Genomic DNA, 54984 nt, shown 5'->3' with positions numbered 1-54984 from the left:
CCGTCGAAGCGGATCAGGTCATCGGCGCGGGTCTCCCGGCCCGGGGAGTTGTGGGTGGGCATCAGGGTGGTGGCCTGGGCCCGGCCGTAGAGCTTGGGGCCGCGGAACTCGTCCAGGCCGTAGCCGCTGTTGCCCCAGATCCCGCCCGCGGTGAGCTGGAAGGACGGCGAGCTGCGGTAGACCTCGATGCCCGGCATGGCGCTGTCGGCGGAGAAGCTCAGCTTCGGCCGCGCGCCGTGCTGGAAGGAGTGCTGGTAGGCCGCGCCGGACTTGTCCATCGCCCGGTGGATCGCGGCACGGGGCGGCACATAGCCCGACACCCCGACGATGAGCGCCTCACCGCTGAAGTGGTGCGGGATGCGCCCGCCGGTGTTGCCGGCCAGGCCGGTCCAGAGCAGGAAGAAGCCGGTCTGCGGGTCGGAGTTGCCGGTGTAGTAGCTCTGGTTGTCGGCGTCGGCGCGGTCGGTGATCCGGCGGAACGGCCCGGCCCGGCGCAGCTGGTTGCTGCTCACCGCGAACTTGGTGGTGGCGTAGTCGAGCACGATCTGGGCCGCGGTGCGGATGGCCGGGTCCTGGGCGTGGTCGAACAGGTTGAGCAGCGCGTTGAGCGAGTACCGCTGGTAGGGGCGGGCGTTGTACTCCATGAAGTCGTGCTTGGCGAAGAGTTGCAGCAGCCGCAGCAGGTGCTCGCGCATGCCGTTGGCCACGTTGTCGTAGCGGGCCTCGCCGGTGGCCTCGCGCAGCCGCTGGTTGCTCAGGTAGCGGGAGCTTTCGATGAGCAGCCGGTGGTTCTCCGTCTCCGGCACGTTGACCAGGCCGCAGACGGTGATCTTCTCATCGTCCACCGAGTGCGGGCCGTTCTCGCTGAGCAGGTGGTGCAGCAGGTGCTTGCGGGTCAGCGGGTAGACCAGGTCCCAGTACTTGCTGGTGATCACCACCAGGCTCTTGAGCACCGCGTCGTAGTCGGCGTCGCGGTGGCAGGTCGGGATGTCGTCGGTGGAGGAGCCGGTCAGGTACGGGCGCATCTGCCGCAGCACCCGGTTGACCAGCTCCTGGCTGGGCGCCTGGTTCTCGCACTGGCTGCCCGTGCCCTTGCGGCGCAGCCGTTCCAGGTGCGCCATCAGCGCGATGCCGGTGTCCTCGCCGGCCTTCTCCCCGGTCGGGCTGAGCACGCTCTGGCAGGCCTGGTAGTCCGCGACCAGCTCACGTCGCTTGTCCAGGTGCCGCGGCGCTTCCGCTGGGGTGGTGGCGGTGACGCCCGCGAGGTCGACGCCGCCGGGGAAGCGCACCGTGGTGGCCACCCGCTGGGTCCAGCCCTGGCGGCACTGCGCGCCGCCCAGGCTGTTGTCGCAGCCCTCGACCTCCACGCCGATCTCGCCGCCGACCTCGGCGTTGAAGCTGTAGAAGCCTTCCCGCCGCCGATCCTGCCGGTACTTCACATCGGCCTGCTTGGCCTCCCGGCCCGGCTGGTACCAGCGCACGATGAAGAAGTCGTAGAAGTAGCCGTCGGTGGGTCCCCACTCGACGTAGACCCGGCCCTTGACCGAGTAGGTGGCCACCACCAGGTTGCCGCCCTGGCCCGGTGACTCGGCGAGCTGGCCGTGCTGGAAGCTCTGCACCCGGCCCTTGGGCGCGGTCACCGCCGCACCGGTCGGGCAGCCGAGCTTGCCGGTCGCCCCGCCCATCTCCCGCCAGCGCCGCCCGAGCGTGCCCTCCACCGCGGCGCCGGGGCAGCCGGTCGGGGTGGCGCCGGTGTCCGGCAGGGTGACGCTCACCGGGATGGCGGCGCCCTGGTCGCACTTGTGCCCGGACTGGCCGGGCAGCTTGTCGCAGCCGGTGACGGTGAAGTCGTAGCGGCCTGCGCCGCGGGTCAGCGGCATGGTGAAGGTGCCCCAGGTGCGCGGGCCGCCGTAGACGTCCTCCACGCGGGACAGGCCGTTGTGGAACCAGCCGATCAGGAAGCCGTCGTAGTTCCACGGGTCGTTGGTGGGACCCCAGTCCACGGTGACGTCGTTGTGCACCCGGTAGGCCGAGACGACCAGGTTCGGGCCCTGGTCAGGGGACCAGACGACCTCGCCGCGGTCGAAGGACTGCTTGCGGCCGCGGCGGCCGGGCACGTCCTGTTCCTGGCCGGTCGGGCAGCCCAGCGGGCCCGCGCCGGCGTTGAGGTCCTGCCAGCGCTGGCCGATCAGGCCACCCGCGGTGATCGTGCAGGTGACCGCGGGCGTCGCCGGCGGTGCGGCGGGTGGCTCGGGTGGTCTGGGCTGGGCCGTGGCGCTGGCCGTGAGCGTCCCGGCGGCCAGGGCTGATGCGAGCAGCAGCCCCCACCAGCGCCGTGCGCGCGTTCCTGACACCGTGTTCTCCCCTGGATCTCGTCCTGGCCAATCTGGCCGGTGCTGCCGAGTCTCGGGGCGGCCGGGGTTGTCCGGGCAGGGGTTCGCCGTATCCCAATTGCCGGGGAAACCGGGGATACCGGGGGCGAACTGGGCGGGGAGGGGTTCTACGGGGCCGGTCCCGTGGGTGCCGGGACCGGCCCCGTAGAGGCTTACTTGATCACATGGGCAGCTGGTCGCGGAAGAACTTCCGCACATCCGCCACGAACAGCTCCGGCTCCTCCATGGCCGCGAAGTGCCCGCCGCGGGGCATCTCGCTCCAGTGCGTCAGCGTCGGGTGCTGCTTCTCGGCCAGCCGCCGCACCGGCTGGGTGAGGTCGTGCGGGAAGACCGCCACGCCCAGCGGGCAGGTCAGCGCGGGCTGGCTGCCCCAGGCGCGGGCGGACTCGTAGTACAGCCGCGCGGAGGAGCCGGCGGTGCCGGTGAGCCAGTACAGCATCACGTTGGTCAGCAGGTGGTCGCGGTCCACCGCGTCCTCGGGCGCGGAGTCGGAGTCAGTCCACTCCTTGAACTTCTCCGCGATCCAGGCCAGCTGGCCCACCGGGGAGTCGGTGAGCCCGTAGGAGAGGGTCTGCGGCCGGGTGGACTGGATCTTCATGTAACCGGACAGTTCGTCCTGGTAGCGGCCGAGGGTGGCCAGCTTGGCCTGCTCGTCCTCGGTGAGCTCGATCCCAGGGTCGGGCAGGGTGATGAGCATGTTCAGGTGCACCGCGTGCACGTGGTCTGGGTCGGCCGCGCCCAGTGCCAGGCTGATCGCCGAGCCCCAGTCCCCGCCCTGGGCGAAGTAGCGGTCATAGCCCAGCCGCCGCATCAGCTCGGCGAAGGCGCTGGCCACCCTGGCCACGTTCCAGCCGGCCTCGGTGGTCGGGCCGGAGAAGCCGTAGCCGGGAATGGAGGGCAGCACCAGGTGGAAGGCGGGGCTGCCCTCGGGCGCGCCGTGGCCGCGCGGGTCGGTCAGTGGGCCGATCACGTCCAGGAACTCCGCGATCGAGCCGGGCCAGCCGTGGGTCATGATCAGCGGCACCGCATCCGGCTCCAGGGAGCGGATGTGCAGGAAGTGCAGCCGGTGGCCGTCGATCTCGGTGGTGAACTGCGGATAGCTGTTGAGGCGCTGCTCGTGGGCGCGCCAGTCGTAGCCGTGCCGCCAGTGGGCAGCCAGCTCGCGCAGGTAGCCGAGCGGGACCCCGTAGTCCCAGCCCGCACCGGGCAGCTCCTCCGGCCAGCGGGTCAGGTCCAGCCGCGCGTGCAGGTCGTCCAGCTGGGACTGGGGAATGTCGATGCGGAAGGGGGCGATCTCGGTCATGACACCACCGTAGGCAGCGAAGAGGACAACCTCGGTCCTCTGTGGTCAGCGGTTACGCCTTGGCCGCCGCTTTGGCCGCCTTCTTGAACTCGCGGACCTCGGTCAGGGTGGCGGTGTCCACCACGTCGGCCACACTGCGCCGGGCGCCGTCCTCGCCATAGGCGCCCGCGGCCGCGCGCCAGCCCTTCGGGGTGATGCCGCGCTGCTTGCCCAGCAGGGCCAGGAAGATCCGGGCCTTCTGGTCGCCGAAGCCGGGCAGCGCCTTAAGCCGCTTGAGGACCTCCTTGCCGTCCGGCGCGCCTTCGGTCCACAGCCGCTCGACCTGGCCGTCGTAGTGCTCCACCAGGAACCGCGCGAGCTCTTGCAGCCGCTTGCCCATCGAGCCGGGGAAGCGGTGCACCGCGGGCGGGGTGGCCATCACCGAGGTGAACTCCTCGGGGTCCAGCTCGGCGATGCGCCGCACGTCCAGATCGCCCAGCCGGTCGGCGAGCACCCTGGGGCCCTTGAACGCCTTCTCCATCGGGATCTGCTGGTCCAGCAGCATGCCGAACAGCAGCGCCAGGTGGCTCTCGGTCAGCAGGGCGTCCGCGGCCGGGTCCTGGGCCAGGCACAGCGTGCGAGTCATGGCGACAAGGATGGCAGTAGCCTCTCGCGGGTGCGTCCCTTGGGTGTGTTCCAGTGCGTCGTCCTGGACTGTCCGGCCCCGCGCCGACTGGCCGCCTTCTACCAGGAACTGCTCGGCGGCGAGGTCAACCGGCCGGACCGGCGGTGGGCGGTCAACGCCGACTGGTCCACCCTGCACCTGCCCGACGGCCAGGTGCTCTGCTTCCAGCGCCAGCCGCGGCACCAGCCCCCGGTGTGGGGCGATCCGGCGCGGCCGCAGCAGGCGCACCTGGACATCGACGTGGCCGACCTGGCCACCGCGCACGAGCGGGTCCTGGAGCTGGGGGCCACCCTGCTGGACGGCATGCTCGGGCGCGGCTGGCAGGTCTACGCCGATCCGGCCGGGCACCCGTTCTGCCTGCTGGGCCACTGACTGCTGGGCCTTTGACCTGGGCTGATGCCTACCGCCACGGGTGTGGCACCACAACTGGGGTGGTCAGTGGGCCAGGCCGCGCACGATGACGTCCAGGCCGGCCTCGTAGCGGCGGTCGAAGTCGCTGAACAGCTCCTTGCCCGCGGCCACCGCCAGCGGGGTCGCCTCGGCGTCCATCCGGGCGGCGCGGGTGGCGAAGTCGTAGCTCGGGTCGCGCTCACCGGGGCGCGGCTGCACCGCCTGCTCCTCGATGACGAAGCCGACGGTGAAGTGGTAGACCGTGGTCAGTGCGGTGATCGCGGCGGAGAGGCTGAAGCCGGCGGCGGTGAAGATCGCCAGCGTGCGCTCCATCGAGGCGTAGGCGCTGGTGTCGGTCAGGTGGGTGCCTGCGACCATGCGCGCGCCGTCGCGGTGGCTCAGCAGCGCGCGGCGCAGGCCGTGGCCGTTGCGCCGGGCCACCCCGCGCCAGTCCAGCCCGGCCTGCTCGGCCTCCGGGACCTCGGTGGCCGAGCGCAGCACCCGGGTGGCCATCTCGTCGACGAGCTCCTGCTTGTTCTTGAAGTGCCAGTACAGCGCCGGAGCCTGCACGTCGAGGCTGGCGGCGATCCGGCGCAGGGTCAGCGCGTCCAGGCCGACCTCGTCGAGCACCGCCAGTGCGGTGCGGACCACAGTGTCGCGATCCAGAGCCATGGTTGACAGCTTAACGCCGTTCAAGCAACCTTAACGACGTTAAATTGAACGACGTTAAGGAGCGCTCGTGCTGCCCGTCCTCATCGCAGGCGCCGGACCCACCGGCCTCACCCTGGCCATCGACCTGGCCCGCCGGAACATCCCGTTCCGCCTGGTCGAGGCCGCCACCGAACCCTTCGCCGGATCCCGCGGCAAGGGCATCCAGCCCCGCACCCAGGAGGTCTTCGAGGACCTCGGCGTGCTGGAGCGCCTCCTCGCCCACGGCGGCCCCTATCCGCGGATGCGCGCCTACCGCGGCTACCAGGTGCTCGGCGAGCACCGGCTCTTCGAACCCCGCGAAGCCACCGACGCGGTGCCGTACCCGAACGGCCTGATGAGCCCGCAGTGGCGCACCGAAGCGCTGCTGCGCGAGCGCCTGGCCGAACTGGGCGGCGCGGTGGAGTTCGGCACGCCGCTGACCGGGTTCACCCAGGACACCGACGGGGTGAGCGCGACCGTGGGCGGGCAGACCGTGCGCGCCTCCTACCTGGTGGGCGCGGACGGCGGCCGCAGCTTCGTGCGCAAGACCCTGGGCGTGGACTTCCTCGGCGAGACCATCGAAACCCAGCAGATGCTCGTCGGCGACCTCCGGCTCACCGGCCTGGACCGCGAGTTCTGGCACCTCTGGCCGGGTGAGTCCGGCAAGCTCGCGCTGTGCCCGCTGGCCGGGACCGACACCTTCCAGCTCATCGCCCCACCCCCGGACGGCGTCGAGCTGCCCACCCTGTCCGGGCTGCAAGAGCTGGTCACCGCCGCGACCGGGCGGGCGGACCTGCGGCTGACCGAGCTGATCTGGCTCTCCCGGTACCGGGCCAACGTGCGGATGGTGGACCGCTACCGGGTCGGCCGGGTGTTCCTGGCCGGGGACGCCGCGCACGTGCACTCCCCCGCCGGCGGCCAGGGACTCAACACCGGCGTGCAGGACGCCTACAACCTCGGCTGGAAACTGGCCGCGGTGCTCTCCGGAGAGCCGGACGAGCTGCTGGAGACCTACCAGGCCGAGCGGCTGCCGGTGGCCGCGGACGTGCTGGGGCTGAGCTCACGGCTGGTCGAACGGGACGCCGCCGAGGGCATCCGGCGCGGCAAGGAGACCGACCAGCTCGACATCAGCTACCGCGGCGGGCCACTGGCGGCGGCAGGCTGGCACAGCGCGACCGGGCTGGCCGCCGGGGACCGCGCGCCCGATGCCCGGCTGGCCGACGGAAGGCGGTTGTTCGAGCTGTTCCGCGGGCCGCACTGGACCCGGCTGGAGTTCGGGACGAGCGCGGCCACACCTGAGCTGACCAGCCAGGACGTGCGCACCGTCATGGTCACCGAGGAGTCGGTGCGGGCCAGCTACGGCGTGCCGGAGGGCGCGGTGGTGCTGGTGCGGCCGGACGGCTACCTCGGTGCGATCGAGGTGCCCGCGCGCGCCGCTCAGGCCGTGGGCTGATAGGTGCCGAAGCACCACACGTTGCCCTCGGGGTCGGTGGCCGCGTACTCCCTGGACCCGTACGGCTGGTCGGTCAGCGGCATGATCACCTGCGCCCCGGCGGCCACCGCCTGGTCGTGGTGGGCGTCCGGGTCGGCCACCACCAGGTAGAGCACGCTGCGGCCGGTGTCGAACGGGCTGGGCTCGGCGCTGCGCTGGCTGAGCATGATCAGCCCATTGCCCCAGGACAGCTCGGCGTGCTCGATCACGCCGGCCGGGGACCGGGAGACCGACTTCTCGGTGAAGCCGAACACCGTGGTCAGATGGGTGAGCGCGGCGTCGGCGTCGGTGTAGCGCAGGGCCGGGTAGATGCTGGGCGGACTCGTCTCGGTCATCCTCCGACGGTAGCTAGAACAGGCTGATCTGGCGCGGTTTGCGCTTGCGCGGCACCGCCTCGCCGTGCCGCGCCAGCAGGTCCGCGCCCAGCACCGCCAGGAACGGCGACACCGGCAGCGAGCGTTCCGCCCCGTGCCGGTGCCGCTGGACGGCGTGGCTGAGGTAGAGCCGGTCCTGGGCGCGGGTCATGCCGACGAAGAACAGCCGCCGTTCCTCCCGCACGTGCTCCTCGTCGACCCCGGCCGCGCCCTGCCAGCGCAGCGGGAGCAGGCCGTCCGCGCAGCCGATGAGGAAGACCACCGGGAACTCCAGGCCCTTGGCCGCGTGCAGGGTCAGCAGCGAGACCCGGTCGGCGCGCGAGTCCAGCGCGTCGACCTCCGCGCCGAGGGACAGCTCGGTGCGGAAGGCGTCCAGGTCCTGCTCGTGACGGCGGGTCAGCGGGGCGAGCAGCTCCAGCGCGGTGTGGATGTCGGCCTCGCGTTCGGCCAGCTCGGCGGCCGGGATCCGGCTCAGCGCGGTGTTCGCGGCCGCGCGCACCCTGGCCGGGACGTCCTGGGCCGCGCCGGGGTCGGTGAAGGTCAGCTCGCGCAGGATCTCGGCCACCCCCGGCCGGTGCAGCAGCCGGTCGTGCGAGCGTTTCTGGAACGGCACCCCGGCCCTGGTCAGCGCCTCCACCACGGCGCGGGCCTGGCTGTCGGTGCGGTACAGCACGGCGAAGTCGCTGAAGGACAGCCCACCGTCGCCGTCCCCGTCCACCCGGCCGCTGTCCAGGGAGTGGAAGGAGGAGCCGCCCAGCAGCTGGTCGATGGTGCGCGCGACGAAAGCGGCCTCCGCGGTCTCATCGGCGGCGGTGTGCAGGCCGATCGGCGCGTGCTCGGCATGGCTGCCGCAGGCCAGCAGCTCCCGGCCGGGCACCAGGGTGGTGGGCTCGATGGCCTGGCGGGCCCCGGCGATGATGTGCTTGCCGGAGCGGTAGTTGCGCCTCAGCTGGACGGTGGCCGCGCCGGGGAAGTCCTGCTGGAAGCGCAGGAAGAACCCGACGTCAGCGCCGCGGAAGCGGTAGATCGCCTGGTCGGGGTCGCCGATGGCGGTCAGGTTGGCCCGCTCCCCGGCCAGCAGCCGCAGCAGCCGGTACTGGAGCTCGTCCACGTCCTGGTACTCATCCACCGAGATCCACCGGTAGCGCTCGCGGTAGGCCGCGGCCAGCTCCGGGTCCTCTTCCAACAGCCGCACGGGCTGGGTGATCAGGTCGTCGAAGTCGACCAGGTCCCTGGCGCGCAGGGTCTTGGTGTAGCTCTCCCGCAGGTGCGGGTCCCAGTCGGTCTTGCCGTCCAGGAGCTCGCGGGCGGTCTTCTCCGCGCCGGTGACCTCGGTGAGGATGGCCAGCTGCGCCTCGGTGCCGGCGATGGTGAAGTTCGGCGAGAGGCCGAGGCGTTCGTGCAGCTCACGCAGGAAACGCACACCGAGGGCGTGGAAGGTGGAGATGGTCAGCCGCCCGGCGTGTGCGGGGGCCAGCAGGGCCAGGCGCTCCCGCATCTCCTCGGCGGCGCGGCGGGTGAAGGTGATCGCCAGGCACTGCTCCGGCGGCACGTCGTGCGCGGTGACCAGGTGCGCCAGGCGGTGGGTGAGGGTGCGGGTCTTGCCGGTGCCCGGTCCGGCGATGATCAGCAGCGGGCCGCCGAGGCGTTCGGCGGCGGCGCGCTGGTCGGGGTCAAGGCCGTCGAGCAGGGACGCCGGTGCCCCGGTCGCGGCGGGCTCCGGGACGGCGGCGAGCCCTGGCGCGGGCGGCGGCTCGGCGGGCAGGTCGGGCTCCGCGGCGGGACGCGGCTTGGGCTTCGGTTCGGGTTGCGGGGCGAACAGGCTGTCCTCGAACAGCGCGAAGGAGTTGGCCTCGGTGCGGCGGCGCAGCTCACCCGGCTCGAACAGCCGGATCACCCCGTACTCCCCGTCGTAGCCGGAGTCCCTGATCACCGTGCCCTGCCGCAGCCGCCCGATCGCCTCGCCCAGCAGCTCGTGCTGCTCGGCGATCAGGTGCAGCGGCACCTCGTCCAGGATGGTCAGCTCCGGGCCCAGCGCGGTGGTCAGCGCGTTGAGCGCGGTCTGCACCTTCTTCGACTTCGGGCCGACGCCGAGGATCTCGCTCATGATCTCCGGCAGCGGCACCAGGCTGCGGAACCCGGCCGCGCCCTCGGGCCGGTAACCGAGCGGGCGGTCGGCCAGGTCGTTGACCCGGCTGAGCACGCCGACGGTCAGCGGCTTCTTGCACTCCGGGCAGCGTCCGTCGTGCGCGCGGGTCTGCGCCGGGTCGAAGCGGACCTCGCACTTGCGGTGCCCGTCCAGGTGGTACTTGCCCTCCTCGGGGAAGAACTCCGCGGTCCCGGCGAAGCCCTCGCCGGTCTCCAGCGCGCGGCGCAGCGCGAAGTAGTCCAGCGCGGTGTCGAAGACGGTGGCCTCCCGGCCCAGCATCGGCGGGGAGTGCGCGTCGCTGTTGCTGACCAGGCGGTACTTGTCCAGGCCGGAGACCTGCCAGTTCATCTCCGGGTCGCTGGACAGGCCGGTCTCCACCGCGAAGATGTGCTCGGCCAGGTCCAGGTAGCAGTCCTCGATGGCGTCGAAGCCGGACTTCGAGCCCAGCACCGCGAACCACGGGGTCCACACGTGCGCGGGCACCAGGTAGCCGTCCGGGCTGGCCTCCAGGGTGATCTCCAGCAGGTCCCGGGAGTCCAGGCCGAGGATGGGTCGTCCGTCCGAACCCAGGTTGCCGATCTTGCCAAGGCGCTGGTTGAACCGGGCGACGGCCTCCAGGTCCGGCAGGTAGATCAGGTGGTGGACCTTGCGGGTCTTGTCACCGCGCTTGTAGATGGTGGAGATCTCCACCGAGAGCATGAACCGGACGTCGGTGCCCGCGCAGCTGCCGGGCAGGGTCCGGTCGATGTCACGGTCCAGGTCCGGCTTGAGCCGGTAGAGCCCGGGTTCGGCCGGCTCCAGGGTCTCGGACAGGTGCGCGAACCAGGCCGGGTGGGTGAAGTCCCCGGTGCCGACTAGTGCGATGCCCTTGCGCCTGGCCCACCAGGTCAGGTGTTCCAGGTCGCAGTCACGGCTGCAGGCGCGGGAGTACTTGGAATGGATGTGCAGGTCAGCGTAGAAGCGCACGCGGCGATCTTGCCAGCCCGCACCGACACCCTCCTCTTCAGACTTCCCTGCGGCGCAAGGTGATCACCGGGATCGTCCGCGCCCCGGCCCTGACCTGGTACTCCGCCAGCGCCGGGGTGCGGCGCACCGCGGTGGACCAGATCCGGTACCGCTCCCGGCCGGTGGTGACCGCGGCGACGGCGGGGAAGGTCTCGCCGTCGAGCTCCACGGTGACCTCGGGGTGGGTGAGCACCTCGTGGAACCAGCTCGGGTGCTGCGGGGCCCCGCCCACCGCCGCGAAGACGACCAGGCGGTCACCATCGGTGTGGTAGGTCAGCTTGGGCCGTTCCCGGCCCGCGGCCAGCGTCAGCGTGTGCTCAACGGTGTCCGCGCTGCTCAGGTAGGTCATGGCCGGGAGCGTAGGCGGCCGCTCTGACGTTGCGCTTAGCGCGAACACAACGCTGGGGGCGGCCCCGCTAAACGCCTACAAACCGCCGGCCACCCGCACCACCGCACCTGTGGTGAACGAGGACTCCGGGGCGAGCAGCCAGGCCACCGCGGCCGCGATCTCCTCCGGCTCCCCCGGCCGCCCCGCCGGGATCCGGTCGGCCAGCCGCCACGGCCGGTCCGCATCGCCCATGGCGGCGTGGATCTCGGTCTGGATGATGCCGGGGGCCACCGCGTTGACCCGGATGCCGTCGGCGGCCAGCTCCTTGGCCAGCCCCACCGTCATCGAGTCCACCGCGCCCTTGGTCGCCGCGTAGTGCACGTACTCGTTCGGGCTGCCCAGGGTCGCCGCGGCCGAGGAGATGTTCACGATCGCCCCGCCCACGCCACCGGCGGAGGTGGCCATCTGGCGGGCGGCGCGCTGGGCGCACAGCAGGTAGCCGACCACGTTGACCTCCACCACCCGGCGCAGCGTCTCCTCCGACAACTCGGCGAGGCGGCCCAGCGGGCCGGTGATCCCGGCGTTGTTGACCAGTCCGGTGACCACGCCCAGCTCCTGCCCGGCCAGGTCGAAGAGCCGGTCCACGTCCGCGCGCACCGTGGTGTCGGCGCGCACGCACAGGCAGTGCCCGCCGGCCGTGACGATCTCCCTGGCCAGCTCCTCGGCCGGGCCGCTGGCCTGCACGTAGCTGATCGCCACCCGGTGGCCGTCGGCGGCCAGCTTGCGCGCGGTGGCCGCGCCGATGCCACGACCGCCGCCGGTGATCACCGTGACCGGTGCCATGGGTTCCTCCAACTCCGCTGTGTTCGGTTCTAGCGCCCGGTGGCGCGTTTGGCACTTGCGTGTCTCAGGCACACTCATGTGATGACGCCTGGGGGCCAGCAACCACGACGGCCGGGACGCCCGGCCAGACTGACACGGGACGCGGTGGTCGCCGCCGCGGTGGCCATCGCCACGGAAGAGGGCTTGGCGGGGGTGAGCATGCGCCGGGTCGCCGAACGCATGCGCTGCTCCCCCATGGCCCTCTACCGCCACATCAAGGACAAGGACGAGCTGGTGGAACTGGTCCGCGACCAGTTACCCGATGATCATTCCAACCGGTAGAGCAGCGACTCCCGCTGGCTCTGCTCGACCATGGCGATGGTCATCTCGGGCATCCGCAGGTGCGCGTGGGTGACCTCGGCCGGACTGGGCTGGAGACCGGGGTCCAGCCAGTGCTCCGGCTGCCAGGCCTTGGACCGCACGAACGCCTTCGGGCAATGCGCGTAGACCTCCTCCACCCGCACCACCAGCGCCGACCGGGGCGGCTTGCCCACCGCGGTCAGCGACTCCAGCAGCTCAGGGCGCGCACTGACACAGGCGGCGCCGTTGACCCGCAGAGTCTGGCCGCGGCCGGGAATGACGAACAACAACCCGGCCCGGCCGGTCTCGATCACGTTCTGCCAGGTGTCCAGCCGCTTGTTGCCGGTGGCGTCCGGGACCACCAGGTGCTGCTCGTCCAGCACCGAGACGAACCCGGCAGGCCCGCCGCGCGGGGTGACGTCGCAGCTGCCGCTCGCACCGGCGCTGGAGATGAAGACCAGCGGCGAGCAGGCGATGAACCGGCGCGCCATCTCGTCGATCTCGGTGATCTGCTTGCGCGCGGCCAGCGGGGAGGGCGCTTCGTAGAGCTCGCGCAGGTGCTCGGGTGAGCGGATGGCGTCGGTGAACAGGTCCCCAGTCATGGGGTCAGGCTAGCCGCGGGTGATCGGGTGACGGGCGGAGTTGGGGCGGTGATCACGGCAGGCGGGGCGGGGCAGGGCGCGGGCGTCCGGTTGCCGGTGATCGCGGTCCGGTCGTTGGCGGTCGTTGGCGTTCTCGGTTCGCGTTGGCCGGTCGGGAGTCGTTGGGGGCGGTCAGTCGTGGGTCGGTCGGGTATCCGCTGGTCGCAGGGATATGCTGCTGGTGCGGGGCCGGTTGGCGCGGTGCAGGAACAGGCGTCCAGGTCACCCGATCGAGTGGCAAGGTCAAGACGCGAGGCAACCAAAATCGCGGTTTGAGCGTTCCGCAGAGGAACGGTGGCGGCGGCGGACCCCGTCAGGGGCTCGGACCGGCGAGTCACACCGGTCGGTTCGTCGCAGAGGCCAGCCGGTTCGTCGCAGAAGCCGGTTGTCGCAGAAGCCGGTTTGTCCGAGACGGCTCGGGTGTCACAGACGGCCCGGTTTGCCGGCACCGTGAAGCCTGACGCCTGCGAGCCAGGGTCCCGGTCGAGTGCCGTCGCCTCCAGCGGTGAGAAGCGCGTCAGCAGAGTTGCGCAGGTTCGCGAGCAGGCTTCGCGGTCAGGTCGGTCGAGCCGGTGGCGTTGCGTCGCTGCTGCCGCTCGCACGGGGCGTTGGACGGCGCAGGTCGCTGGATGGCGGGAGTCGTTGGGCGGGTTGTCGATCGCCTCGGGCCGGCGGGCGGCGAGGGGCGGCGGGCGGCGAGGGGCGGCGGGCGGCGAGGGGCGGCGGGCGGTGGGCGGCGAGGGGCGCTGGGCGCTTGGCTGGTGCGTTCGTCGCTGGGAGGTTCGCGGTGCCGCCGGCGGGTTGCCGGGGTCCTGCGTTGTTCGGCTGGCAGCGGGCCTGCGCGCCAATGAGTCGGGCGGCGCTGGTGCGGCGGGCTGGGGCGAGGCTAGTTGCGTTTGGCGCAAACCGTCTTTGCCGAACTTGCGTTGGCAGGCAATCCAGTCGGCTTCTAGCGTCAGGGCCATGACGATCACTGATCAGCGGGTCACCGCGGTGCTGGACCGGCTGCACGCCGAAGCCGACCGGGTGGACGACCTGCACGTCGAGGCCGCCAGGCCCGCGCTGGAAACCATGCCCGATCCGCGGGCGCTGGCCGAGTTGCTCGGCGAGGCCTACCTGCCGGTGCCGAGGGAGGTGGGCGAGCTGCTCCACACCCTCGTCCGTGGCACCCGGGCGCGCACGGTGGTGGAGTTCGGCAGCTCGTTCGGGATCTCCACGCTCTACCTGGCCGCGGCGGTCCGGGACGGCGGCAGCGGGGGGCGGGTCATCTCCACCGAGCTGCATCCGGGCAAGGCGGCGGCCGCGCGCGGGCACCTGGCCGAGGCGGGGCTGGGGGCTTGCGCCGAGGTCCGGACCGGGGACGCGCTGGAGACGCTTGGCGATGTGGCGGGGCCGATTGATCTTCTGTTGCTTGACGGCTGGGAGCAGTTGTACCTGCCGGTGCTGGTCTCGCTACGCGCCCGGTTACGAGTGGGGGCGTTGATCGTCGCCGATGACACCGAGGTCAACGGCGGGCGGCTCAGTGACTACCTCGCGCACGTGCGCGCGCCGGGCAACGGCTACCACTCGCTCCCACTCGCCATTGGCGACGGGCTGGAGCTGACCACGGTGGCCGACGGTGCACACTGATGGTGTGACCAGCATGAACACCGTCACGGAACGCGTATGAGCGGGTGCGCGGCGTGGCTGGGGGAACCCGTGGCGGCCACCGGGCCGACCGCCGTCAACTGGCTGTGCCTGGAGCAGGGCGGGCCGTGGGGGCGCAAGGCGCTGCTGGAGAGCCGGCTGGATCCGGGGCTGGGCGCGGAGCTGGTCCGGCGCAGTGACGGGACCGGGACCCGGGTGCTGCTGGTTCGTCGGCCGGGGCGCAGTGAGGCGGGGCGGGCGCGGCGGGTGTTCCTGGCGCGGACCACGCCAGGGGCCACCAGCCTGCACACCGCGACGCTCGAGGATCCGCGGGAGCTGCTGGACCTGGACTTCGATGCGCCGGAGCTGGGCGAACCGACTGCCGAGCCGTTGATGCTGATCTGCACCAACGGGCGGCGGGACCGTTGTTGTGCGGTGCTGGGGCGGCCGATCGCCGAGGAGCTCGACCACGGGTTCCGGCCTTCGGTGTGGGAGTGCAGCCACCTCGGCGGGCACCGGTTCGCGCCCACCGCGCTGCTGCTGCCCACCGGCTACACCTACGGCCGCCTGGACCTGGCCACGGCGCAGGCCGCGTTGCTGGCCGCGCGCAAGGGGCAGGTCGAACTCGCCGGGGTGCGCGGGCGCAGCACCTGGAGCCGGCGGGGACAGGCCGCGGAGCTGGCGGTGCGGGAACGGCTGGGCGAGCTCGATCCGGACGCGCTGACCGTGTCCGAGGAACAGGACGAGCCGATCCGGGTCACGCACCTGGACGGGCGGAGCTGGCTGGTGGAGGTTGTGGAAAAGCCGGTGCCGCCGGCGCCTGCCGGGTGCGGGGAGGAGCCCGAGCCCCGCTCGGCCTTCGTGGTGGCCGGGCTGCACCTGCTCTGAGCTGGGCGGAGATGAGTTTCCGGGGCAGGGCCGGTCATAGGTGGTGACGCGCCGGCAGGCGGTGCGCCGGGAGTCCAGGGAGACGTCATGAACGCCGCGACCACCATCACCGAGCAGGAGTTCGCCGAGCTGACCGAGCGGCACCGGCACGAGCTGCGGGTGCACTGCTACCGGATGCTGGGTTCCTTCGAGGAGTCCGAGGACCTGGTGCAGGAGACCTTCCTGCGGGCCTGGCGGCGGCGGGAGAGCTACCAGGGCAGGGCCAGCGTCCGGGCCTGGCTGTACAAGATCGCCACCAACGCGACCCTGGACGCCATCGGCAAACGCCCCGCCGACAAGCAGGTCGCGGTGGCCACCCCGGAGACCGCCACCACCGCCGAGGTCAGCTGGCTCCAGCCCTACCCCGACCACCTGCTCGACCTGGCCGCGCCCGCCGAGGAAGAACCCGACGCGGTGGCGGTGGCCCGCGAGACCATCGAGCTGGCCTACCTGGTCGCGCTGCAGCACCTCTCGCCCCGCCAGCGCGCGGCGCTGATCCTGCGCGACGTGCTCGGCTGGTCGGCCGCCGAGACCGCCAAGGCACTGGACACCACGGTCGCCTCGGCCAACAGCGCGCTGCAGCGGGCCCGCGTCACCCTCAAGGAGCACCTGCCCGCCCGCCGCGCCGACTGGAGCATGCCGGCCGAGCCCACCGCGGAGGAGAAGGACGTGCTGGCCCGCTTCGTCGCGGCCACCGAGGCATCCGACACCGACGCGCTGGCCGCGCTGCTGCGCGCGGACATCGTGCACACCATGCCGCCGGAGCCGTTCGCCACCAGCGGCCGGGACACCGTCATCGAGGGCTGGGCCGCGGTGCTGGAAGGCGGCCGCGACTCCTGGGGCCAGTGGGCCGCACTGCCCGCCTGGGTCAACCGGCAGCCCGCCCTGGGCAACTACGTCCGCAAGCCCGGCGAGGAGCTGTTCACCGCGACCAACCTGGACGTGCTGCGGGTGGAGGGCGGCCTGGTCGCCGAGGTGACCACCTTCGGCCCGGAGTTCGTCACCGCCTGCGGCCTGCCCGCGACCCTGCCGGCCCGATAGGCCAGACGATCGTCAGCGCCCGGCTCGACTTTGGGCAACTGACGCGGTGACCTGCGCCTTTCTACGGTTGTGTCATGTTTGAGGCAGAGAACGTGAGCAAGCGGTTCGGGCGCCGCACGGTGTTGGACGGGGTGTCCTTCGCCGCGGCGCCCGGACAGGTCACCGCGCTGGTGGGCCACAACGGCGCGGGCAAGACCACCCTGATGCGCTGCGCGCTGCGGCTGGCCCGCCCCGCCGCCGGACGGCTGCTGGTGCTCGGCAAGGACGTCCGCGACTACGCCGCCGTCGGTCGGGTGGTGGGCAGCTCGCTGGACGCCTCCGCGCTGCCGCCCAACTGGACCGGGCGGCTGGCCGCGACCATCGTGGCCGACCTGCTCGGCCTGCCCGCGGGCGCGGCCGAGCACATGCTGGAACGGGTCGAGCTGACCAAGGCCGCCGGGGACCGGATCCGCACCTACTCCCTCGGCATGCGCCAGCGGCTGGCCCTTGGCCTGGCGCTGCTGGGCGAGCGGCCGGTGCTGCTGCTGGACGAGCCCACCAACGGCCTGGACCCGGTCGCCCAGCGCTTCGTCCGCGACACCCTGGCCGAACGCGCGCTGGCCGGGTCGACCGTGCTCGTCTCCAGCCACGACCTGCACGCCCTGGAGACCTACGTCGACCGGGTGGTGCTCATCCGGGAAGGCCGGATCGTGCTGGACGAGTCGCTGTCCGTCCTGCGCGCGGGCGGCGCGAGCCTGGAAGAGCTGTACCTGCGGGCCCACGACACCGAACTGAGGAAAGCCGGATGAGCACCCTCGCCACCACCCCCATCGGCCTGTCCCGCCTCATCCGCGGCCACCTCGGCGCGCTGCGGGCACACCGGGCCGGGCAGCTCGCGCTGCTGCTGCCCGCCCTGCTCGGCACCGCGGTGCTGATCGCCGCGCTGGCCAACATCAGCGTCATCGACGCCGAGGTCCAGCGCGCCGCCGTCTCGATCTACCTCGGCCTGCTGGCCCTGCTCGCCCCCATCGCCGGGGCCGTGCTCGCGGTCGACCCGTGGGCCCGCCGCGGGGTGGCCGTGGTGCTCGGCGTCAGCTCCGACCGCGGCCGCTGGCTCGGCGCCCAGGCCCTGTCCGGACTGCTCGCCGGGGTGCTCGGCCTCGGCCTGGCCACCGCGCTGGGCGGCATCACCACCGCCGCCTTCGCCGCCGCCGACGGGCAGGGCGTGGCCCGGCTAGACGTGCCGCTGCTTGCGGGCTTCGCCGGGATGCTGCTGAGCTTCGCCTTCGGCTTCGTGCTCGGCGCGGCCACCCGCAGCGTGCTGTTCACCCTGCTCATCGCGCTCGCGCTGCCGCTGCTGCTGGGCACCGTGCAAGGGGTGTTCACCGCCTCGCCGCTGCTGGCCGACATCGTGTCCTGGCTCAACGTCAACGCCGCCTTCGACCGGCTGTTCACCGCGGGCCCGCTGCCGCTGTGGCAGGCGATCGTGATCTCGGTGGCGGCCATCGGCGGGCCACTGGCCATCGCGGTGGGCCGCACCGCCACCGCTGACCTGCGCTGACCCCGCGATCACTAGGCTGAGCCGATGGACACCACCGCCCGGCGGCCGTGGCTGGGCATCTCCGGCTGGCGCCAGTGGAGCCTGGAGATCGGGCTCTACCTGCTGGTCGGGCTGTCCCTGCTGGTGCTGCAACTCCCGCCGCACCCCGCGCTGCGGGTCTTCGCGCTGGCGGTGACCCCGCTGTGCCTGTTCGCCCGCCGCCGCTACCCGGCCACCGCGCTGGTGCTCAGCGCGCTGGGCGCGGGCGTGGTGGCGGTCCCGCTGGCCTACGGGGCGGGACGGCGGATCGGGTCGCTGTACCAGCTGCTCGGCGCGGCGCTGGGGCACTTCCTGCTGGCCGGGGCGGTGTCCCCGCTGTACTCCGAGAGCGTGCTGACCAGCATGCTGGTGCTGGGCATCAACGTGATCATGACGCTGCTGTTCGTCGGGGTGCCCGCGGTGCTGGGCCGCTCCAGCGCCCGGCGCACCCTGCTGGTGGAGGCGCTGCGCGAACGCGCGGTCTACCTGGAACGGGAGCGCCGGTCGCTGGTCGCCGAGGCCCGGATCCGGGAACGCACCCGGATCGCGGTGGACATGCACGACAGCCTCGGCCACCACCTCACCCTGATCTCCCTGCAGGCAGGCGGGCTCAAGCTGGCCGCGCACGGCGACGCCGCCCAGGCCGAGGCCGCCGGGGTGCTGCACGACACCGCGCGGCGGGCCATGGAGGAGCTGCGGGAGATCATCGGCGTGCTCAGCCAGGACAGCGAGGACGCGCCGCTGCACGCCCGCCGCCTGGACCAGCTGCCCGAACTGGTGGCCACCGCGCGCAGCAGCGGCACCCCGGTCACCCAGACCGAGACCGGCGAGCCGGTGCCACTGCCCCGCCCGGTGGAGAACGCCATCTACCGGGTCGCCCAGGAAGGCCTGACCAACGCGCTGCGGCACGCACCCGGCGGCGCGGTCGCCGTCCGGCTCAACTACGAGTCCGACGCGGTGATCATCGAGGTGGTCAACTCCCCCGCCACCGCCCCGCCCCGCGGCGGCGGCAGCGGGCAGGGCCTGACCGGGCTGCGTGAGCGGGTGCGGCTGGCCGGGGGCGTGCTGCACGCCGCGCACACCGCCGACGGCGGGTTCCGGCTGGCCGCGGTGCTGCCCTTCGACGGCGAGCCGGCCGAGGCGGTGGCCGAGCTCGACGGCCCGCCCGCGCCCGGCCCGGCCACCCACCCGCTGGCCCGCACCGAGGTCAGCAAGCTGCTGGAGACCATCCGGCACCGGCCGGTGCTCACCGGGCTGGCCATCACCGGGCTGGTGCTCATCAGCGCGCTCTCCTTCGCCGGGATAGTCGCCTGGGTGATCATCCGCAACGGCGTGCTGCTGGAGGCGGAGAAGTTCGACCAGGTCCAGCTGGGCGAGACCGAACAGGTCATGGTGGAGCGCTTCGGCGAGGCCAGCCCGGGCGCTGAGCTGCGCATCGCCGACCAGAGCGGCCCGCCGCCGGAGGGCACGCACTGCCGCTACTACTACGTCGACGGCTCCGAGCTGCCGCAGAACCGCACCGAGGCGTTCCGGTTCTGCTTCCAGGACGGCAAGTTGGCCCGGAAAGATCGGTTGGTGGTCAAGCGGCCGTTCTAGTGTGCGAGCATCACCGGGCACGAAGGTCAGGGCCGGACGCGGCCGGGATGGTGGAGGCAGACGTGGTCCGGGTGATCATCGCCGATGACGAGCCGCTGGTGCGGGCGGGCATCAAGCTCGTGCTCTCCGCGGCCGAGGACATCGAGGTGATCGCCGAGGCCGGGGACGGCCGCGCGGCCATCGCCGAGGTCACCGCCCGCTCCGCCGACGTGCTGCTGCTGGACATCCGCATGCCCGGCATGGACGGGTTGTCCGCGCTGGCCGAGCTGACCGGCCTGGCCCCCGGCACCAGGGTCGTCATCCTGACCACCTTCGGCGAGTCGGAGTACATCGGCCGCGCCCTGGACGCCGGGGCGGCCGGGTTCCTGCTCAAGGACTCCGCGCCGGAGGAGCTGATCCGCGCGGTGCGGGTGGTCGCCGCCGGAGAGGCCTACCTCTCGCCCTCGGTGACCAAGTGGGTGATCAACCGGGTCTCGGCCACCGGCGGCAACGCCAAGGCGGTGGACGCCCAGCGCCGCATGGACGTGCTCACCGACCGCGAGCGCGAGGTGCTGGAACTGCTCGCCCAGGGCCTGTCCAACGCCGACATCGGCGGCAGGCTCTACATGAGCGAGGCCACCGTGAAGATGTACGTCAGCCGGGTGCTGGGCAAGCTCGACTGCTCGAACCGGGTGCAGGCCGCGATCCTGGCGCACGAGGCCGGGCTCGGTGGCACCTGAGATGGACTCCGGGATAGACCTTGGAGAGCAGCGCCCCAGACTTCAGAGTGATGTGGCCGTAGCCGCGGCCACGGGAGGCTGGCGGGGACAGCGACGGCACTGGGGGAAGGAACGCTCGGGGTGATGAACCGGAAGGTCCGCAACGCACTCGGCATCGGTGTGGGTGTGGTGCTGACGGTGACCCTGGTCGCCTTCGTCGCGGGCTGCTGGATCCTCAAGGCCTGGGAGGGCATGACCCTCACCCGCGGCGACTACGACTCGGTCGCGGTCGGCCAGACCAAGACCGAGGCCGACCGGATCCTCCCGCACGGCGGCTCCAAGATGTTCGCCAGCTACCGCCAGCAGGGCCCACCGCTGCCGCGCGGGGCCAAGTGCCGCCACTTCCTGTCCAAGGACGAGCAGGCCACGCTGCGCGGCGGGGTCGTGGTCTACCGGTTCTGCTTCGCCGCCGGCGCGGTGGTGGAGAAGAACCGGTTCGAGGCCGCCCGGGACAAGCGGACCAGCCAGACCCGGTCCTGACCGCCGACGCCTGCTGACTGTCGGTGCCTGCTGCCATAGTCCGCGGCGTGGGGATGACCATCGTGGTGACCGACTCGACGCCGACCGGGCAGCAGACCGCCCGGCTGCTGCTGGCCGAGGTGCCCAGCCCGATCACGCTGCGGGAGCTGATCCGCTTCCGGGTGCGCGAGGAGGTGGCCCGGCGCAACGCCCGGACCGCCGCCCGCCTGGACTGGGAGAACGCCGCCGACACGGCGGTGCGGGCCTTTTCGCGCAACGGGTTCTTCGTCTTCGTCGGCGACCGGCAGGTCGAGGACTTGGACGAGCCGTTGAGCCTGGCCGAGGCGGACGAGGTGAGCTTTGTCCGGCTGGTTCCGCTGGTGGGGGGCTGACGTGGTCTGGAAGGAACACGACGCGCGCGCCAAGGACCTGCTGGCACTGCTGCGCGCGGGCAGGCACGAGCAGTGGCGGGACAGCCTGGCCGGTGAGCCGCCGGAGCGGATCGGGTCGGCGCTGATGTCGCTGGTGCGCATGACGGCCACCGGGCGCTTCAACAGTCACTTCTGGCACGACCTGCGGGAGTCGGCGGCGGCCGCGCTGCGCAGGCCGTTCACGGTCACCGCGGCCGAGGCCGAGCTCGCCGCCGGGGTCGCGGCCAAAGCCGCCTGTGCCGACCCGGTGGTGCCGTTCAAGATCGCCACCGCGCTGGCCGAGCACGCCGGATCGGCGGCAGGCCTGCGAATCCTGTTGGCGGCGCTGGACGAACGGGCGGACCTGTTCCCCAGGGATCGCAGCGCGCTGCGGGCACGGATGGTCGCGGCCCTGCCAGGGGACTCCGGCGAGCTGGACCTGTCCGTGCTGCTCCCGGTGGACGGCTGGTCCGCGGCGGTGCGCGCCGAACTGCCCGGTCACGACCACGCCGCCGCCACCGCGGTGCTGCGGCAGCTGGCCGCGGCCACCGGCAGCAAACCCGGCAAGGCCTGGTCCGCCGCGACCACCGCCCTGCTCGCCGACCCCGCGGCCGCTGATGTGCTGCGGATGCTGGTGGAGCGGGTGGCCGACGCCCCGGCGGTGAACGCCAAGGCCCCCTGGGGCGAGCTCGTGCCCCTCGTGGTGGACGACCGCAACGCCGACGTGGTGCGCGCGGCGGCCTGGGCCGCGGCCCTGGTGCCGAGGGAGTGGGTGGTGCCCGCGCTCCTCGGCCTGGTGCGGCGGGCGATGAGCACCGAGGACGGCTGGATCCCCAGCAAGAAGGTGGTCAACTCCGGCATCCTGGCCCTCGGCCTGCGCGGCGACGCCGAGGCCCTGCGCGCGCTGGCCAAGCTGGACACCACCACCAAGGACAACGGCGACCGCAAGCGGATCGGTGCCGCACTGGAGATCGCGGGCGGCAAGCTCGGGCTCACCCCCGGCCAGATCGCCGAGCAGCTGGTCGACCCGGCCGGGTTCGACGCCGACGGGACCGCCGAGTACGCCGAGGAGCCGGTGCGCGCCCGGCTCACGCTGGCCGGGGACCTGAAGCTGACCGTGCGCTGGCAGTCCGGCGCGGACTGGCTGGCCAAGCCGCCCACCGGCGCACCGGAGGCGGCGGTGCGCGCGGTCAAGCGGCGGATCGCCGAGGCCAAGGCCACCATCGCGGCGGAGAAGCGGCGGATGGAGGGCCTGTTCGCCGAGGACCGCGAGTGGGCACTGGCCGACTGGCGGCGCCACTACCTGGAGCACCCGATCACCGGCCGGATCGCCACCCGCCTGCTGTGGCGGATCGGCGGGACGACCGGGCTCCCGGCAGGCTCCCGGCTGCTCACCCTGGACGGCGAGGCCGAGCTGCCCGCCGAGGCCACGGTGCGGCTGTGGCACCCGGTGCGCGCGACCACCGAGGAGGTCGCCGCCTGGCGAACCTGGTTGCTGGACAAGGAGTTCCGCCAGCCGGCCAAACAGGCCTTCCGCGAGGTGTACCCGCTCACCGAGGCCGAACGCGCCACCGGCACCTACTCCAACCGCTTCGCCGCACACATCCTGCGCTACGGCCAGACCTACGCCCTGTTCAAGGAACGCGGCTGGCCCGCCAACTACCTCGGCCCCTACGACGGCGGCTACGAAGGCCGGGCCAGGCGGGAGTTCCGGGACGCGGGCGTGGTCGCGGTGTTCGAACACTTCCCGGTGGACCCCGGCTACCCCGGCCCGCCCCAGCTGTGCTCCACCGACCGCGTCTGGTTCCACCGCGCGGGCGACCGCGGCCAGACCCCGCTGGCGCTGACCGAGGTGCCGGAGCTGGTGTTCACCGAGGCCATGCGCGACGTCGACCTCTTCACCGGGGTCTGCTCCATCGCACTGGACCCGGACTGGGCCGACCGCGGCCAGGACCCGCACCATGACTACTGGCAGCGGGTCTCCTTCGGCGCGCTCAGCGCGCTGGCCGAGGTGCGCAGGGACGTGCTCTCCCGCCTGCTGCCCAAGTTCGCCGTGGCCGACCGGGTGGAGCTGACCGACCGGTTCGTGCGGGTGCGCGGCCAGCTCGCCACCTACCGGGTGCACCTCGGCTCGGCCAACATCCTCATCGAACCCGACGACCGCTACCTGTGCGTGGTGCCCGGCGGCCGGGCCAAGAGCGGCAAGGTGCACCTGCCCTTCGAGGGCGACGAGCTGCTCAGCGTGATCCTGTCCAAGGTGCTGCTGCTGGCCGCCGACGACAAGATCACCGACCCGGCCATCACCAGCCAGCTGGCCCGGCGGAAGCGGATTGAAGCCTGACGAATCGGGTATCTAAAGCGGTCGGCCGCACGTGCTCGTGGTCGACAACGGACTCACCTGCGGATGTGCTGTGACCTGGCGGTCTACGAGGGGATGGGCCGGTCGCCGGCACGTCCGCCGATTTCGCTGACGAATTCCACGGCGATGAAAGACCGGCCGGACGTGACCTTCCAAGCTGGTTGGGGGACCGGAATGGACTACGTGCAGGAATCGAGGGAGCGCCTCGGCTCACGTCCGCTGGAGGCGGCGTCATGAGCGAGCGACGCGACCGGGTCGCCATCGCGGTCATGTTCACCCTGGCCGGTATGGCCAACGGCAACTGGTCCGGCCGCATCCCGTGGGTGCAGGAGGCGCTCGCGCTCGGCCCTGGCGCCATGGGGCTCGCGCTCACCGCGCCCGGGATCGGCTCGATCCTGGGCGCCCCGGTGGCGGCCCGGCTGGTGTCGCGGTGGGGCAGCCGGGCGGTGACCACCGGGGCGATGTGCGCCCTGGCGGTGGCGACCGCGCTGGTCACGCTCTCCCCCGGTCTGCCGGCCCTGGTCGGGCTGCTGGTGCTGCTGGGGCTGTCCTCCGGGGTCGGGGACATCGCCGCCAACGCCAACGGCGCGGAGATCGAACGTGGCCACGGTCGCCCGGTGCTCTCCGGGCTGCACGCCATGTGGAGCGTGGGCGCGTTGCTGGGCACGGCCACGGCGGGCGCGGTGGCCGCGGCCGACGTTCCCGCACCGCCGCACCTGGCCGCGGTGGGCGTGCTGACCATCGTCGTGGCCGCGCTGGCCGGGCGGTTCCTCCGGGCGGAGCCACCGGCGCCGAGGGGCGCCCCAGTGTTCGCCTGGCCGGGCAGGCCGGTGCTGTTGATCGGGCTCATCGGTCTCAGCTCGGTCTTCGTGGAGGCGGCCGTGGCCAACTGGGGGGCGATCCTGCTGATCCAGGAGATGGCGGCCACCCCGGGCGTGGCGGCGCTGGGGTTCGGCGTGTTCTCCGTGGCGCTGGCGCTGGCCCGGCTCAGCGGCGACTGGCTGGTGGCGCGGTTCGACCGGGTGGTGCTGGTGCGGGTGAGCACCGGCGTGGGGGCGCTCGGGCTGGCGGTGCTGCTGCTGGGCGGTTCGGTGGTCACCGGGTTCGCCGGGCTGGTGCTGCTCGCGGCCGGGGTGGCGCTGGCCTCGCCGCTGGCCTTCAGCGCCGCGGGCAGCCGGGAGCAGGCGCACGACCGGGGGCGCAACGTGGCTGCGGTGGCGGTGCTGCGGTTCGCCGGTCTGCTCGCCGGGCCGGCTCTGGTGGGGGCGGTCGCCCAGGGCGCGGGTCTGCAGGCCGGGTTCGGCCTCACCGGCCTCGCCCTCGCGGCGATCGCACTCCTGGCGCACGGGTTGCGAGTGGAGACCGGCGAGCACGCCGGAACGAGGAGGGGACGATGAACACCGAGTTCGCGCGCTACCTGACCGAGGTGGCCGAGCCGAGGCCGCACCTGGGCTGCGGCGCCAACATCCTGCCTGGCTAGGCGTCCCCGCTGACGATGCTGGGGACCGGTTCGCACGGCAGGTTCATCACCACCACGGTGGGCCCGCCGCGCGGGCTGGTCACCATCACCCGGCCGTCGAAGGCCGAGAGCCGGCGCTCGATGCCGCGCAGCCCGGTGCCGCCGCTGGCGTCGGCGCCGCCCTGGCCGTCGTCGCCGACCAGCACGTGCAGCTCGCCCTCGGAGTGGGTCAGCCGCACCCAGGCCTTGGCCGCGCCGCTGTGCTTGACCACGTTGGTCAGCGCCTCGGCCACCGCGAAGTAGGCCGCGGACTCCACCGGGGCGGGCAGTCTGCCGGGCAGTTCGATCTCCACGTCGGTGGGCAGCGGGTTGGCCATCACCAGTGCCTGCACCGCCCCGGCCAGGCCGCGGTCGGCCAGCACCGGTGGGTGGATGCCGCGCACCAGGTCCCGTAGCTCGGCCAGGGCCTGGGTGTTGGCCTGGCGGGCCTCGGCCAGGAGTTCCTGGGCCGCTTGGGGGTCCTTGGCCATGAGTTGTTCGGCCATACCCAGGCTCATGCCCATGGCCACCATCCTGGCCTGGGCGCCGTCGTGCAGGTCGCGCTCGATCCGGCGCAGCTCGGCGGCCTGGGTGTCCACCGCGTCCGCCCGCGACTCCGACAGCTCGCGCACCCTGGTGACCAGCATGGTCTTCTCGGTGGGGGCCAGCAGCATCCTGGCCAGGCTGGCGTAGCCGCGGAAGATCCACTGGCTGCCGATGTACCACAGCGCCAGGTAGACGATGCCGTGTCCGGTGCCGACGAAGAACGCGCTGGACCAGGAGTCGATGGTCCAGAAGGTCAGGCTGAAGCTGGCGCCCTCGGGCAGGAACGGCCAGATGAACCAGGGCAGCGCGATGATCCCGCCCAGCCCGGCGAAGAACAGGGCCAGGGTGACCGAGCAGGCCGCGATCGAGGCGACCAGGTTCAGCGGCAGCCAGGCGAAGTCCCGCCAGCTGGCCGGATCGGTCATCACATGCCGCAGCAGCCGGAAGAAGCCCTTGTTCGTGCGCAGCCGGTACGGGCGGCCGATCCGGACCCCCAGCACCGCGCCCGCCCAGCGGCGGTGCAGGTCGTTGTAGCCGCGCAGGACCGCGAAGCACAGCACCGACATGGGCAGGCCCAGCCACACCGTGTACAGCGCGAAGGAGGCGATCACCAACCCGAACAGCACCATGCCCAGCGCGGCGTACACCAGCAGCGGGATCGTCCAGGACAACAGGGCGAACCTGCCAACGCGGTGTGCCACGGCCATGCCTCAGATCCTCCCAGCGCGAGTGTTGCCCGCTCATTCTCGCTGGTCGCTCCGGCAGGCACAGTGGTGGTGGACCTACTCCTGCGGGTAGTGCCGCCCTGTCGGTGTCAGCCGCTAGTTTCGCCGGGTGGCTCTCCTGGGGATGTTCATCGACGACGAGTACCTGCCCGAGTACGGCACCCTGGTGCTGATCGACGCCTACCGCGGTGGTGACCCGGAACCCCCGGAGGGCGGCGAGCAGCTCAACCCCGGCGCGCTGGACGTGCTCGGTGGCGGCACCGTGGCCATCGGCGGGTTCGGCTGGCTGCACGGGGACGCCTGCGACGGCTACCACCGGGTCGTGCTGGAGCTGCACGACGGGCCGCCGCCGCCGGAGCGGGCGCCGTGGACCGACGTGGCCGAGACCTCCTACCTGAGCCACTCCGGGTTCGTCGGGCTGACCTTCCTCACCGGTGGCGTGATCACCGAGGGCCTGGAGCTGGGCGGGCCGGGCGCCTACCGGGTGCGGGTGTGCAGCCGGGCCGCGCAGGACGAGGGCAAGCTGTGGCGGTTGCAGTTCTGGGCCGCCGAACCGGACGTGCCGCGCTGGTTCGCCCGCCAGGGACGGACCTACGACCTGATGACCTGGTTCACCTCCGACCTGGTGATGATCGCGGCCTGGAGCGAGCTGACCGGGCGGCGCTGGCGGCTGCCCGAGCTCGCCGAGTGGCTGCTGGCAGAGCCCTCGGTGGTCAGGGAAGCGTTCGAGCTGACCGCGGCCAAGGGTTCGGTGACCGTGGCCGGTGACCTGTCGGGCGAGTTCGCGCTGACCACCAACCCGCCGCGGCAGCCCGCCTACACCAGCGGGGTCACTCAACTGCCCGCGCCGGGCGCGCCGTGGGACTCCCCCGGTTACCGGCCACCCGCCGGGCCGCCGCCGCTGGCCGGGATCGTCGGCGAGGACGGCACGCTGACCCGGTGGCGCGAGGGCGAACCGGTCTCCTGGCCCACGGTGCCCACGCCGCGGCGGGCGATGGAGACCCCGCACGGCGTGCTGGTCTTCGCCGCGGAGACCACGGTGCTGGTCAGGCCGGATGGCGAGCTGCTCGGCCTGGGCAAGGAGCTGCTGCCCGGCACGGCGCGGCTGGACCGGGAGGGGCGGTGGCTGACCGTGGAGGAGCACCACATCGGCCGCCAGTCCTACCGGCGGCGGCACCACGTCGACCTCACCGACGGGTCCCGCCGGATGGAATGGCTGCCCGAGTACGAGTGGCCGACCGGGCCGATCAGCCTGCCCGACAGCCGCTCCGGGCTGATCCTCACCATCGAGGCCCAGGACCGCGTGGTGCTCACCGGGCCCGGCGGGCTGCGCCGCGAACTGTGGCTGCCGGGCACCGCGCGGCTGGCCCCCGGCGCGGCCGGGCTGTACACGACCAGCTCCGCGCCGCCCGCGCTGACCTGGTTCGACCTGGCCGAGGCCGATCCCTCCGGGGTGGTCCGCTGGCTGCCGGAGCGGACCTGGCCGGACCAGCCCCTGGTGTGGGAGGCCCCGGACCAGGTGGTGCTGCCCCTGGATCCGCGCACCGCGATGCGGATCGAGGCGCGCTTCCTCCGGGTCGGCCTGCGCACCGGGCGCTACGAGGCGGTGCCCGGCGACATCGGCCTGGTGGTGGAGCCATGGTTCACCGTGGACTAAAAGAATTGGCCGGTGGCGCGGCCGGGGCGATGCTGCACGCATGATCGCCCCGACCGCGCCGTTCGAGCGCCTCACCCCCGCTGACCTGCCCGCCTGCTCCGCGCTCTCGGTGGACCGCGAGTGGCCGCGCGAGGAAGCCAAGTGGCGGTTCCTGATGGAGGTCGGCGAGGTGCACGCGCTGCGCGACCCCGACGGCGGACTGGCCGCGACCACGGTGCTCACCCGCTACGGCGCCGAGCTGGTCGCGGTCAGCATGGTCCTGGTCGCCGCCCGGCACGCCCGCCAGGGCCTGGGCACCCGCCTGATGCGGCACGCCATCGCCCAGGCCGACGGGGCGACCCTGGCGCTGACCGCCACCGCCCAGGGCCTCGGGCTCTACCAGCGGCTCGGCTTCGACAGCCACGGCCGGATCGCCTACCACCGGGGCCGCTTCCAGGCCGAACCCGGCGCGGGCGGACACAGCAGGGCGGCCACCGCCGCGGACCTGCCCGCGATCCTGGCGCTGGACCGCGCGGTGTTCGGGGTGGACCGGGCGCACGTGCTGCGCCGCCTGCCCGAGTTCGCCGAACAGCTGCGGGTGGTCGAGCACGGCGGCAGGCTGACCGGGTTCGCCGGGGCCTGGCGCAACGACGACCACCTGGTCCTCGGCCCGCTGGTGGCCCAGACGCCCGAACTGGCCAAGGCGCTGGTCACCGACCTGGCCGTGGGGGCGGGCGAGGCGGAGGTGCGCCTCGACCTCGACGATGTGCACACCGGCCTGATGGAGTGGGTGCGGGCGCGCGGGCTGGCGCCGGGGTTCCAGTCCACGATCATGACCTACGGCGGCCCGCTGCCCAGTGACCGGGACCGGCTCTACAGCCCCCTGATGCAGGCACTGGGCTGAGCCATCCGGCCGCATCATTTCGCACTGACCTGCGGATATCGAAAATCCAACTAATTTCGTTGGCGCGATTCCGGCGGCTTGGGCATTATTGGTCTTGCACCACATTGTTTGGTGACAACTGAACTGGGGAGCATTTCCATGGGGGAAAGATGGGGATCGCTCGGCATTGCCAGGGGTAGGCAGTGCGGGGCAGGCAGCATCAAGCGGGGCTGGGACCAGTCAGCCCGGGTCAGCACGCAGAGGGGTGGAAGGTGATCACCACCTGATCGGTTCGGCGGCCGGAAGAAACGCATCCCGCATTTGTTCCGGCCGCCGGAAACGGTGATCTATTCGTTACTGAGGTTTTGGCAACCTTTTATCAGTGCGCGGTGTCGGCAATGAGTTCCCCGCGCAATCCGGCCAGGGTGGCCAGGTCCAGACCGACCAGGGTGTCGCGGAAGACACGTCGGGGGCCTGGCTCGACCGGCACCTCGCAGGGCACCACCAGCACCGTGCACCCGGCCGCGGCCGCCGCCGCCACCCCGGTGGGCGAGTCCTCCACGACCACGCAGTCCGCGGGCTCGACGCCCAGGCGGGCGGCTGCGGTCAGGTACGGCTCCGGGTGCGGCTTGGTCCGGCCGACCTCGTCCCCGCAGAGGGTGAGGTCGAAGAACTCCCGGCCGATGCTGTCCAGGGCCAGCTCGGTCAGGTCCCGCTGGGTGGAGGTGACCAGCGCGGTCGGCAGCCCGCTGGCGCGCACCAGGCGCAACGCCGCCAGCGCGCCCGGCCGCCACGGCAGGCCCGCGGCGAACAGCTCGCCGGTGCGCTTGGTCAGCCAGGCCGAGGCCGCGGCCATGTCCGCGGGGTCGTGCGGGCGGCCCAGCTCGGTGAACAGCATCGTGATCGTGCGGTCCTGGCTGGAGCCGGTCATCGCCTTGCGGGTGGCCAGCGACAGCGTGCCGCCCAGCTCTGCGGCCAGGTCGTCCAGGGAGATGTCCCAGACCTTCTCCGAGTCGACCAGGGTGCCGTCCATGTCCCACAGCACCGCGGCGGGTAACCCGGTCACCGCGCCTCCACCAGCGTGAACACGTCATGATCAGACATGCCGACAGCCTACGGGCACCGGCTGGGGGTGCTGGGCCTTAGTCTTGCCCGGTGACAGAACCCGAAGAGCGCCCCGCTGCATCCGAGGACACCCGGGCTGACCCGCCGACCCTCGTCAACCCGGTGCTCATCGCGGCTTTCGAAGGATGGAACGACGCAGGTGACGCGGCCAGCACCGCGATAGAGCACCTCCAGCTCACCTGGGACGCCACCCCGCTGGCGGAGATCGACCCCGATGACTACTACGACTTCCAGGTGACCAGGCCCACCGTGCACATGGTGGACGGGGTGACCCGCCGGGTGGAGTGGCCGACGACCAGGCTGTCGGTCTGCCGTCCACCTGGCGCGGACTTCGACGTGGTGCTCATGCACGGTATCGAGCCCAACATGCGCTGGCGGGCCTTCTGCGCCGAGCTGCTGCACCACGTGGAGAGCCTCGGCGTGACCACGGTGGTGACCCTGGGCGCGCTGCTGATGGACATCGCGCACACCCGCCCGGTGCAGGTCACCGGCACCGCCTACGACGCGGAGTCGGCGGCGACCTTCGGGCTGGAACGCTCCCGCTACGAGGGGGCCACCGGCATCGTCGGGGTCTTCCAGGACGCGTGCGTGCAGATGGGCGTGCCGGCCATCTCCTTCTGGGCCGCGGTGCCGCACTACGTCTCCCAGCCGCCCTCACCCAAGGCCACCCTGGCCCTGCTGCACCGGGTGGAGGAGGTCCTCGACCTGGAGGTGCCCCTGGGGGCGCTGCCGGAGCAGGCCGAGGAGTGGGAGCGCACGGTCACCGAGATGGCCGAGGAGGACGAGGACGTGGCCAGCTACGTCCGCTCCCTGGAAGAGCGCGGCGACCCCGACGGCGACATCAGCGACCGGCTCACCGAGCTGAGCGGGGACGCCATCGCCGCGGACTTCGAGCGCTACCTGCGCCGCCGCGGCGGCCGGGGCAAACCGGGCGGCGACCAGGGTCCGCACGGGCCGGGCGCGCGCTGAGCCGCAGCTCCGGGCGACTGGCGGTCGCCGGGCTGTACGCGGGCGGGTTCCTCGGGCCCTTCGGCGGCGGAGTGGTGGCCTCGATGCTGCCCGAGCTGGGCCAGGCCTTCGGGCTGACCGCGGCCGCCGCCTCGGCCTCGCTCACCGCCTACATGATCCCTTTTGCCGGGTTCATGCTGTTCTCCGGCACCTGGGGCCAGCGCTGGGGCGCCCGCCGCACGGTGATCACCGCCTACCTGGTGTACGTGGCCGCCTCGCTGGGCTGCGCCCTGGCCCAGGACGAGTACCTGTTCCTGGCCGGGCGCGCGGTGCAGGGGGCGGCCAACGCCTTCGTCACTCCCCTGCTGCTGGGCGCGGTGGCCGCGGTGACCCCGCCGGGGCGGCTGGGGCGCGCGCTGGGCTGGTTCGCCTCCATGCAGGCCGCCGGGCAGACCTCCGCGCCGCTGCTGGGCGGGCTGGCGGCCGAGGTGAGCTGGCGCTACGCCTTCGCCGGGGTCGCCGTGGTGGCCGCCGGGCTGGCGGTGCTGGGCCTGCCAGGGGCGGAGGCTGGGCCGCGGCGGGCGGCCAGCCTGCGCACGGCCTGGCGACCGGCGGTGCTGCGCGCCGGGCTGGTCGCCGGGATCGGCTGGGGCTGCCTGGGCGGGCTGTCCTACCTGGTGGCGCTGCGCCTGGACGAGGACTTCCACCTCTCCGCCGGCGCCAGGGGGCTGGTGCTGACCGGGTTCGGGCTGACCGGGATCCTCACCGCGCGGGCGGTCGGCCGGGCGATCGACCGCTTCGGCGCGCGAAGCTGCGTGCTGACCGGGACCGTGGCAGGCGGGGTGCTGCTGGCCGGGGTGGGCCTGGCGCCCTCGCTGGTGGCGGTGGGCCTGCTGTGGGCGGCCGCGGGCCCGGCCATGCAGCTGATCATGGTCGGGTTGAACGCGCTGGTGCTGGCCGGAAACGGCGACAACCGGGGTGGCGCGGTCTCGGTGGTGCAGTCGCTGCGCTTCGGCGGCGGCGCGCTGTCCCCGGTGGCCTTCGTGCCGGTCTACCACCTGGATCCGCTGGCCGCGTTCCTGCTACCTGCGGCTTTGCTGCTGACCACCGCACCTGTGGTACTTCCGCGGATGCCGCCCGCTCCGCCGCGATGACTTTTGACCGGCTGGTGAGTCAGTACTGGTGACCTTTCGCCTGAGATCACGGAGGACACCATGACGAGCACGCCCGCCTGCCCGCCGGTGGTCGACCTGGCCACCTGGCAGGCCGCCAGGGACGAGCTGCTGGTCCGGGAGAAGGCGCACACCCGCGCCGGTGACGCCCTGGCCGCGGCCCGCCGCAGGCTGCCGATGGTCGAGCTGGACGGCACGGCCGAGGTCATCGGAGCCGACGGCCCGGTGCCGTTCCTGGCGCTGTTCCAGGGCCGCGAGGAGCTCGTGGTCTACCAGCACATGTGGTTCGACGGCGCGCCGCACCAGGGTCAGTGCGAGGGCTGCACCACCACCGCCTGGCACCTCGACGACTCGGCCTACCTCAACGCCCGCGGCGTCTCCTTCGCCGTGCTGACCACCGGCCGCTGGCACGAGGTGGCCGCCTACGTGGAGTTCATGGGCTACACCCAGCCCTGGTACTCGGTGCGCGACGCGCCCGCGCCAATCGGCGGCGAGATGGGCTACCTGGCCTGCTTCCTGCGCCGGGGCGAGCGGGTGTTCCTCACCTACTCCACCACCAGCCGGGGCAACGAGGTGGTCAACTCCGCCCTCGCGCTGCTCGACCTGACCCCCTACGGCCGCGGCGAGGCCTGGGAGGACAAGCCCGAGGGCTGGCCGGAGGGCCGCGAGTCGTGCTGGTCCTGGCGCTGCGACGCCGAGGGCAACCCCACCTGGGGCCCGACCAGCCGTCCCGTGCCGCAGTGGACCCGCCCCGGCGCGACCCCGGTGGACACCCTCGGCAGGCAGGGTGATTGCCACTGACCACCCCCGCCGGAAACCCGGTCGCCACACCCGTGGCGGCCCGCTACGGTGGCCCGCGTGGCTGATCTTGAACGTGATCCGTTCCCGCTGCGTGGCCGCGTCGCGCTGGTGACCGGGGCCAGCCGGGTCGCCGGTATCGGCTACGCGACCGCCCGCCGCCTGCACGCCTACGGCGCGGACCTGCTGCTGCACCACCACCGCCCGCACGACGCGGACCAGCCGTGGGGCGCGCAGCCACTGGCCGAGGTGCTGGCCGGGGTCCGCGAGGCCGGGTCGGGGCGGGTCGAGGAGATCGGCGGCGACCTGACCGACCCGGGTGCGCCGGCGGCGATCGTGGACGCGGCCGTCGAGCGGTTCGGGCGGCTGGACATCCTGGTGTGCAACCACGCGCGCAGCGGCGGCGACGGCACCCTGGCCGAGATGACCGAGGCCAAGCTGGACGGGCACTACGCGGTGAACACCCGCTCGGCGCTGCTGCTCGCCCAGCGCTTCGCCCACCACTTCCGGGCCGGTCGCGGCGGGCGGATCGTGTTCATGACCTCCGGGCAGCAGCTCGGACCGATGCCCGGCGAGGTCGCCTACGCCGCGTCCAAGGGCGCGCTGGCCGCGATCACCCAGACCATCTCGCACGAGCTGGCCGAGGCCGGGATCACCGTGAACGCGGTCAATCCCGGCCCGGTGGACACCGGCTGGGCCGGTCCTGAGCTCGACGAGCTGGTCCGCACGCACATGCCCGCGGGCCGCTGGGGCCTGCCGGACGACCCGGCCCGGCTGATCGCCTGGCTGGCCACCGACGAGGCCGAGTGGATCACCGGGCAGGTGCTCAACTCCGAGGGCGGGTTCCGCCGCTAGAACCGGTAGCGCAGCAGCCGGTACAGGCGGCGCAGCGGCCCGGCCCGGTCGGCGGCGTGCGCGGCCAGCCGGTAGAGCCGGGGCAGCCGGTGCAGGCCGGGCAGCTGGGTCGGCGAGCGCTCCTCCACCAGGCGCGTGCCGGGCACCTGCCGTTCGAGGTCCCTGGCCTGGTCCAGGCCCCACTGGAAGCGGGCCCCGGTCTTGCGCAGCAGCGGGGTGTGGTTGCCGGCGCGGGCGCCGAGCCGGTTGAACGCGTCGAACTGCAGTTCACCCGCCGGCAGGTGGCCGGTGACCCGGCGCAGCAGCGGCAGCACCTCGGCCTCGGTGAGGTACATGGTCAGGCCCTCGGTGATCATCAGCCCCGGGCGGTCGGCCGGGATCCGGTCCAGCCAGTCCGGGTCGGTGACCGAGGCCCCGAGCAGGTGGTAGCCGGGCGGTTCCGGCGGGAACAGGCGGCGGCGCAGCGCCACCACGTCCGGGAAGTCCACGTCGAACCAGTCCACCGTGGACGGTGGCCGCAGGCGCAGGTAGCGGCTGTCCAGGCCGCAGGCCAGGTGCAGCACCACGGCGTCGGGGTGGCGGCGCAGGAAGGTCGCCGCCCATTCGTCGAACTGGCGGGCCCGCAGGGCCACCGCGGCGGCCGAGGCCCGGTCGATGCGCATCCGCCGGAAGTCGTAGTCGATCCGGGCCACCAGCTCTTCGGCGACCTCGTCCCGCAGGATCGGCTCGGGTTCCGCGCTGTGCACCGCCCGCCCGTACAGGGTGGCCAGGTTGGTCTCCCGCACCTCGCGATAATCGATCTTCTCCCTGCTCACCCCGCCGATAATCGCGCTGTCCCCGGCGCCGCGCATCCGTCAATAGGCTCGAAACGGGAACTCGGGCTGGGCTGTGGACAGGCAGAGGTGTGGGGACATCCATTCGCGCCAGGTTGCGCGCAGGCGATCCGGTCGCCTTCGGAGAGCTGTTCGACGAGCACGCCGCGGCGGTGCACCGGCACGCCGCCCGGGTCACCGGCAACCCGTCGACGGCCGAGGACGTGGTCTCGCTGACCTTCCTGGAGGCCTGGCGGATCCGGGAACGGCTGGACCCGGAAGGGGACTCGGTACGGCCCTGGCTGTTCGGCATCGCGGTCAACGTGCTGCGCAACACCGCCAGGGCTGCCCGGCGCCACCAGCTCGCGCTGGGCAAGCTGCCGCCACCGGAGCCGGTGCCGGACTTCACCGACGAGCTGGTCGGCCGCTGGCACGACGGCGAGCTGGTGGAGCGGGCCAAGGCCGCGCTGGCCAAGCTGCGGCGGGCCGAGCGGGAGGTGGTGACCCTGTGCGTGTGGGCCGGGCTGGACTACGCCGAGACCGCGCAGGCGCTGGGCATCCCGGTCGGCACGGTTCGCTCCCGGCTGTCCAGGGCCAGGGCCAGGTTGCGATCGCTGGCCGCGGAACCACCGCCGCGAGCCGGACAGGTAGCAGGTGACCAGGCACTTTCGACCCAGGAGAGCTTTCGATGAACGACCATGACGACCGGGCCGAGCTGGCCCGCCTGCTGCCGCCACCGCAAGCCCCGAGCCTCCTCCAGCAGCGGCAGGCCGAGCTGAGGAGCGACCTGCTCCAGCGGATCGACGCGGCCGCGCCCCGAGCCCGGCGGGCGCGGGTGCGGTGGCCGATGGTCGCGGTGCCGCTCGCGCTGGCGGCCGCGGTGACCGCGGTGCTGGTGGCGGTGCCCGCGCTGGTGCGGCCCGAGGCGGGGCCCTCCGCCGAGGACCGGACGGTCGCCTCGGTGCTGGCCAGGGCGGCCCAGTCCGCCATCGCGGTGCCCTCGAACGTCCGGCCGGACCAGTACATCTACGTCAAGAGCCGCAACCAGTGGCGGGGCCACACGTTCGATCCCGACGGCAAGGTCACCGAACTGCCCGGCCCGGAGTACAACATCGTGGAGTCCTGGCTGGCCATGGACCCGGCCAAGCAGAGCTTCAGCCGGACGAACGGCGCGCCGCTGCGCGCGACTTCGAGCTACAACGAGGGCCTTGACTCAACCCACCACTTCGAGCAGACCAAGCTGCCCACCGATCCGGACCAACTGCTGGCCTGGCTGTACCGGGACATCCCGGCGGACAAGCCACGGGACCTGACCGCGTTCCGGCACCTCAGCGACCTGCTCAAGTTCCCGGTGGCCTCCCCCGCGGTGCTCTCCGCGATCTACCGGGCCGCGGCCAAGATCCCCGGGGTGCAGCTGGTCGGCGAGGTCGTCGACGGGCTCGGCAGGCCCGCGGTGGCGGTCGGTTTCGTCTTCGACAACGGCGCCGACCGGCTCGACCTGCTCTTCCACCGCGTCAGCTTCGACTACCTCGGTGAACGCAAGGTCACCCTGCGGGACACCAGCTACGGCAAGGCCGGGCAGGTCCGTGGCCCGGTGGAGATCATCCGGCGGGCCGTGGTGGACCAGCCGGGACAGCTGCCCTGATCACCTCATCGGGTCAGCCGAGGGCCTGACTCTGCTCGCAAATTTGCGTACAGGTATACGTGGGGTCATGTCCAGCCCGAAGCACGCCATCCTGCCTGGGCGCAGTGTGGGCGGTGAGCTCCGCGCCCTGCGCAAACAGCGGGGGCTGACCTGCGTGCAGGTGGCCGCGGAGCTGGGCTGGCAGGCCTCCAAGATCTCCAGGATGGAGACTGGGAAACAGGGCGTGACCCCGGCCGACGCCGCCTCCATGCTGGCCATCTACCGGGTGGTCGGCGTGGAGCGGCAGCGGCTGCTCACCCTGGCCGAGCGGGCCGGCGAGGACGCCTGGTGGGAGTTGAGCGGGCCGCTGTCGGAGGAGGTCAGGACACTGATCCGGCTGGAGAACGAGGCCATCCGGATCGACAGCTGCCAGCCGCTGCTCATCCCCGGCCTGCTGCAGACCGCCGACTACACCAGGGCGCTGATGAAGGCCGCGGGCGTGCCGGAGGCCGATGTGGAGCCCAGGGTGGCGATCCGGATGGGCAGGCAGGCGGTGCTCAGCAGGGACATCCCGCCGGAGTACCACGCGATCATGGACGAGATGGCCCTGCGGCGGGTGCTGGGCAGCCCTCGGGTGATGGCCCGGCAGCTGCGGCAGCTGGTGGACACCGCGGAGCGGCCCTCGGTGACCTTGCAGGTGCTGCCCTTCGACCTGGGCGGGCATGCGGGGCTGGACGGGCCGTTCACCCTGCTGGACTTCGCCGCGCAGGGACCGGTGGCCTTCCTGGACCACAAGATCTCCGGGCTGTTCCTGGACAAGCCGGAGGAGCTGGCCTTCTTCCAGCACGAGGTGGACAAGCTCATCGAGGTCGCGCTCAGCCCGGCGCGGTCGGTGGAGTTCATCGCCGGTCTGGCCAAGCAGTACGAACAGGCGTGAAGGAGCACAGCGATGGACCGATCGGCGAGCGCGCGCTGGGCGCGGGCACGGTGGCGGCGCAGCAGCCGCAGCGGGACCGGCGCGGACTGCGTCGAGGTGGCCTGGGCGGACGGGCTGACCGGGGTGCGCGACTCCAAGCAGCCGGACGGGCCGGTGCTGGAGTTCGCCCCGGCCGCCTGGCTGGCCTTCCTCAGCTCGGCTCCCGCCACATCCCGAACAGCGTCGGGGCACCCGGCGGCAGGTCCAGCTTCTCGGTGACGGTGAAGCCGAAGCGCTCGTAGTAGCCGACGTTGTCCGGCACGCATTCCAGGTAGGCGGGCAGCCGGGTGCGGGTCAGCCGGGAGCGCAGCAGCGCGCCGCCGACGCCGGTGCGCTGCCGGTCCGGGTCGGCGGCCAGCAACGAGAGGTACCAGTGCGGCGTGCGCGGCCGGCCCGCGGCCAGCGCCCGGTCCACCGCGCGGCCGCGGTCGGCGAACTCGCGGAAGGTGCGCACGCCCATCGCGGCCAGGATGCCCGGCATCAGCAGCGCCTTGCCCCAGCGGCTGGTCCGCGGCGGGTCGGGCGGGGCCCACACGCCGCCGCCGAGCAGCCTGCCGTCGGTGTCCACCGCGACCTCCACCCCGCCGCCGGGCAGGTAGTGGCGGCGCAGCGCGTCGCCGGTCATCCGGCCGTGCACGCGGGCGCGGCTGGCCGGGTCCAGGTAGACCCAGCCGATGAACTCATCCGGCGCGAAGGCCCGCACCAGCAGGTCGGTCAGCGCGGGCAGGTCGGCGCGTTCGGCCGGACGGATGCGGAGCTCGGTCATCCGGCGGCCCGCTCGGCGCGCCAACGGTCGAGCAGCTTGGGCAGCTCGGTGGTCATGTGCGTCAGGAAGTCCTGGGTGACCAGCATCCGGTGCCCCGCCGGGGTGTCCGGGCCGAGCACGGCCACGCCCTCGGCGGCGACGGCCAGCAGGTCGGTCACCGCCCGGTTCTTGCGGGCCATGGTGTCGTACCAGAACAGCTCGCCGATCCGGAAGACGTCCCGGCGCTGGCCGGGCTCGCGGTCGCGGACGATCAGCCGCAGCTCGGTCAGGTAGCGCACCGCGCCGGAGACCGCGGCCGGGCTGATGTCCAGTCGCTGCGCGATCTCGGCCGCGGTGTGCGCGCCCTCGGGCGAGGCCATGATCAGCGCGAACACTCTGGCCGCCATCCGCTGCATGCCGCCCTCGGTCATCAGCAGGGCGAACCGCTCCACGAACCGGGCCACCGCCTCCTCGTCGCGGGGCCGTTCGGGCTCGATGTCGTTCATGACCCGGGTTTACCACACCCCCGCGTGCACAACTTTCTTTGCACAGGTATCTTTGCAACTATGACCGAGTCTCCCCGGGAGCTGACCGACCCAGCGGCGCTGAAGGCCTTCACGCACCCGCTGCGGCAGCGCATCCTGCGGGAGCTGCACCGCAACGGCCCGGCCACCGCGACCACCCTGGCCGCCGCGCTCGGGCAGAACACCGGGGCCACCAGCTACCACCTGCGCCAACTCGCCCGGCACGACTTCATCCGCGAGGACCCGGAGCTGGGCCACGGCAAGCAACGCTGGTGGCGGCCCACCGCCAAGGACATCCGCTTTCCCCGCGCCGCCGGGCAGCCGCCGGAGGTGCAGGCCCTGCTGGCCAAGCTCGCCGACGAGAGCCTGGCCGCCGACCTGGCCACCTACGCGCGCTTTGCCGAGCGCCGGGCCGAGTTCGGCGACTGGCGCGACGCGGTGCCCTACTCCAGGGGCGCGCTCACCCTGACCCAGGAGGAGCTGGGCCGGTTCTTCGCCGACTATCTCGACCTGCTCAACCGGTACCGGGAGCAGCACGACCCGGACGCCCCGAACTCCCGCCGCCTGCTGGTGCGCTGGGTTGCCTTCCCCGATCCAGGGGACGGCTGAGAAAGGAAGACCGGTGTCGCCGAGTTGCCGCTCGGCGACACCGGAGCAACGGAAGCACGCGCCATTTCCCGTGTACGCAACCTCCGCATGGAAAGGAGAGCACCCTGTGCTGCTCCGGATCAAGCTCGCCACGCTGCTCGCGGTCACCGCGACGCTCGCCTCATGCCCACCCTCAATGGCACAGCCTGGCCACGCCCAACCGTCATCGCGGTCCGAACAGGTCAGCTTCAGCCGGGACGGGCTGAACTTCCCGGCGCTCGTCACCTCCCCCGGCACGCCCGGCCGCCACCCGGCGGTGGTGCTGATCAGCGGGTCCGGGGCCAGCGATGCGAACACCATGCTGCCCGAGGCCCAGGCTTTCGCCAGGGCCGGGATCGTCGCGCTGACCTACCGCAAGCGCACCGAGGGCTACTCCAAGTTCCACCGGGACTACACCCAGCTCGCCGACGACGCCCTCGCCGGGCTCGCGCTGCTGCGGAACCGGCAGGATGTCGACCCGGCCCGGATCGGGGTGTTCGGCTTCTCCGAGGGCGGCTGGGTGGCCCCGCTGGCCGCGACCCGCTCGGCCGAGGTCAGGTTCCTGATCACGGTGGGCGCCAACGGGTTGACCCCGGCCCGGCAGGAGACCTGGGCGATCGCCAACCGGGCCCGCCGGCACGGCCTCCAGGGCTCGCTGAACCACTTCCTGCGCACCGCGATGCGGCAGGTCACCGAGGGCGGGGTGTTCCCGGAACCGTTCTACGACCCGGTGCCCACCCTGGCGAAGGTGACCGTGCCGGTGCTCGCGGTGTGGGGCGGCTACGACGTGCTCACCCCGCCCGGTGAGTCCCTGGAGATCTACCGGGACACCTTCGCGCGCACCGGGCACCGGCACCACACGCTCAAGACCTATCCGGACGGTCAGCACCGCGTCCTGGGCACCGACGACCGCGGCTTCACCAAGCGCGCGGACTACCAGCCGGGCTACCTGGACCTGTTGGGCGACTGGGTGAACAACACCGCCTTCAGCACCGCTGCGTCCACTGTGGACAGTCCGGCGAAGCAGGAGGCGCGCACCCTGCCGAGGGAGCCCCTGTCCTGGTGGGAGGCGGGCTGGCTCCAGCTGGCCGCGCTGGCCCTGATGCTGGTGGCCTTCCTCGGCTACGGGATCGGCGCGCTGCGACGGAAGCGGTCGGTGCCCCCGGCGCGCTGGCTGGCCGGGCTGGGTGGCGTGGCGCTGCTGGGCGCGCTCGGCTACTTCGGATTCCTGTTCAGCAGCAACGCCTCCGTGGTCGGCGGTCCGATCATCCTCGGCCGCCCGCTGCCCTATCTGGTGCTGCAACTGCTGTGGCTGGCCACCGTGGTGGCCGGGGTGCGCACCGCGCTGGCCTGGCGGCGGGAGCGGGCGGAGGTCACCGCGCGGGTGCGGCTGCCGCTGCTGCTGGCCGGTGCCGCGGTGCTGGTGCCCTTCGGCCTGTACTGGGGCCTGCTGCTGCCCTGATCCACAACCGCTGAACGGCGCTACCCCGGTCCGGCACCGCATGTTAGGAACTGACTGTTCCTGCGGCAAGGTTGCCAACAGGTAACCACGCCGTGCCGTCCCCCACCACGGCAGGTGTCCATGACCGGAATCCCGTTACGCACGCTCATAGTCGGCGGCGCCGCCCTGGTGGCGGCGCTGTCGAGCGCCCCGGCCGCGCTGGCCGACTCCTCCCGCTGCACCGCCGACGCCGCCTGCGCGGGCAAGGCCGCGTTCAAGTCCCTCGGCGAGGTCTTCACCGTCACCGACCAGGTCGGCGACGGCCACTCCGCGGTGCTGCTCTACTGGCTGCCCGACGGCACCGGCCCGCACCTGGTGTGGAACGCCAAGGGCAAGGGCACCAGCGTCACCGCGAACCTGGAACTGGCCGAGGGCAGCTGGGTGCACTACCGGGTCTGCCTCGGCGAGCACGGCACCAAGGACGTGCTGGAGAGCACCTGCGGCGCCACCGTCACCGACCGAGCCTGACCAGGAGGATCCCGATGTCGCTGAACCGTCGCCTGTTCCTGGTCACCGGCCTGGCCACCACCACAGCCCTGGCCGCCCCCGCCACCGTGCTCGGCCTCTCCGACGCCCCCGCCCGCCGCCTCGCGCCGCTGGCCGACCCGTTCACCCTCGGCGTCGGCTCCGGGGAACCGCGCCCGGACGGCATGGTGCTGTGGACCCGTCTCGCGCAGAACCCCCTCGACCCCGACGGCGGCATGGGCGCCGCGGCGGTGGAGGTGGAGTGGCAGGTGGCCACCGACGCGGCGATGACCGCGATCGTGGCCACCGGCAAGGAGACCGCGGTGGCCGCCGAGGGCCACAGCGTGCACGCCGAACCCCGCGGCCTGCAGCCCGGCCGGGAGTACTTCTACCGGTTCAAGGCCGGCGCCGCCCTCTCCCCCGTCGGCCGCACCCGCACCGCGCCCGCGGCCGGGACCGAGCCGGCCAAGCTGACCTTCTCCTTCGCCTCCTGCGCGCACTTCGAGGAGGGCTGGTATCACGCCTACCGCTACCTGGCCGCCGACCGGCCGGACCTGGTGCTCTTCCTCGGCGACTACATGTACGAGAAGCCCTCCGGGCAGGCCACCAAGGTGCGCGGCTACACCGACTTCGACGAGACCGACACCCTGGGCGAGTACCGCATCCGCTACGCCCAGCACCGCCTCGATCCGATGCTGCGGGCCGCGCACGCCGCCGCGCCCTGGCTGGTGGTCTTCGACGACCACGAGCTGCGCAACAACTGGGCCGGTGGCCACACCGAACCCGCCGCGGCCCGCAGGCAGGCTTCGTTCCAGGCGTTCTGGGAGAACATGCCGCTGCCCAAGGCGATGAAACCGGCCAGCGGCAAGATCAACCTCTATCGCGGGGTGGCCTGGGGCTCGCTGGCCCGCTTCCACCTGATGGACACCCGCCAGCACCGCTGGCTGCAAGCCCCCGCCGGGTCCTGCGCGGAGATCACCAAGGAGGCGCGCACCCTCACCGGCGCCGCCCAGGAGAAGTGGCTCCTGGACCGGCTCGCGGTGAAGGAATCGCGCTGGGACATCCTGGGCCAGCAGGTCTTCTTCGCCCAGCGCGACACCGACGGCGCGGCCGGCACCTGCGACGTCTCCACCGACGCCTGGGACGGCTACCGGCGCAACCGGGAGCGGATCACCCAGGGCTGGATCGACCGCGGCGTGCGCAACCCGGTGGTGCTCACCGGCGATGTGCACCGGGCCTGGGCGAACAACCTGCGGCTGAACTACTTCCAGCACAGCTCGCCGGTCGTGGGCGCGGAGCTGGTCACCACCTCGATCACCTCGCACAGCTCCACCACCCCGCCCGCCGGGTTGGCCAAGAACCCGCACCTGAACTACGTCGGGCACACCCGCGGCTACGTGCGGGCCACGCTCACCCCGGCGCAGCTGACCGCGGAGTTCATGCAGGTGTCCTCGGTGCTGGAGAAGGATCCGGCCAAGGTGACGCTGTCGGTGGCCGGCAAGTTCGCGGTGCTGGACGGCAAACCCGGGGTGCGGCGGCTCTGACGAAGTACCGTGGGGGGCATGGCACAGCTTGGTGAACTGTTCCCCAGCCGCAAGCTCGGCAAGGTGACCTCCGATGAGGACGGCACCGGCGAGAAGTTCGAGCGCGGCCCCCTGGACCTGGACTCCGGTGTCGTGCGGTTCGGCCGCCCCGCCCAGCGCAAGGCGGCCGAACCCACGGACGAGCAGGACTAGGCCGGGCGCTGTCCGATGACGACGGTGGCTCCAGCCTCCTCGTCCTCGGCGATCTCCGGCACCAGCCCGCAGCCGGCGAACATGTCAGCGGTGTGCGGGGCCTGCCGGGCGCTGGTCTCCACCAGCAGGTGACCGCCGGGAGCCAGCCAGTCCCGCGCCCCCGCGGCGACCCTGCGCTGCACGTCCAGGCCGTCCGGTCCGCCGTCCAGGGCCACCCACGGCTCGTGCAGCCTGGCTTCGGCCGGCAGCAGGCCGATGGCCTCGGTGGGCACGTAGGGCGCGTTGGCCACCAGCACGTCGATCCGGCCGCGCAGGTCGGCGGGCAACGGTTCGTACAGGTCGCCCTGGTGCACCTGGCCGAGGACGTTGCGGCGGGCGCAGCGCACCGCGGCCGGGTCGATGTCGGCGGCGTGCAGCTCCACCTCGCCCAGCTCGACCTCGATGGCCGCGCCCAGCGCGCCGGAGCCGCAGCACAGGTCGAGCACCACCGCGCCGGGTTTGGCCAGCGCGACCGCGCGGCTGACCAGGAACTCGGTGCGGCGGCGGGGCACGAACACGCCGGGGTCGACCGCGATGCGCAGGCCGTGGAACTCCGCCCAGCCGAGCACGTGCTCCAGGGGTTCGCCGGAGATCCGGCGCAGCACCATGGCCTCGGTCGCGGCCGGGAGCGGGGCGGTGGCCAGGATCAGCCGGGCCTCGTCCTCGGCGAAGACGCAGCCGGCGGCCCGCAGGCGGGCGGTGATGGTGGTGAAGACAGACAGGGTCGTCATGGAACGCGCCTTCCGGAATGCCGAGTAGGGGCGCTCGGGATCGACGCGGTCAGGCGAACCGCGGGTCCGGGTGGCGAGAGCACCCCGCTGCACAAGCGGTAATGGGTCCCACCTCCTCGGCCGATCCGATGTTCCGGCCGCTCACGCTACACCAGGAGACCAAGGCGCCCGGGCCGGGTCGGTGACCAGCAGCGGGTTGTCCCCGGCCAGTTCGGCCAGCACCGCGGCCGTGCCGCCGGCGCGCATCCGGGCCTGTTCGGCCGGGGTCACCCCGACGGCCTGCAGGAACAGCACCTTCCCGTTCGGCGTGGCCAGCTCGCCCAGCTCCGGGTCGACAACCAGGGTGAAGGTGGTGAGCCCGGTGGGCGGGGCGTCGGGCAGGGCAGGGTGGCCGGTGACGGGGCGGCGCAGGTCCAGGCGGTGGCCGGGTTCCAGCAGCAGCAGGCGGGTGTTCACCTGCCGGGCCAGGTGGTGCACGATGTCGAACGGCCAGCCCGGCGCCTCGGGTTCGGGGCCGCGGCGCACCCGCAGGGTCAGCTCGAAGCCCCAGCCGGAGAACTCCGGGTCCTCCTCGGGGCCCGCCTCGTGCAGTTCGCTGAGGCCGTAGCTGATGTAGTGCCAGTGCCCGGCGGCCGGGTAGGCCACGCAGCAGGCCAGCGCGCCACCGGACGGGAAGCCGACCCTGCGGGGCTGGCCGCCGGGGTAGAGCGCGGCCAGCGCGGCGTCGATCGCGTCCTGGCCGGGCGCCGGGCACTGGGTCATCGGACCACCTGGGTCATCGGGGCATCATGCCCGTTCAGCCGTGCGCACGCAGGAAGCCGCGCGCGGCCTCGGCGAAGGCGGCCGGATCGTCGTCGTGGAGCCAGTGCCCGCACCCGGCCAGCTCCACCAGTTCCACCCCCGGCCGCACCATCTCCTTGGCCAGCGCGGCCGGCAGCATCGGGCTGTGTTCGCCGCGCAGCAACAGGGTCGGGCAGGTGACGGCCAGCCAGTCGGCCCAGTGGTCACCGAGCCCGCCGCGCTGGGTGGCGGCCAGGTCGGCGTAGTCGAAGCAGAGCCGCCAGCCCTGCGCGGTCTCGACGGCGCTGGCCATGAAGTAGTCCAGCACCGGCACCCGACGGGCGATCTGTGCCCGTAGTGCTTCCTCGGAATCGGTCAGCAGGGGCCAGCCGGTGAGGTCGAGCTCGGGGTGTTCGATCTCCGGGGTGCGCATCACCGCGCCGAAGTCCGCCACCAGCAGCGCGCGCACCAGCTCGGGATGGCGGGCGGCGAGCTGGTAGGCGTTGAGGCCGCCCAGGGAGTGGCCCAGCACCGGCAGCGGCCCGAGGTCCAGGTGCCGCAGGAAGGCCGCGGCGTCGGCGACGAACTCCGCGCGGCCGAAGTCGCCGCCGTGCTCGCTGCGCCCGTGCCCGCGCTGGTCCAGGGCGAGCACCCGGTGCTCCGGCGCCAGGTCGGCGGCCAGCCGGGCGAACTGGCTGCCGCGCCCGAAACTGCCGTGCAGCACCAGGATCGGCGCTCCCGCACCGCCGAAGTCGACCCAGCCGAACCGCCGCCCGTTGAGCTCCACAGTGGACTCGATCACGCCTGGCCTCCCGGCAGCAGGGTGCACAGGCCGCGGATCACGTTGCGGCGGAAGGAGACGAACTCGTGCCCGCCGGGGGCCTCGAAGTAGTCGGCCTGGTTTCCCTTGGCGCGCAACACGGTCCGGAAGTGCCGGTTGGCCGCGCGCGGGTCGACGCCGGGGATCCACGGCACGTTCCCGGCTTCCAGCACACCGCAGTCCAGCCAGAACCGGACCGGCACCCGAGGGGACTCGGCGTACTGGCGGGTGAGCCACTCGGGTTCGCCGTCCTTGCCGCCGAGCACGGCCGCGACCGGGTGGTCGGCGTAGCCCCACCAGAAGGAACCGGAGCTGGAGAGCACGTTGCCGTAGACCTCGGGCCGGTGCAGCGCGGTGAACGCGGCGGCCAGCCCGGTGAGGCTGTTCCCGGCCAGCACGGTGCGCGCGGGGTCGGTGGTGACGTCGAACTCGGCCAGCAGCGGCGGCAGCTCCTCGGCCAGCATCGTGGTCAGCGCCGGGTTGCAGGTGCTCTCCCGGATCCGCGCGCCCGGCCGGTCGGCCACCTCGGGGGTGTGCACGAAGGCGACCACCACCGGCGCGAGGGTGCCGTCGGCGATCCGGTTGTCCAGCGCGGTCGGCAGGTCGGCCACCCTGGTCCAGCACTCGCCGTCCAGCATGACCACCAGCGGGAACGGCCCCTGCCCACTCGGCGGCCGGTAGACGGTGACCTGGCGTTCGTTGCCCAGCGCCGCCGAGGCCAGCCGCCGCTCGACGAGGGTCCCGGCCGGTGCGCCCGCGGGGGTGAACCAGGGCGCGGGCTCGGTCTCAGGCAGTTCCAGGATCGAGTCCCACTGGTGTTCCGGCAGGTCGAGGCGGCCGGCGATGATGCCGGTCTGCGGGTAGATCCGCTGGGGGTTGAACGGGTCGGCCCGCCAGCAGTCGACCTGGCGGCGCAGCGCCTCGAAGGCGTCGGCGATCAGGTCTCCACCGGCGGGTTCGTCCACGATGTACTGGTAGCTGCTGGTGACATCGGCGCGCACCACGGTGGAGCGGTGCCAGATGTCGGTGCCCGGCAGGCGTTCCAGGGCGTGCGAGGGCGCGAGGTGGTCGGCGAAGAGCTGCCCCGCCCTGATCGAGACCCGCTCGGCTTCCCCGAGCCAGACGAAGGTGACCAGCACCGATCCGGGGTTCTCGGGCGCGGGTTCGACCAGCGGGCCGCCCGCGGTCCTGAGGTGTTCGGCGAGCGCGGCCGGGTCGCCGGCGAGCGCGGCGAGGGCGGGGCTGGTGATCGTCACGGCGACCTACCTTCGACCACCGCGCCCCGCCGCGCAACCGGGTTAGGTCGTGTGTGGTGGATCTTGTGCGTGAGCGCCGGAGTCCAGATCGTCCCTGGTGGTGCCGCCGGAACGGCCTCGTACCGGGTTGTACGTGGCCGTTCCGGCGGTGCCGCCAGGGACGACCTGGGCCCGGCGATCGCGTGCAAGATCCACCACACACGACCTATCGACGCTTGCGGGCAGGCTTGGCGGGGCTGCCCACGTACTCCGCGAGGTGCTCGCCGGTCAGCGTGGAGCGGGCGGCGACCAGCTCGGCCGGGGTGCCCTCGAAGACGATCCGGCCGCCGTCGTGGCCCGCGCCGGGACCGAGGTCGATGATCCAGTCCGCGTGCGCCATGACCGCCTGGTGGTGCTCGATCACGATCACCGACTTGCCCGAGTCGACCAGCCGGTCCAGCAGGGCGAGCAGCTGGGCCACATCGGCCAGGTGCAGGCCGGTGGTGGGCTCGTCCAGGATGTAGACCCCGCCCTTGTCAGCCATGTGCGTGGCCAGCTTGAGCCGCTGCCGCTCGCCGCCGGAGAGGGTGGTCAGCGGCTGCCCGAGGGTGAGGTAGCCGAGGCCGACCTCGGCCAGCCGCTCCAGGATGGCGTGCGCGGCCGGGGTGTGCGCTTCGCCGGAGCCGAAGAACTCCAGCGCCTCGGTCACCGGCATGGCCAGCACCTCGCTGATGTCGCGGCCACCGAGGTGGTAGTCCAGCACCACCGCGTCGAACCGCTTGCCCTCGCACTGCTCGCAGGTGGTCGCGATGCTGGCCATGATGCCCAGGTCGGTGTAGGTGACCCCGGCGCCGTTGCAGGTGGGGCAGGCGCCCTCGGAGTTGGCGCTGAACAGCGCGGGCTTGACCCCGTTGGCCTTGGCGAAGGCCTTGCGGATCGGTTCCAGCAGCCCGGTGTAGGTGGCCGGGTTGCTGCGCCGGGACCCGCGGATGGGGGCCTGGTCGACCGAGACCACCCCGGCGTCGGCGGGCAGCGAGCCGTGCAGCAGCGAGCTCTTGCCCGAACCGGCCACGCCGGTGACCACGCACAGCACGCCCAGGGGCACGTCGACGTCGACGTCCTGGAGGTTGTGCTTGTTCGCGCCGCGGATCTCCAGCTTGCCGGTGGCCGCGCGCACGGTGTCCTTGAGCTGGGCGCGGTCGTCGAGGTGGCGGCCGGTGACGGTGCCGCTGGCCCGCAGCCCCGCCACGGTGCCCTCGTAGCAGATGGTGCCGCCGGCCGCGCCCGCGCCGGGGCCGAGGTCGACCACGTGTTCGGCGATCGCGATGGTCTCCGGCTTGTGCTCCACCACCAGCACGGTGTTGCCCTTGTCCCGCAACCGCAGCAGCAGCTCGTTCATCCGCTGGATGTCATGCGGGTGCAGGCCGATGGTGGGCTCGTCGAAGACGTAGGTGACGTCGGTGAGCGAGGAGCCCAGGTGCCGGATCATCTTGACCCGCTGGGCCTCGCCGCCGGAGAGCGTGGCCGAGGGCCGGTCCAGGGACAGGTAGCCCAGGCCGATCTCGGCGAAGGCGTCCAGGTTGGCGCGCAGCTTGGTAAGCAGCGGCGCCACCGAGGGCTCGTCCAGCTTGCCCACCCACTCGGCCAGGTCGCTGATCTGCATCGCGCAGGCCTCGGCGATGTTCACGCCCTGGATCCGGGAGGACCGCGCCGCCTCGCTGAGCCGGGTGCCCTCGCACTCGGGGCAGGTGGTGAAGGTGACCGCCCGGTCCACGAAGGCCCGGATGTGCGGCTGCATCGACTCCCGGTCCTTGGACAGGAAGGACTTCTGGATCTTCGGGATCAGGCCCTCATAGGTGAAGTTGCCGCCGTCGATCTTGATCCGGGTCGCGTCCTTGTACAGGAAGTCCTGGAGCTCCTTCTTGGTGTACTTGCGGATCGGCTTGTCCGGGTCGACAAAACCGGACTCGGCGTAGATCCGCACCGTCCAGTGGCTGTCGGACTTCCACCCCGGGATGGTGAAGGCGCCCTCGGCGATGGACTTGGTGTCGTCGTAGAGCTGGGTGAGGTCGATGTCGTTGACCTTGCCCTTGCCCTCGCAGCGCGGGCACATGCCGCCGGTGATGCTGAACTCCCTGCGCTCCTTGACCTTCTGGCCGCCCTTGGTCAGGGTGACCGCGCCCGCGCCGCTGATGGAGGCGACGTTGAAGGAGAAGGCCTGCGGGGAGCCGATGTGCGGGGTGCCGATCCGGCTGAACAGAATGCGCAGCATCGCGTTGGCGTCGGTCGCGGTGCCCACCGTGGAGCGGATGTCCCCGCCCATCCGTTGCTGGTCCACGATGATCGCGGTGGTCAGCCCGTCCAGCACGTCGACCTCGGGCCGGGCCAGGCTCGGCATGAACCCCTGCACGAAGGTGCTGTAGGTCTCGTTGATCAGCCGCTGGGACTCCGCGGCCACGGTGTCGAAGACCAGCGAGCTCTTGCCGGAGCCGGAGACGCCGGTGAAGACCGTCAGCCTGCGCTTGGGCAGCTCGATGCTGACGTCCTTGAGGTTGTTCACCCGCGCGCCGTGCACCCGGATCATGTCGTGGGTGTCGGCGGCGTGCGGGGCGGCGGTCCGCGTGGTCTTCTTCGGGGCCGTGCTCATCGTCTCTCCATCTGCTGACACGCCGGCCGGCTGGGCCGTCCTGCTTGCTCGGGGTGGGTGCGGGGTGGGGCTCAGCCGACCTGCTGGACGCGGATCATGTTGCCCGCGGGGTCCCGGATGGCGAAGTCGCGCACGCCGTAGGGCTGGTCGGTGGGCTCCTGCACCACCTCGGTGTCCCCGGCCTGCAGCTTCTCGAAGGCGCTGTCCACGTCGGCGCTGGCCAGCACCAGGCTTGCGTAGGTGCCCTTGGCCATCATCTCGGTGATGGTCTGGCGCTCGGCCTCGGTGACGCCGGGGTCGGCGCCGGGCGGGTAGAGCACGATGGAGGTGCCGGGCTGGCCGGGCGGGCCGACGGTGAGCCAGCGCAGCCCGTTGTAGCCGACGTCGTTGCGGACCTCGAAGCCGAGGGCGTCCCGGTAGAAGGCCAGGCTGGCCTCGGGGTCGGTGTGCGGCAGGAAGCTCGCGTGGATGGTGAAGGTCATGGCGGTCACGCTAGTTGCGCTCGAACACCGGCGCTTCTCGATTCCTGATCGGTCTGGTCACCTGGTTGACCACGCAGGATGGCAGTCCGGCGGGTCCGGCGGCCTGCTGCCGGTAGACGCTGGGCGGCACGCCGACCAGCTCGGTGAAGCGGGTGCTGAAGGTGCCGAGGGACTGGCAGCCGACGGTGAAGCAGACCTCGGTGACGCTGAGGTCGCCGCGGCGCAGCAGCGCCATCGCGCGCTCGATCCGCCGGGTCATCAGGTAGGAGTAGGGCGACTCGCCGTAGGCCCGCCGGAACTCCCGGCTGAGGTGCCCGGCGGACATGTTCACCCCGCGGGCGAGGGCCTCCACGTTGAGCGGCCGGGCGTGCTCGCGGTCGATCCGGTCGCGTACGCGGCGCAGCAGCGCGAGGTCGCGCAGGTGCTGCGCCGCGGCGTCGGGCTTGCTGCTCACAGGCCAGATCGTGCCACGTCAGGGCGGTAAAGTCCGCTCAAGCGCGCCAGCTCGTGCCACCCGGGATTCCGCCGATGGCGTAACCGGTCCCGGGCGCGCGGCCCGAGCCCTACCGTGGCCGCATGCAGTCACCGATCACCGGCACCGCCGCCGGCGTGCCGTTCACCGCCCTGCCCCCGGCCGGACAGGGCCCCGCGCCGCTGATCGTCAGCTGGCACATGCTGGACGCGCCGCGTTCGGACGCCGCCTTCGCCGCCGCGCTCCCCATGCACGGCCTGCCCGCGTGGCGGGTGCACCTGGGCATGCCGATGTGCGGGGCGCGCATGGTCGACGGCTCCATGGACGCGGGCCTGGCGCTGGTGCGGCAGGACCCGCTGATGTCCTTCCTGTACCCGTTCGTGCGACAGGCTTTCGAGGAGTTCCCGGCCGCGCTGGCCGCCATCCGCGAGCAGCTGCCGGTGGCCGATGGCCCGATCGGCGTGCTCGGTGGCTCACTGGGCGGGGCGGTCGCGCTGCGGGTCCTCGCGGACAGCGACGTCCCGGTCTTCGCCGCGGCCCTGGTCAACGCCGCCATCCACCTGCGCTCGGTGGTGGACCTGTTCCCTGGTGACTACCCCTACGACGCGGAGTCCACCGCGGCCGTGGACAGCCTGGACTTCCTCGCCAAGGCCGGCCGGCTCGCCGGTCGCGCGCCGCTGCTGGTGGTCAGCGGCGAGCTGGACCACCCCGCGCTGCGCGCCGACGCGATCCGCCTGGCCGAGGAGCTGGGCGAGCAGGCCGAGCTGGCCTCGATCCCCGGGCTGGCGCACCCGCTGGCCGAGGAGCCCGGCATCGAGCCCGCCCCGCAGCTGCCACTGACCCGCGAGGTGGACCGCGTGCTGACCGAGTGGTTTGGCAGGCGCCTCAGCTGAGCCCGGCCAGGAACGCCAGCCCGGCCTGCTCGTCGCGCGGGTTGCCGATCCGCCGGAACTCCGCCACCGCCCGCTCCCCCAGCTCGACCGCGCGCGCGGTCTGGCCGAGGGCGGACCGCACCTCGGCGTGCTCCAGCACCGCGCGGGCGGCCAGCATCCGGGAGTCCATCAGGTGCAGGCTCTGCTGCACGGACTCCATCACCGGCAGCGCCTCCTCGGCCCGGCCCAGCGCGCGCAGCGCCTGGGAGAGCCGCAGCCTGATCTCATCCGCCACGCCGCCGACCGCCCCGCTCTGTTCCAGCAGGGCTTCCTGGTGGCAGCTGAGGGCTTCGGTGAGCCTGCCCGCCTTGCGGTGCAGCACGCCGAGGACGTTGAGGGCGAAGGCCCGCATCCGGTAGTCGTGCGCGCCCACCAGCCGCCTCCGCACCTCGTGGGCCACGGCGTGCGCCTCGGCGTCGTGCCCGGCCTCGGCCAGCACGTCGGCCAGGAAGACCCGCATGGCGGTGGCGCTGTGCCAGGCGTCGCCGCCGGCGGAGACCGCCAGGGCCTGGCGGAGGTAGGCGATGGCGGGTTCGAGCCTGCCCTGTTCCCAGTGCGCCGAGGCCAGCCCGGCCAGGAAGGCGGCCCGGTCGCCGGGCTCGGAGTCCAGGGTCAGGCCCAGCTCGGAGACCCGGACCAGCTCGTCCAGCTCGCCGGTGCCCCACCGGCCGACCACCAGCACGTAGACCGCGGCGACCTGGCCCTTGTTGTCCCCCAGCTCGGCGCACTCGGCGAGCAGCGCCTCGACCTGGCCGAAGACCTCGGGCCAGTTGCCCCGGTAGCCCTCCAGCAGCAGCAGGTTGGCCTTGGCCACCCGCCGGGTCGAGCCGGTGCCGAGGTCGCGGGCGCGGGTGAGCGGCTCGGTGGCCTGGTTGTGCTGGCCGAGGGTCACCAGCACCTCGCCGTGGATGAGCGCGAGCTTGGCCTCGGCTTCCTGGTCGCCGTCCTTGGCCGCGGCGTGGCAGCCGGCCTCGCAGACGGTGGCGATGGCGCCGGAAAGCCCGTGCCGCAACAGGTCCGGCAGCATCGCCGTGACCAGCCGGTGGCAGGCGCCGTGCGGTCCCTGTGCGGCGGCCTGTTCGACGGTGGCCAGCAGCACCGCGCGTTCGGCGGCCAGCCACTCCGGTGCGGCGGTGGCCGCGGTGGTGGCGTAGTGCTCGGTGAGCGCGGCCAGGGCGGCCGGTCCGCCGGTGTCCTCGGCGGCCAGTTCGGCGGCGTAGAGGCGCAGCAGGTCGTGGCAGCTGTGCCGGCCGTCCTCGCTGGTGAGCAACCCGGCGGAGGTGAGCTCGGCGAGCAGCTCGGTGGCCTCTTCCCCGCAGAGCGCGGTGGCGGCGGGGGTGGTGATGTCCGGGCCGGGGACCAGGCCGCAGAGCCGGAACAGGCGCCGCGCGGCCGGGCTGAGGCGCTGGTAGGACTGGTCGAACACGGCGCGCACGGCGGCCTCGGGGTCGCCGGGGATGGACAGTTCGGAGAGCCGGTCGCTGACCCGGAGCCGGGCCATGTGCACGGGCAGGTCGGCCCCGTCCAGGGCGTTGACGGCGGCGATGCGCAGTGCCAGGGGCAGGCGGCCGCACAGGTCCAGCAGTTCGGCGGCGGCCTCCGGGTGGGCGGCGACCTGGTCGCCGAGCAGGCTGGTGAGCAGGTCGAGGCCGGCCGGGGTGTCGAGCACGCCGACCGGGCAGGTGTGCGCGCCGGGCAGGCGCAGCTCGGCGCGGCTGGTGGCCAGCACGGCGCAGTCGCCCAGGTCGGGCAGCAGAGCGGCTTCGGTGAGGTTGTCCAGCAGCACCAGCAGCCGTCGGCCCGCGGTGACCTGGCGCGGCAACGCGGTCAGCTCGGTAGTTCCACTGGGCAGCTCAGCCGGGGCAGGCCGAGCGCGCGCAGCAGCCTGGCCGGCAGTTCGGCCGGGTCGGTGAGCGCGCCGGTGGTGTAGCCGCGCAGGTTGACGTGCAGCTGCCCGTCGGGGAACCGGCCGCGCAGCCGGTGCGCCAGGTGCACGGCCAGCGCGGTCTTGCCGATGCCGGGCGGCCCGGACAGCAGCACCCGCGCGCCGGGCCACAGCACGCGGTCCAGCTCGGCGAGCAGGTCGGCGCGGCCGACGAAGGCGGCGATGTCGCCGGGCAGCTGGTTCACCGGCCGCCACGGCGCGGCCGTCGCGCTGTCACCGGTGAGGATGGCCTGGTAGGCCGCCCGCAGCGCGGGTTCCGGCTCGGCGCCAAGCTCCTCGGCCAGCAGGGTGCGGGCCCGCTGGTAGACGGTGAGCGCCTCGCCCTGGCGGTCGCCGTGGCGCAGGGCCAGCATGAGCAGCCGCCAGAAGTCCTCGTGCAGCGGGTGCCGGGCGGTGAGCACCTGGAGCTCGGCGACCAGTTCGCTGTGCGCGCCCGCGGCCAGGTCCAGCTCGATCCGGCGTCGCAGGGCGGCCAGGCGTTCCCGTTCCAGCCGGGGCACCTCGTGCTCGTGCAGCTGCCCGGCAGGCACGCCTTGCAGCGCGGGACCGCGCCAGAGCGCCAGTGCCTCGTGCAGCCGCTGCCGCAGCCCTGGTCCCTCGGCCACCAGGGCGCGGAAGCGGTGCACGTCCACGGTCTCCGGCGGCACGGCCAGCCGGTAGCCGGTGGGTTCGGTGCGCAGCAGGCCGTCGCCGAGCTGCCGCCGCAGCCGGGAGACGTAGGTCTGCACGGTCGCCTTGGCCTGCTCGCCCGCGCCGTCCGGCCACAGCTCGCGGACCAGGTCGGCCACCGGGACGGTGCGGCCGGCCCGCAGTAGCAGGCTGGCCAGCACGATCCGGTGCTTGGCCGCGCCGATCTCGACCTCCCGCCCGCCGATGACCACCTGGAGCGGGCCGAGCAGGCGGAAGTCGAGATCGGGCACGACAGCTAGAGTGCCACGCCCAGCAGCGCGTCCACCGCCGCCCGCACCAGCGCAGGCGCCTCAGCGTCGCCACCGGCCCGCCGTTCCAGGGCCGCCGCCGCCCAGGCGTCCACCGCGGCGAGCGCGCGGGGGGTGTCCAGGTCATCGGCGAGGTGGTCGCGCAGCCGGTCCACCAGTGCCTGCCCGTCGGGCCCGGCGTCCAGGGCGACCGCGGCCCGCCAGGTGTCCAGCCGCTGCTGCGCGGCCTGGAGCAGGCCGTCGCTCCACGGCCGGTCCGCCCGGTAGTGGTCGGCGAGCAGCCCAAGGCGCACGGCCATGGAGTCGACCTTGTCCGCGCGCAGCCGGGAGACGAAGACCAGGTTGCCGCGGGACTTGGACATCTTCTCCCCGTCCAGCCCGATCATCCCGGCGTGGCTGTAGTGCCGGGCGAAGGGCTGGAACCCGGTCAGCGCCTCGGCGTGCGCCGCGCTGTACTCGTGGTGCGGGAACACCAGGTCCGACCCGCCGCCCTGCACGTCAGGGCCCGCGCCGAGCCGGTTGAGCGCGATCACCGAACACTCGATGTGCCAGCCAGGCCGCCCGCGCCCAAACTCGGAGTCCCAGGCCGGTTCGCCCGGCCGCTCCAGCCGCCACAGCAGCGCGTCCAGCGGATGCCGCTTGCCGGGCCGCTCCGGGTCGCCGCCGCGTTCGGCGAAGTAGCCGAGCATGGTCGCCTCGTCGTAGTTGGACTCGTAGCCGAAGCGGCCGGTGGCGTTGTGGTCGAAGTAGACGTCCGGGAACTCGGCATCGTCGACCCGGTAGGCCGCGCCGGAGGCGAGCAGCTTGGCGATGGCCTCGGTGATCTCCGGGATGGCCTCCACCGCGCCCACGTAGTCCCGCGGCGGCAGCACCCGCAGCGCCTCCATGTCCTCCCGGAACAGCGCGGTCTCCCGCATCCCGAGCACCACCCAGTCGTCCTGGTCGCGGGCGGCGCGCTCCAGCAGCGGGTCGTCGATGTCGGTGACGTTCTGCACGTAGTGCACGGTGTGCCCGTTGTCCAGCCACAGCCGGTGCACCAGGTCGAAGGCCAGGTAGGTGGCGGCGTGCCCGAGGTGGGTGGCGTCGTAGGGGGTGATGCCGCAGACGTAGAGCCGGGCCGTGTCACCCGGGGTCGTCGGCCGGACCTCCGCGGCGGCGGTGTCGTAGAGCCGCAGGGGACGGGGGGTGCCGGGGAGCCGGGGTACCGGAGTTGACGACCAGGTCTGCATTCCTCAGACGATAATCAACAGCCGCGCATGAGTCACAGCCCACAGCGCGATCTCGTGATCCTCCCAACATGAGGGAATGAGCTGGTCAGGACTGTGACATTGGCGCGCTCCGCGCGCGGGATTTTTTCGCTCCTGAGTCGTGCGTTCGTGACCCAGACACACGCGAAGCAAGCTTCGGAGTGTCTGGGTCACG

General features: G+C 72.7%; 54 protein-coding genes (1 of these 54 only partly in view). 30 read left to right on the top strand and 24 right to left on the bottom strand.

The genetic code is table 11. The features are described 5' to 3' along the window. The 3 genes from ACWDY5_RS14695 to ACWDY5_RS14685 form a co-directional block, all read right to left on the bottom strand. Positions 1 to 2354, bottom strand: the 5' portion of a protein-coding gene (locus ACWDY5_RS14695) for an LGFP repeat-containing protein (RefSeq protein ID WP_449722720.1). Its footprint begins 604 nt before the window's first position; only the first 2354 of its 2958 coding nucleotides appear in the window; the start codon lies at positions 2352 to 2354; its stop codon lies beyond the left edge, outside the window. A 199-nt stretch (positions 2355 to 2553) separates the two neighbouring features. Continuing rightward, complete coding sequence (locus ACWDY5_RS14690) at positions 2554 to 3696, bottom strand: epoxide hydrolase family protein (protein WP_449722719.1); 1143 nt, start codon at positions 3694 to 3696, stop codon at positions 2554 to 2556. Positions 3697 to 3748: 52 nt separating this feature from the next. Further along, the gene (locus tag ACWDY5_RS14685; protein WP_449722718.1) at positions 3749 to 4321 is read right to left on the bottom strand and encodes an HhH-GPD-type base excision DNA repair protein; all 573 of its coding nucleotides are present in this window, start codon (positions 4319 to 4321) and stop codon (positions 3749 to 3751) included. Positions 4322 to 4351: 30 nt separating this feature from the next. Here ACWDY5_RS14685 and ACWDY5_RS14680 point away from each other — a divergent pair, with 30 nt between their 5' ends. Further along, on the top strand, positions 4352 to 4732 hold the full coding sequence (locus ACWDY5_RS14680; protein ID WP_252480279.1) for a VOC family protein: 381 nt from the start codon (positions 4352 to 4354) through the stop codon (positions 4730 to 4732). 63 nt (positions 4733 to 4795) lie between these two features. Here the strand turns inward: ACWDY5_RS14680 and ACWDY5_RS14675 are convergent, their stop codons facing one another. Continuing rightward, positions 4796 to 5422, bottom strand: a complete 627-nt coding sequence (locus tag ACWDY5_RS14675; protein ID WP_449722717.1) for a TetR/AcrR family transcriptional regulator C-terminal domain-containing protein — start codon at positions 5420 to 5422, stop codon at positions 4796 to 4798. A gap of 67 nt (positions 5423 to 5489) precedes the next feature. Here ACWDY5_RS14675 and ACWDY5_RS14670 point away from each other — a divergent pair, with 67 nt between their 5' ends. Next, positions 5490 to 6893 (top strand): FAD-dependent oxidoreductase, encoded by a 1404-nt coding sequence (locus tag ACWDY5_RS14670; RefSeq protein WP_449722716.1) that lies wholly within the window; start codon positions 5490 to 5492, stop codon positions 6891 to 6893. Here ACWDY5_RS14670 and ACWDY5_RS14665 read toward each other — a convergent pair. From ACWDY5_RS14665 to ACWDY5_RS14650, 4 genes are all read right to left on the bottom strand, one after another. Further along, positions 6878 to 7267 (bottom strand): VOC family protein, encoded by a 390-nt coding sequence (locus ACWDY5_RS14665; protein WP_449722715.1) that lies wholly within the window; start codon positions 7265 to 7267, stop codon positions 6878 to 6880. The genes ACWDY5_RS14670 and ACWDY5_RS14665 overlap by 16 nt on opposite strands. A gap of 13 nt (positions 7268 to 7280) precedes the next feature. Further along, positions 7281 to 10421 carry a UvrD-helicase domain-containing protein gene (locus ACWDY5_RS14660; RefSeq protein ID WP_449722714.1) on the bottom strand — a complete coding sequence of 1047 codons (3141 nt, stop codon included), beginning with the start codon at positions 10419 to 10421 and terminating at the stop codon, positions 7281 to 7283. Between the two features lie 37 nt (positions 10422 to 10458). Continuing rightward, a complete protein-coding gene (locus ACWDY5_RS14655) occupies positions 10459 to 10809 on the bottom strand; it encodes a nitroreductase/quinone reductase family protein (RefSeq protein WP_283658840.1) in 351 nt (116 codons plus the stop codon). Between the two features lie 75 nt (positions 10810 to 10884). Further along, positions 10885 to 11631, bottom strand: coding sequence for an SDR family oxidoreductase (locus tag ACWDY5_RS14650; RefSeq protein ID WP_449722713.1), 747 nt, complete (start codon positions 11629 to 11631; stop codon positions 10885 to 10887). Between the two features lie 81 nt (positions 11632 to 11712). Between ACWDY5_RS14650 and ACWDY5_RS14645 the strand changes: the two genes are divergently transcribed. Beyond that, positions 11713 to 11952 carry a TetR/AcrR family transcriptional regulator gene (locus tag ACWDY5_RS14645; RefSeq protein ID WP_283658842.1) on the top strand — a complete coding sequence of 80 codons (240 nt, stop codon included), beginning with the start codon at positions 11713 to 11715 and terminating at the stop codon, positions 11950 to 11952. Here the strand turns inward: ACWDY5_RS14645 and ACWDY5_RS14640 are convergent. Next, entirely contained in the window at positions 11937 to 12572 is a 636-nt protein-coding gene (locus ACWDY5_RS14640; protein ID WP_449722712.1) for an MSMEG_1061 family FMN-dependent PPOX-type flavoprotein, read from the bottom strand. The two genes, ACWDY5_RS14645 and ACWDY5_RS14640, sit on opposite strands and share 16 nt — an antisense overlap. Positions 12573 to 13574: 1002 nt before the next feature. On the opposite strand from ACWDY5_RS14640, the gene ACWDY5_RS14635 reads away from it, so the two are divergent. From ACWDY5_RS14635 to ACWDY5_RS14585, 11 genes are all read left to right on the top strand, one after another. After that, positions 13575 to 14240, top strand: a complete 666-nt coding sequence (locus ACWDY5_RS14635; RefSeq protein WP_449722711.1) for an O-methyltransferase — start codon at positions 13575 to 13577, stop codon at positions 14238 to 14240. Between the two features lie 36 nt (positions 14241 to 14276). Further along, positions 14277 to 15125: a sucrase ferredoxin gene (locus ACWDY5_RS14630; protein ID WP_449722710.1), complete on the top strand. Its 849-nt coding sequence runs from the start codon at positions 14277 to 14279 to the stop codon at positions 15123 to 15125. A gap of 87 nt (positions 15126 to 15212) precedes the next feature. Next, on the top strand, positions 15213 to 16205 hold the full coding sequence (locus tag ACWDY5_RS14625) for an RNA polymerase subunit sigma-70 (RefSeq protein WP_449722709.1): 993 nt from the start codon (positions 15213 to 15215) through the stop codon (positions 16203 to 16205). Between the two features lie 74 nt (positions 16206 to 16279). Then, positions 16280 to 16993: an ABC transporter ATP-binding protein gene (locus ACWDY5_RS14620; protein WP_449722708.1), complete on the top strand. Its 714-nt coding sequence runs from the start codon at positions 16280 to 16282 to the stop codon at positions 16991 to 16993. Continuing rightward, complete coding sequence (locus ACWDY5_RS14615) at positions 16990 to 17745, top strand: hypothetical protein (protein ID WP_449722707.1); 756 nt, start codon at positions 16990 to 16992, stop codon at positions 17743 to 17745. Before ACWDY5_RS14620 ends, ACWDY5_RS14615 begins: the two co-directional genes overlap by 4 nt. A gap of 24 nt (positions 17746 to 17769) precedes the next feature. Then, on the top strand, positions 17770 to 19359 hold the full coding sequence (locus ACWDY5_RS14610) for a sensor histidine kinase (RefSeq protein ID WP_449722706.1): 1590 nt from the start codon (positions 17770 to 17772) through the stop codon (positions 19357 to 19359). Between the two features lie 62 nt (positions 19360 to 19421). After that, a complete protein-coding gene (locus ACWDY5_RS14605; protein ID WP_252480455.1) occupies positions 19422 to 20078 on the top strand; it encodes a response regulator in 657 nt (218 codons plus the stop codon). Positions 20079 to 20201: 123 nt separating this feature from the next. Further along, positions 20202 to 20597 (top strand): hypothetical protein, encoded by a 396-nt coding sequence (locus tag ACWDY5_RS14600; protein ID WP_449722705.1) that lies wholly within the window; start codon positions 20202 to 20204, stop codon positions 20595 to 20597. 47 nt (positions 20598 to 20644) lie between these two features. Beyond that, positions 20645 to 20968, top strand: coding sequence for a hypothetical protein (locus tag ACWDY5_RS14595; protein ID WP_449722704.1), 324 nt, complete (start codon positions 20645 to 20647; stop codon positions 20966 to 20968). Position 20969: 1 nt separating this feature from the next. Further along, positions 20970 to 23327 (top strand): DUF4132 domain-containing protein, encoded by a 2358-nt coding sequence (locus tag ACWDY5_RS14590; RefSeq protein ID WP_449722703.1) that lies wholly within the window; start codon positions 20970 to 20972, stop codon positions 23325 to 23327. A 251-nt stretch (positions 23328 to 23578) separates the two neighbouring features. Next, a complete protein-coding gene (locus ACWDY5_RS14585) occupies positions 23579 to 24742 on the top strand; it encodes an MFS transporter (RefSeq protein WP_449722702.1) in 1164 nt (387 codons plus the stop codon). Positions 24743 to 24821: 79 nt separating this feature from the next. Here ACWDY5_RS14585 and ACWDY5_RS14580 read toward each other — a convergent pair whose 3' ends face one another. Then, positions 24822 to 26096 carry a sensor histidine kinase gene (locus ACWDY5_RS14580; protein WP_449722701.1) on the bottom strand — a complete coding sequence of 425 codons (1275 nt, stop codon included), beginning with the start codon at positions 26094 to 26096 and terminating at the stop codon, positions 24822 to 24824. A gap of 127 nt (positions 26097 to 26223) precedes the next feature. On the opposite strand from ACWDY5_RS14580, the gene ACWDY5_RS14575 reads away from it, so the two are divergent. Then, positions 26224 to 27771 (top strand): hypothetical protein, encoded by a 1548-nt coding sequence (locus tag ACWDY5_RS14575; protein ID WP_449722700.1) that lies wholly within the window; start codon positions 26224 to 26226, stop codon positions 27769 to 27771. Between the two features lie 40 nt (positions 27772 to 27811). Further along, positions 27812 to 28654, top strand: coding sequence for a GNAT family N-acetyltransferase (locus tag ACWDY5_RS14570; RefSeq protein ID WP_449722699.1), 843 nt, complete (start codon positions 27812 to 27814; stop codon positions 28652 to 28654). A 358-nt stretch (positions 28655 to 29012) separates the two neighbouring features. On the opposite strand, the gene ACWDY5_RS14565 is transcribed toward ACWDY5_RS14570, so the two are convergent. Next, positions 29013 to 29699, bottom strand: a complete 687-nt coding sequence (locus tag ACWDY5_RS14565) for an HAD family hydrolase (protein WP_449722698.1) — start codon at positions 29697 to 29699, stop codon at positions 29013 to 29015. 89 nt (positions 29700 to 29788) lie between these two features. On the opposite strand from ACWDY5_RS14565, the gene ACWDY5_RS14560 reads away from it, so the two are divergent. Genes ACWDY5_RS14560 through ACWDY5_RS14545 form a run of 4 tightly spaced genes read left to right on the top strand, consistent with a single transcriptional unit; the run spans position 29789 to position 33531 of the window. Then, a complete protein-coding gene (locus ACWDY5_RS14560; RefSeq protein ID WP_449722697.1) occupies positions 29789 to 30727 on the top strand; it encodes a PAC2 family protein in 939 nt (312 codons plus the stop codon). Further along, positions 30724 to 31860 carry an MFS transporter gene (locus ACWDY5_RS14555; protein WP_449722893.1) on the top strand — a complete coding sequence of 379 codons (1137 nt, stop codon included), beginning with the start codon at positions 30724 to 30726 and terminating at the stop codon, positions 31858 to 31860. The genes ACWDY5_RS14560 and ACWDY5_RS14555 overlap by 4 nt, the downstream gene beginning before the upstream one ends. 60 nt (positions 31861 to 31920) lie before the next feature. Further along, a complete protein-coding gene (locus tag ACWDY5_RS14550; RefSeq protein ID WP_449722696.1) occupies positions 31921 to 32679 on the top strand; it encodes a DUF899 family protein in 759 nt (252 codons plus the stop codon). Between the two features lie 57 nt (positions 32680 to 32736). Continuing rightward, on the top strand, positions 32737 to 33531 hold the full coding sequence (locus ACWDY5_RS14545; RefSeq protein WP_449722695.1) for an SDR family oxidoreductase: 795 nt from the start codon (positions 32737 to 32739) through the stop codon (positions 33529 to 33531). On the opposite strand, the gene ACWDY5_RS14540 is transcribed toward ACWDY5_RS14545, so the two are convergent. Then, a complete protein-coding gene (locus ACWDY5_RS14540; RefSeq protein ID WP_449722694.1) occupies positions 33528 to 34382 on the bottom strand; it encodes a class I SAM-dependent methyltransferase in 855 nt (284 codons plus the stop codon). The two genes, ACWDY5_RS14545 and ACWDY5_RS14540, sit on opposite strands and share 4 nt — an antisense overlap. Positions 34383 to 34435: 53 nt before the next feature. Here ACWDY5_RS14540 and ACWDY5_RS14535 point away from each other — a divergent pair, with 53 nt between their 5' ends. From ACWDY5_RS14535 to ACWDY5_RS14520, 4 genes are all read left to right on the top strand, one after another. Continuing rightward, on the top strand, positions 34436 to 35035 hold the full coding sequence (locus ACWDY5_RS14535; RefSeq protein WP_449722693.1) for an RNA polymerase sigma factor: 600 nt from the start codon (positions 34436 to 34438) through the stop codon (positions 35033 to 35035). Next, entirely contained in the window at positions 35032 to 35988 is a 957-nt protein-coding gene (locus tag ACWDY5_RS14530) for a CU044_5270 family protein (RefSeq protein WP_449722692.1), read from the top strand. The genes ACWDY5_RS14535 and ACWDY5_RS14530 overlap by 4 nt, the downstream gene beginning before the upstream one ends. 67 nt (positions 35989 to 36055) lie before the next feature. After that, entirely contained in the window at positions 36056 to 36904 is an 849-nt protein-coding gene (locus tag ACWDY5_RS14525) for a helix-turn-helix domain-containing protein (protein ID WP_449722691.1), read from the top strand. A gap of 12 nt (positions 36905 to 36916) precedes the next feature. Then, positions 36917 to 37162 (top strand): DUF397 domain-containing protein, encoded by a 246-nt coding sequence (locus ACWDY5_RS14520; RefSeq protein ID WP_449722690.1) that lies wholly within the window; start codon positions 36917 to 36919, stop codon positions 37160 to 37162. On the opposite strand, the gene ACWDY5_RS14515 is transcribed toward ACWDY5_RS14520, so the two are convergent. Continuing rightward, the gene (locus tag ACWDY5_RS14515; RefSeq protein ID WP_449722689.1) at positions 37095 to 37709 is read right to left on the bottom strand and encodes a GNAT family N-acetyltransferase; all 615 of its coding nucleotides are present in this window, start codon (positions 37707 to 37709) and stop codon (positions 37095 to 37097) included. The two genes, ACWDY5_RS14520 and ACWDY5_RS14515, sit on opposite strands and share 68 nt — an antisense overlap. Continuing rightward, positions 37706 to 38194, bottom strand: a complete 489-nt coding sequence (locus ACWDY5_RS14510) for a GbsR/MarR family transcriptional regulator (RefSeq protein WP_449722688.1) — start codon at positions 38192 to 38194, stop codon at positions 37706 to 37708. Before ACWDY5_RS14510 ends, ACWDY5_RS14515 begins: the two co-directional genes overlap by 4 nt. Before the next feature lie 60 nt (positions 38195 to 38254). Here ACWDY5_RS14510 and ACWDY5_RS14505 point away from each other — a divergent pair, with 60 nt between their 5' ends. The 5 genes from ACWDY5_RS14505 (at position 38255) to ACWDY5_RS14485 (ending at position 42541) form a co-directional block, all read left to right on the top strand. Beyond that, positions 38255 to 38821, top strand: coding sequence for a helix-turn-helix domain-containing protein (locus ACWDY5_RS14505; RefSeq protein ID WP_449722687.1), 567 nt, complete (start codon positions 38255 to 38257; stop codon positions 38819 to 38821). 106 nt (positions 38822 to 38927) lie between these two features. Beyond that, positions 38928 to 40301, top strand: coding sequence for a prolyl oligopeptidase family serine peptidase (locus ACWDY5_RS14500; protein WP_449722686.1), 1374 nt, complete (start codon positions 38928 to 38930; stop codon positions 40299 to 40301). A 120-nt stretch (positions 40302 to 40421) separates the two neighbouring features. Then, positions 40422 to 40808 (top strand): hypothetical protein, encoded by a 387-nt coding sequence (locus ACWDY5_RS14495; protein WP_449722685.1) that lies wholly within the window; start codon positions 40422 to 40424, stop codon positions 40806 to 40808. A gap of 14 nt (positions 40809 to 40822) precedes the next feature. Continuing rightward, positions 40823 to 42349 carry an alkaline phosphatase D family protein gene (locus ACWDY5_RS14490; protein WP_449722684.1) on the top strand — a complete coding sequence of 509 codons (1527 nt, stop codon included), beginning with the start codon at positions 40823 to 40825 and terminating at the stop codon, positions 42347 to 42349. Between the two features lie 18 nt (positions 42350 to 42367). Beyond that, positions 42368 to 42541: a hypothetical protein gene (locus ACWDY5_RS14485; RefSeq protein ID WP_283658875.1), complete on the top strand. Its 174-nt coding sequence runs from the start codon at positions 42368 to 42370 to the stop codon at positions 42539 to 42541. Here ACWDY5_RS14485 and ACWDY5_RS14480 read toward each other — a convergent pair. The 7 genes from ACWDY5_RS14480 to ACWDY5_RS14450 all read right to left on the bottom strand — a co-directional run bounded on the left by ACWDY5_RS14480 (position 42538) and on the right by ACWDY5_RS14450 (position 49729). After that, complete coding sequence (locus ACWDY5_RS14480; protein WP_449722683.1) at positions 42538 to 43311, bottom strand: putative protein N(5)-glutamine methyltransferase; 774 nt, start codon at positions 43309 to 43311, stop codon at positions 42538 to 42540. The two genes, ACWDY5_RS14485 and ACWDY5_RS14480, sit on opposite strands and share 4 nt — an antisense overlap. Positions 43312 to 43452: 141 nt before the next feature. Continuing rightward, the gene (locus ACWDY5_RS14475; protein WP_449722682.1) at positions 43453 to 44073 is read right to left on the bottom strand and encodes a suppressor of fused domain protein; all 621 of its coding nucleotides are present in this window, start codon (positions 44071 to 44073) and stop codon (positions 43453 to 43455) included. Positions 44074 to 44107: 34 nt separating this feature from the next. Continuing rightward, on the bottom strand, positions 44108 to 44893 hold the full coding sequence (locus ACWDY5_RS14470) for an alpha/beta fold hydrolase (protein WP_449722681.1): 786 nt from the start codon (positions 44891 to 44893) through the stop codon (positions 44108 to 44110). Next, positions 44890 to 46167 carry an alpha/beta hydrolase gene (locus tag ACWDY5_RS14465; RefSeq protein ID WP_449722680.1) on the bottom strand — a complete coding sequence of 426 codons (1278 nt, stop codon included), beginning with the start codon at positions 46165 to 46167 and terminating at the stop codon, positions 44890 to 44892. The genes ACWDY5_RS14470 and ACWDY5_RS14465 overlap by 4 nt, the downstream gene beginning before the upstream one ends. A 205-nt stretch (positions 46168 to 46372) precedes the next feature. Then, on the bottom strand, positions 46373 to 48793 hold the full coding sequence (locus ACWDY5_RS14460; RefSeq protein ID WP_449722679.1) for an ATP-binding cassette domain-containing protein: 2421 nt from the start codon (positions 48791 to 48793) through the stop codon (positions 46373 to 46375). Positions 48794 to 48864: 71 nt separating this feature from the next. Beyond that, positions 48865 to 49275, bottom strand: coding sequence for a VOC family protein (locus ACWDY5_RS14455; protein WP_449722678.1), 411 nt, complete (start codon positions 49273 to 49275; stop codon positions 48865 to 48867). A gap of 10 nt (positions 49276 to 49285) precedes the next feature. Beyond that, positions 49286 to 49729, bottom strand: a complete 444-nt coding sequence (locus ACWDY5_RS14450; RefSeq protein WP_449722677.1) for a helix-turn-helix transcriptional regulator — start codon at positions 49727 to 49729, stop codon at positions 49286 to 49288. Between the two features lie 122 nt (positions 49730 to 49851). Between ACWDY5_RS14450 and ACWDY5_RS14445 the strand changes: the two genes are divergently transcribed. Then, positions 49852 to 50640, top strand: a complete 789-nt coding sequence (locus ACWDY5_RS14445; RefSeq protein WP_449722676.1) for an alpha/beta hydrolase family protein — start codon at positions 49852 to 49854, stop codon at positions 50638 to 50640. Here the strand turns inward: ACWDY5_RS14445 and ACWDY5_RS14440 are convergent. Genes ACWDY5_RS14440 through mshC form a run of 3 tightly spaced genes read right to left on the bottom strand, consistent with a single transcriptional unit; the run spans position 50633 to position 54791 of the window. Further along, a complete protein-coding gene (locus ACWDY5_RS14440; protein WP_449722675.1) occupies positions 50633 to 52501 on the bottom strand; it encodes a tetratricopeptide repeat protein in 1869 nt (622 codons plus the stop codon). The two genes, ACWDY5_RS14445 and ACWDY5_RS14440, sit on opposite strands and share 8 nt — an antisense overlap. A 5-nt stretch (positions 52502 to 52506) precedes the next feature. Then, positions 52507 to 53544, bottom strand: a complete 1038-nt coding sequence (locus tag ACWDY5_RS14435; RefSeq protein WP_449722674.1) for a BTAD domain-containing putative transcriptional regulator — start codon at positions 53542 to 53544, stop codon at positions 52507 to 52509. 5 nt (positions 53545 to 53549) lie between these two features. After that, positions 53550 to 54791: a cysteine--1-D-myo-inosityl 2-amino-2-deoxy-alpha-D-glucopyranoside ligase gene (gene mshC, locus ACWDY5_RS14430; RefSeq protein WP_449722673.1), complete on the bottom strand. Its 1242-nt coding sequence runs from the start codon at positions 54789 to 54791 to the stop codon at positions 53550 to 53552. Positions 54792 to 54984 lie beyond the last annotated feature (193 nt).

The organism is Crossiella sp. NPDC003009 (assembly GCF_053591555.1).
The sequence above is the reverse complement of the archived record's forward strand: the minus strand, read 5'-3'. Positions and strand labels throughout refer to the sequence as shown.

What these genes read in the sequence shown, in the direction of transcription:
- ACWDY5_RS14690 (WP_449722719.1), bottom strand. Translation starts at nt 3,696, where the DNA reads ATGACCGAGATCGCCCCCTTCCGCATCGACATTCCCCAGTCCCAGCTG.
- ACWDY5_RS14685 (WP_449722718.1), bottom strand. Translation starts at nt 4,321, where the DNA reads ATGACTCGCACGCTGTGCCTGGCCCAGGACCCGGCCGCGGACGCCCTG.
- ACWDY5_RS14675 (WP_449722717.1), bottom strand. Translation starts at nt 5,422, where the DNA reads ATGGCTCTGGATCGCGACACTGTGGTCCGCACCGCACTGGCGGTGCTC.
- ACWDY5_RS14665 (WP_449722715.1), bottom strand. Translation starts at nt 7,267, where the DNA reads ATGACCGAGACGAGTCCGCCCAGCATCTACCCGGCCCTGCGCTACACC.
- ACWDY5_RS14655 (WP_283658840.1), bottom strand. Translation starts at nt 10,809, where the DNA reads ATGACCTACCTGAGCAGCGCGGACACCGTTGAGCACACGCTGACGCTG.
- ACWDY5_RS14650 (WP_449722713.1), bottom strand. Translation starts at nt 11,631, where the DNA reads ATGGCACCGGTCACGGTGATCACCGGCGGCGGTCGTGGCATCGGCGCG.
- ACWDY5_RS14645 (WP_283658842.1), top strand. Translation starts at nt 11,713, where the DNA reads ATGACGCCTGGGGGCCAGCAACCACGACGGCCGGGACGCCCGGCCAGA.
- ACWDY5_RS14640 (WP_449722712.1), bottom strand. Translation starts at nt 12,572, where the DNA reads ATGACTGGGGACCTGTTCACCGACGCCATCCGCTCACCCGAGCACCTG.
- ACWDY5_RS14635 (WP_449722711.1), top strand. Translation starts at nt 13,575, where the DNA reads ATGACGATCACTGATCAGCGGGTCACCGCGGTGCTGGACCGGCTGCAC.
- ACWDY5_RS14630 (WP_449722710.1), top strand. Translation starts at nt 14,277, where the DNA reads ATGAGCGGGTGCGCGGCGTGGCTGGGGGAACCCGTGGCGGCCACCGGG.
- ACWDY5_RS14625 (WP_449722709.1), top strand. Translation starts at nt 15,213, where the DNA reads ATGAACGCCGCGACCACCATCACCGAGCAGGAGTTCGCCGAGCTGACC.
- ACWDY5_RS14620 (WP_449722708.1), top strand. Translation starts at nt 16,280, where the DNA reads ATGTTTGAGGCAGAGAACGTGAGCAAGCGGTTCGGGCGCCGCACGGTG.
- ACWDY5_RS14615 (WP_449722707.1), top strand. Translation starts at nt 16,990, where the DNA reads ATGAGCACCCTCGCCACCACCCCCATCGGCCTGTCCCGCCTCATCCGC.
- ACWDY5_RS14610 (WP_449722706.1), top strand. Translation starts at nt 17,770, where the DNA reads ATGGACACCACCGCCCGGCGGCCGTGGCTGGGCATCTCCGGCTGGCGC.
- ACWDY5_RS14600 (WP_449722705.1), top strand. Translation starts at nt 20,202, where the DNA reads ATGAACCGGAAGGTCCGCAACGCACTCGGCATCGGTGTGGGTGTGGTG.
- ACWDY5_RS14585 (WP_449722702.1), top strand. Translation starts at nt 23,579, where the DNA reads ATGAGCGAGCGACGCGACCGGGTCGCCATCGCGGTCATGTTCACCCTG.
- ACWDY5_RS14580 (WP_449722701.1), bottom strand. Translation starts at nt 26,096, where the DNA reads ATGGCCGTGGCACACCGCGTTGGCAGGTTCGCCCTGTTGTCCTGGACG.
- ACWDY5_RS14570 (WP_449722699.1), top strand. Translation starts at nt 27,812, where the DNA reads ATGATCGCCCCGACCGCGCCGTTCGAGCGCCTCACCCCCGCTGACCTG.
- ACWDY5_RS14550 (WP_449722696.1), top strand. Translation starts at nt 31,921, where the DNA reads ATGACGAGCACGCCCGCCTGCCCGCCGGTGGTCGACCTGGCCACCTGG.
- ACWDY5_RS14540 (WP_449722694.1), bottom strand. Translation starts at nt 34,382, where the DNA reads ATGCGCGGCGCCGGGGACAGCGCGATTATCGGCGGGGTGAGCAGGGAG.
- ACWDY5_RS14530 (WP_449722692.1), top strand. Translation starts at nt 35,032, where the DNA reads ATGAACGACCATGACGACCGGGCCGAGCTGGCCCGCCTGCTGCCGCCA.
- ACWDY5_RS14525 (WP_449722691.1), top strand. Translation starts at nt 36,056, where the DNA reads ATGTCCAGCCCGAAGCACGCCATCCTGCCTGGGCGCAGTGTGGGCGGT.
- ACWDY5_RS14520 (WP_449722690.1), top strand. Translation starts at nt 36,917, where the DNA reads ATGGACCGATCGGCGAGCGCGCGCTGGGCGCGGGCACGGTGGCGGCGC.
- ACWDY5_RS14515 (WP_449722689.1), bottom strand. Translation starts at nt 37,709, where the DNA reads ATGACCGAGCTCCGCATCCGTCCGGCCGAACGCGCCGACCTGCCCGCG.
- ACWDY5_RS14510 (WP_449722688.1), bottom strand. Translation starts at nt 38,194, where the DNA reads ATGAACGACATCGAGCCCGAACGGCCCCGCGACGAGGAGGCGGTGGCC.
- ACWDY5_RS14505 (WP_449722687.1), top strand. Translation starts at nt 38,255, where the DNA reads ATGACCGAGTCTCCCCGGGAGCTGACCGACCCAGCGGCGCTGAAGGCC.
- ACWDY5_RS14495 (WP_449722685.1), top strand. Translation starts at nt 40,422, where the DNA reads ATGACCGGAATCCCGTTACGCACGCTCATAGTCGGCGGCGCCGCCCTG.
- ACWDY5_RS14490 (WP_449722684.1), top strand. Translation starts at nt 40,823, where the DNA reads ATGTCGCTGAACCGTCGCCTGTTCCTGGTCACCGGCCTGGCCACCACC.
- ACWDY5_RS14485 (WP_283658875.1), top strand. Translation starts at nt 42,368, where the DNA reads ATGGCACAGCTTGGTGAACTGTTCCCCAGCCGCAAGCTCGGCAAGGTG.
- ACWDY5_RS14480 (WP_449722683.1), bottom strand. Translation starts at nt 43,311, where the DNA reads ATGACGACCCTGTCTGTCTTCACCACCATCACCGCCCGCCTGCGGGCC.
- ACWDY5_RS14475 (WP_449722682.1), bottom strand. Translation starts at nt 44,073, where the DNA reads ATGACCCAGTGCCCGGCGCCCGGCCAGGACGCGATCGACGCCGCGCTG.
- ACWDY5_RS14460 (WP_449722679.1), bottom strand. Translation starts at nt 48,793, where the DNA reads ATGAGCACGGCCCCGAAGAAGACCACGCGGACCGCCGCCCCGCACGCC.
- ACWDY5_RS14455 (WP_449722678.1), bottom strand. Translation starts at nt 49,275, where the DNA reads ATGACCTTCACCATCCACGCGAGCTTCCTGCCGCACACCGACCCCGAG.
- ACWDY5_RS14445 (WP_449722676.1), top strand. Translation starts at nt 49,852, where the DNA reads ATGCAGTCACCGATCACCGGCACCGCCGCCGGCGTGCCGTTCACCGCC.
- mshC (WP_449722673.1), bottom strand. Translation starts at nt 54,791, where the DNA reads ATGCAGACCTGGTCGTCAACTCCGGTACCCCGGCTCCCCGGCACCCCC.